This window comes from Bradyrhizobium sp. OK095, assembly GCF_900109945.1.
Lineage (GTDB): Bacteria > Pseudomonadota > Alphaproteobacteria > Rhizobiales > Xanthobacteraceae > Bradyrhizobium.
The window spans coordinates 1-55230 of sequence record NZ_FOBX01000006.1 but is presented as its reverse complement, the minus strand read 5'-3'; the positions used below and the strand labels follow the sequence as shown (position 1 = coordinate 55230).

Annotated in this window: 58 protein-coding genes (1 of these 58 only partly in view); 28 read left to right on the top strand and 30 right to left on the bottom strand. The window is 64.6% G+C overall.

Annotation, left to right across the window (positions count from 1 at the left end):
- The 3 genes from BMW89_RS16870 to xylB form a co-directional block, all read right to left on the bottom strand.
- Nucleotides 1-480: the beginning of an ABC transporter permease subunit gene (locus BMW89_RS16870; RefSeq protein WP_092028129.1), read on the bottom strand. It extends 561 nt beyond the left edge of the window; 480 of the gene's 1041 nt are visible here — the first part of the coding sequence; its start codon is at nucleotides 478-480; the stop codon falls past the left edge of the window.
- Complete coding sequence (locus BMW89_RS16865; protein WP_092028128.1) at nucleotides 473-1996, bottom strand: sugar ABC transporter ATP-binding protein; 1524 nt, start codon at nucleotides 1994-1996, stop codon at nucleotides 473-475. Before BMW89_RS16865 ends, BMW89_RS16870 begins: the two co-directional genes overlap by 8 nt.
- A gap of 126 nt (nucleotides 1997-2122) precedes the next feature.
- A complete protein-coding gene (gene xylB, locus BMW89_RS16860; RefSeq protein ID WP_092028127.1) occupies nucleotides 2123-3568 on the bottom strand; it encodes a xylulokinase in 1446 nt (481 codons plus the stop codon).
- Between the two features lie 121 nt (nucleotides 3569-3689).
- On the opposite strand from xylB, the gene BMW89_RS16855 reads away from it, so the two are divergent.
- Both BMW89_RS16855 and BMW89_RS16850 read left to right on the top strand, forming a co-directional pair.
- On the top strand, nucleotides 3690-3920 hold the full coding sequence (locus BMW89_RS16855; RefSeq protein ID WP_092028488.1) for a hypothetical protein: 231 nt from the start codon (nucleotides 3690-3692) through the stop codon (nucleotides 3918-3920).
- A 38-nt stretch (nucleotides 3921-3958) separates the two neighbouring features.
- Entirely contained in the window at nucleotides 3959-4357 is a 399-nt protein-coding gene (locus BMW89_RS16850; protein WP_092028126.1) for a hypothetical protein, read from the top strand.
- A gap of 142 nt (nucleotides 4358-4499) precedes the next feature.
- On the opposite strand, the gene BMW89_RS16845 is transcribed toward BMW89_RS16850, so the two are convergent.
- Nucleotides 4500-5054: an SET domain-containing protein gene (locus BMW89_RS16845; protein ID WP_092028487.1), complete on the bottom strand. Its 555-nt coding sequence runs from the start codon at nucleotides 5052-5054 to the stop codon at nucleotides 4500-4502.
- A 163-nt stretch (nucleotides 5055-5217) separates the two neighbouring features.
- On the opposite strand from BMW89_RS16845, the gene BMW89_RS16840 reads away from it, so the two are divergent.
- Nucleotides 5218-5823, top strand: a complete 606-nt coding sequence (locus BMW89_RS16840) for a hypothetical protein (RefSeq protein ID WP_177196103.1) — start codon at nucleotides 5218-5220, stop codon at nucleotides 5821-5823.
- Between the two features lie 116 nt (nucleotides 5824-5939).
- On the opposite strand, the gene BMW89_RS16835 is transcribed toward BMW89_RS16840, so the two are convergent.
- A complete protein-coding gene (locus BMW89_RS16835) occupies nucleotides 5940-6668 on the bottom strand; it encodes a TetR/AcrR family transcriptional regulator (RefSeq protein WP_092028124.1) in 729 nt (242 codons plus the stop codon).
- Nucleotides 6669-6775: 107 nt separating this feature from the next.
- On the opposite strand from BMW89_RS16835, the gene BMW89_RS16830 reads away from it, so the two are divergent.
- The 5 genes from BMW89_RS16830 (at nucleotide 6776) to BMW89_RS16810 (ending at nucleotide 10138) form a co-directional block, all read left to right on the top strand.
- Entirely contained in the window at nucleotides 6776-8176 is a 1401-nt protein-coding gene (locus BMW89_RS16830; protein WP_092028123.1) for a carotenoid oxygenase family protein, read from the top strand.
- Nucleotides 8177-8248: 72 nt separating this feature from the next.
- On the top strand, nucleotides 8249-8512 hold the full coding sequence (locus BMW89_RS16825) for a hypothetical protein (protein ID WP_092028486.1): 264 nt from the start codon (nucleotides 8249-8251) through the stop codon (nucleotides 8510-8512).
- Between the two features lie 76 nt (nucleotides 8513-8588).
- Nucleotides 8589-9164: a hypothetical protein gene (locus BMW89_RS16820; protein ID WP_092028122.1), complete on the top strand. Its 576-nt coding sequence runs from the start codon at nucleotides 8589-8591 to the stop codon at nucleotides 9162-9164.
- 14 nt (nucleotides 9165-9178) lie between these two features.
- The gene (locus BMW89_RS16815; protein ID WP_092028485.1) at nucleotides 9179-9733 is read left to right on the top strand and encodes an inner membrane-spanning protein YciB; all 555 of its coding nucleotides are present in this window, start codon (nucleotides 9179-9181) and stop codon (nucleotides 9731-9733) included.
- Nucleotides 9734-9841: 108 nt separating this feature from the next.
- A complete protein-coding gene (locus BMW89_RS16810; protein ID WP_092028121.1) occupies nucleotides 9842-10138 on the top strand; it encodes a hypothetical protein in 297 nt (98 codons plus the stop codon).
- Between the two features lie 40 nt (nucleotides 10139-10178).
- Here the strand turns inward: BMW89_RS16810 and BMW89_RS16805 are convergent, their stop codons facing one another.
- Nucleotides 10179-11849, bottom strand: a complete 1671-nt coding sequence (locus BMW89_RS16805) for a fumarate hydratase (RefSeq protein ID WP_092028120.1) — start codon at nucleotides 11847-11849, stop codon at nucleotides 10179-10181.
- Between the two features lie 247 nt (nucleotides 11850-12096).
- On the opposite strand from BMW89_RS16805, the gene BMW89_RS16800 reads away from it, so the two are divergent.
- The 4 genes from BMW89_RS16800 to BMW89_RS16790 all read left to right on the top strand — a co-directional run bounded on the left by BMW89_RS16800 (nucleotide 12097) and on the right by BMW89_RS16790 (nucleotide 15192).
- Nucleotides 12097-12570 carry a hypothetical protein gene (locus BMW89_RS16800; protein WP_092028119.1) on the top strand — a complete coding sequence of 158 codons (474 nt, stop codon included), beginning with the start codon at nucleotides 12097-12099 and terminating at the stop codon, nucleotides 12568-12570.
- Between the two features lie 264 nt (nucleotides 12571-12834).
- A complete protein-coding gene (locus tag BMW89_RS37905; protein ID WP_177196102.1) occupies nucleotides 12835-13008 on the top strand; it encodes a hypothetical protein in 174 nt (57 codons plus the stop codon).
- Nucleotides 13009-13316: 308 nt separating this feature from the next.
- Nucleotides 13317-14438, top strand: coding sequence for a helix-turn-helix transcriptional regulator (locus BMW89_RS16795; protein WP_092028118.1), 1122 nt, complete (start codon nucleotides 13317-13319; stop codon nucleotides 14436-14438).
- A gap of 79 nt (nucleotides 14439-14517) precedes the next feature.
- A complete protein-coding gene (locus BMW89_RS16790; RefSeq protein WP_092028117.1) occupies nucleotides 14518-15192 on the top strand; it encodes a methyltransferase family protein in 675 nt (224 codons plus the stop codon).
- A 375-nt stretch (nucleotides 15193-15567) separates the two neighbouring features.
- On the opposite strand, the gene BMW89_RS16785 is transcribed toward BMW89_RS16790, so the two are convergent.
- A complete protein-coding gene (locus BMW89_RS16785; protein ID WP_092028116.1) occupies nucleotides 15568-16272 on the bottom strand; it encodes a glutathione S-transferase in 705 nt (234 codons plus the stop codon).
- Between the two features lie 242 nt (nucleotides 16273-16514).
- Between BMW89_RS16785 and BMW89_RS16780 the strand changes: the two genes are divergently transcribed.
- The 4 genes from BMW89_RS16780 (at nucleotide 16515) to BMW89_RS16765 (ending at nucleotide 20023) form a co-directional block, all read left to right on the top strand.
- Nucleotides 16515-17516, top strand: a complete 1002-nt coding sequence (locus BMW89_RS16780; RefSeq protein WP_092028115.1) for an NrtA/SsuA/CpmA family ABC transporter substrate-binding protein — start codon at nucleotides 16515-16517, stop codon at nucleotides 17514-17516.
- A 44-nt stretch (nucleotides 17517-17560) separates the two neighbouring features.
- Nucleotides 17561-18355, top strand: coding sequence for an ABC transporter permease (locus BMW89_RS16775; protein ID WP_244547607.1), 795 nt, complete (start codon nucleotides 17561-17563; stop codon nucleotides 18353-18355).
- A 20-nt stretch (nucleotides 18356-18375) separates the two neighbouring features.
- Nucleotides 18376-19215, top strand: coding sequence for an ABC transporter ATP-binding protein (locus BMW89_RS16770; RefSeq protein ID WP_177196101.1), 840 nt, complete (start codon nucleotides 18376-18378; stop codon nucleotides 19213-19215).
- Between the two features lie 82 nt (nucleotides 19216-19297).
- Nucleotides 19298-20023, top strand: a complete 726-nt coding sequence (locus BMW89_RS16765; protein ID WP_092028112.1) for a Crp/Fnr family transcriptional regulator — start codon at nucleotides 19298-19300, stop codon at nucleotides 20021-20023.
- Nucleotides 20024-20033: 10 nt separating this feature from the next.
- Here BMW89_RS16765 and atzF read toward each other — a convergent pair whose 3' ends face one another.
- The 9 genes from atzF to flgB all read right to left on the bottom strand — a co-directional run bounded on the left by atzF (nucleotide 20034) and on the right by flgB (nucleotide 29007).
- Entirely contained in the window at nucleotides 20034-21431 is a 1398-nt protein-coding gene (atzF, locus tag BMW89_RS16760) for an allophanate hydrolase (protein WP_092028111.1), read from the bottom strand.
- 168 nt (nucleotides 21432-21599) lie between these two features.
- Nucleotides 21600-22592 carry a Tim44 domain-containing protein gene (locus BMW89_RS16755; protein ID WP_092028110.1) on the bottom strand — a complete coding sequence of 331 codons (993 nt, stop codon included), beginning with the start codon at nucleotides 22590-22592 and terminating at the stop codon, nucleotides 21600-21602.
- A 257-nt stretch (nucleotides 22593-22849) separates the two neighbouring features.
- Nucleotides 22850-25423, bottom strand: a complete 2574-nt coding sequence (gene cckA, locus BMW89_RS16750) for a cell cycle histidine kinase CckA (protein ID WP_092028109.1) — start codon at nucleotides 25421-25423, stop codon at nucleotides 22850-22852.
- Nucleotides 25424-25578: 155 nt separating this feature from the next.
- Entirely contained in the window at nucleotides 25579-26658 is a 1080-nt protein-coding gene (gene flhB / locus BMW89_RS16745; protein ID WP_092028108.1) for a flagellar biosynthesis protein FlhB, read from the bottom strand.
- 10 nt (nucleotides 26659-26668) lie between these two features.
- Nucleotides 26669-27439: a flagellar biosynthetic protein FliR gene (fliR, locus tag BMW89_RS16740; RefSeq protein WP_092028107.1), complete on the bottom strand. Its 771-nt coding sequence runs from the start codon at nucleotides 27437-27439 to the stop codon at nucleotides 26669-26671.
- Nucleotides 27440-27456: 17 nt separating this feature from the next.
- A complete protein-coding gene (fliQ, locus tag BMW89_RS16735; protein WP_092028106.1) occupies nucleotides 27457-27720 on the bottom strand; it encodes a flagellar biosynthesis protein FliQ in 264 nt (87 codons plus the stop codon).
- Between the two features lie 113 nt (nucleotides 27721-27833).
- Nucleotides 27834-28142, bottom strand: a complete 309-nt coding sequence (gene fliE / locus BMW89_RS16730) for a flagellar hook-basal body complex protein FliE (RefSeq protein WP_092028105.1) — start codon at nucleotides 28140-28142, stop codon at nucleotides 27834-27836.
- 16 nt (nucleotides 28143-28158) lie between these two features.
- A complete protein-coding gene (gene flgC / locus BMW89_RS16725; protein WP_092028104.1) occupies nucleotides 28159-28584 on the bottom strand; it encodes a flagellar basal body rod protein FlgC in 426 nt (141 codons plus the stop codon).
- An 18-nt stretch (nucleotides 28585-28602) separates the two neighbouring features.
- Nucleotides 28603-29007 (bottom strand): flagellar basal body rod protein FlgB, encoded by a 405-nt coding sequence (gene flgB, locus BMW89_RS16720; RefSeq protein WP_092028103.1) that lies wholly within the window; start codon nucleotides 29005-29007, stop codon nucleotides 28603-28605.
- A 352-nt stretch (nucleotides 29008-29359) separates the two neighbouring features.
- Between flgB and BMW89_RS16715 the strand changes: the two genes are divergently transcribed.
- Together BMW89_RS16715 and fliP are read left to right on the top strand one after the other, a co-directional pair.
- Nucleotides 29360-30322, top strand: coding sequence for a flagellar biosynthetic protein FliO (locus tag BMW89_RS16715; RefSeq protein ID WP_092028102.1), 963 nt, complete (start codon nucleotides 29360-29362; stop codon nucleotides 30320-30322).
- Nucleotides 30319-31077: a flagellar type III secretion system pore protein FliP gene (fliP, locus tag BMW89_RS16710; protein WP_092028101.1), complete on the top strand. Its 759-nt coding sequence runs from the start codon at nucleotides 30319-30321 to the stop codon at nucleotides 31075-31077. The genes BMW89_RS16715 and fliP overlap by 4 nt, the downstream gene beginning before the upstream one ends.
- Before the next feature lie 162 nt (nucleotides 31078-31239).
- On the opposite strand, the gene BMW89_RS16705 is transcribed toward fliP, so the two are convergent.
- The 5 genes from BMW89_RS16705 to fliL all read right to left on the bottom strand — a co-directional run bounded on the left by BMW89_RS16705 (nucleotide 31240) and on the right by fliL (nucleotide 38075).
- Nucleotides 31240-35025, bottom strand: coding sequence for a tetratricopeptide repeat protein (locus BMW89_RS16705; protein WP_177196100.1), 3786 nt, complete (start codon nucleotides 35023-35025; stop codon nucleotides 31240-31242).
- 102 nt (nucleotides 35026-35127) lie between these two features.
- A complete protein-coding gene (locus BMW89_RS16700; protein ID WP_092028100.1) occupies nucleotides 35128-35889 on the bottom strand; it encodes a MotE family protein in 762 nt (253 codons plus the stop codon).
- Nucleotides 35890-35898: 9 nt separating this feature from the next.
- Nucleotides 35899-36345, bottom strand: a complete 447-nt coding sequence (locus BMW89_RS16695; protein WP_092028099.1) for a DUF6468 domain-containing protein — start codon at nucleotides 36343-36345, stop codon at nucleotides 35899-35901.
- Entirely contained in the window at nucleotides 36342-37544 is a 1203-nt protein-coding gene (gene fliM, locus BMW89_RS16690; RefSeq protein ID WP_092028098.1) for a flagellar motor switch protein FliM, read from the bottom strand. Before fliM ends, BMW89_RS16695 begins: the two co-directional genes overlap by 4 nt.
- Before the next feature lie 30 nt (nucleotides 37545-37574).
- A complete protein-coding gene (fliL, locus tag BMW89_RS16685) occupies nucleotides 37575-38075 on the bottom strand; it encodes a flagellar basal body-associated protein FliL (RefSeq protein ID WP_092028097.1) in 501 nt (166 codons plus the stop codon).
- 385 nt (nucleotides 38076-38460) lie between these two features.
- On the opposite strand from fliL, the gene flgF reads away from it, so the two are divergent.
- Genes flgF through flgH form a run of 4 tightly spaced genes read left to right on the top strand, consistent with a single transcriptional unit; the run spans nucleotide 38461 to nucleotide 41948 of the window.
- Nucleotides 38461-39222, top strand: a complete 762-nt coding sequence (flgF, locus tag BMW89_RS16680) for a flagellar basal-body rod protein FlgF (RefSeq protein WP_092028096.1) — start codon at nucleotides 38461-38463, stop codon at nucleotides 39220-39222.
- A 16-nt stretch (nucleotides 39223-39238) separates the two neighbouring features.
- Nucleotides 39239-40027 (top strand): flagellar basal-body rod protein FlgG, encoded by a 789-nt coding sequence (flgG, locus tag BMW89_RS16675; protein WP_092028095.1) that lies wholly within the window; start codon nucleotides 39239-39241, stop codon nucleotides 40025-40027.
- Nucleotides 40028-40037: 10 nt separating this feature from the next.
- Nucleotides 40038-41177 (top strand): flagellar basal body P-ring formation chaperone FlgA, encoded by a 1140-nt coding sequence (gene flgA, locus BMW89_RS16670; protein ID WP_177196099.1) that lies wholly within the window; start codon nucleotides 40038-40040, stop codon nucleotides 41175-41177.
- A 3-nt stretch (nucleotides 41178-41180) separates the two neighbouring features.
- Complete coding sequence (gene flgH, locus BMW89_RS16665) at nucleotides 41181-41948, top strand: flagellar basal body L-ring protein FlgH (RefSeq protein ID WP_092028094.1); 768 nt, start codon at nucleotides 41181-41183, stop codon at nucleotides 41946-41948.
- 288 nt (nucleotides 41949-42236) lie between these two features.
- On the opposite strand, the gene BMW89_RS16660 is transcribed toward flgH, so the two are convergent.
- Entirely contained in the window at nucleotides 42237-43016 is a 780-nt protein-coding gene (locus tag BMW89_RS16660; RefSeq protein WP_092028093.1) for a 2-keto-4-pentenoate hydratase, read from the bottom strand.
- A gap of 84 nt (nucleotides 43017-43100) precedes the next feature.
- The gene (locus BMW89_RS16655) at nucleotides 43101-44129 is read right to left on the bottom strand and encodes an SDR family oxidoreductase (RefSeq protein ID WP_092028092.1); all 1029 of its coding nucleotides are present in this window, start codon (nucleotides 44127-44129) and stop codon (nucleotides 43101-43103) included.
- 94 nt (nucleotides 44130-44223) lie between these two features.
- Between BMW89_RS16655 and BMW89_RS16650 the strand changes: the two genes are divergently transcribed.
- The gene (locus BMW89_RS16650; protein WP_177196098.1) at nucleotides 44224-44622 is read left to right on the top strand and encodes a winged helix-turn-helix transcriptional regulator; all 399 of its coding nucleotides are present in this window, start codon (nucleotides 44224-44226) and stop codon (nucleotides 44620-44622) included.
- Nucleotides 44623-44902: 280 nt separating this feature from the next.
- Here BMW89_RS16650 and dksA read toward each other — a convergent pair whose 3' ends face one another.
- Together dksA and BMW89_RS16640 are read right to left on the bottom strand one after the other, a co-directional pair.
- A complete protein-coding gene (gene dksA / locus BMW89_RS16645; RefSeq protein ID WP_092028481.1) occupies nucleotides 44903-45268 on the bottom strand; it encodes an RNA polymerase-binding protein DksA in 366 nt (121 codons plus the stop codon).
- A gap of 216 nt (nucleotides 45269-45484) precedes the next feature.
- A complete protein-coding gene (locus BMW89_RS16640; protein WP_092028091.1) occupies nucleotides 45485-46096 on the bottom strand; it encodes an NAD(P)-dependent oxidoreductase in 612 nt (203 codons plus the stop codon).
- A gap of 152 nt (nucleotides 46097-46248) precedes the next feature.
- Between BMW89_RS16640 and BMW89_RS16635 the strand changes: the two genes are divergently transcribed.
- A complete protein-coding gene (locus BMW89_RS16635; RefSeq protein ID WP_092028480.1) occupies nucleotides 46249-46620 on the top strand; it encodes a winged helix-turn-helix transcriptional regulator in 372 nt (123 codons plus the stop codon).
- Nucleotides 46621-46624: 4 nt separating this feature from the next.
- On the opposite strand, the gene BMW89_RS16630 is transcribed toward BMW89_RS16635, so the two are convergent.
- Nucleotides 46625-47038, bottom strand: coding sequence for a flagellar assembly protein FliX (locus tag BMW89_RS16630; RefSeq protein WP_092028090.1), 414 nt, complete (start codon nucleotides 47036-47038; stop codon nucleotides 46625-46627).
- Between the two features lie 280 nt (nucleotides 47039-47318).
- Here BMW89_RS16630 and BMW89_RS16625 point away from each other — a divergent pair, with 280 nt between their 5' ends.
- The 4 genes from BMW89_RS16625 (at nucleotide 47319) to BMW89_RS16610 (ending at nucleotide 49839) form a co-directional block, all read left to right on the top strand.
- Entirely contained in the window at nucleotides 47319-48443 is a 1125-nt protein-coding gene (locus tag BMW89_RS16625; RefSeq protein ID WP_092028089.1) for a flagellar basal body P-ring protein FlgI, read from the top strand.
- Entirely contained in the window at nucleotides 48443-48811 is a 369-nt protein-coding gene (gene flgJ, locus BMW89_RS16620) for a flagellar assembly peptidoglycan hydrolase FlgJ (RefSeq protein WP_177196096.1), read from the top strand. Before BMW89_RS16625 ends, flgJ begins: the two co-directional genes overlap by 1 nt.
- 11 nt (nucleotides 48812-48822) lie before the next feature.
- The gene (locus tag BMW89_RS16615) at nucleotides 48823-49320 is read left to right on the top strand and encodes a hypothetical protein (RefSeq protein ID WP_092028087.1); all 498 of its coding nucleotides are present in this window, start codon (nucleotides 48823-48825) and stop codon (nucleotides 49318-49320) included.
- Between the two features lie 159 nt (nucleotides 49321-49479).
- A complete protein-coding gene (locus BMW89_RS16610) occupies nucleotides 49480-49839 on the top strand; it encodes a hypothetical protein (RefSeq protein WP_092028086.1) in 360 nt (119 codons plus the stop codon).
- 3 nt (nucleotides 49840-49842) lie between these two features.
- Here the strand turns inward: BMW89_RS16610 and BMW89_RS16605 are convergent, their stop codons facing one another.
- The 4 genes from BMW89_RS16605 to BMW89_RS16590 form a co-directional block, all read right to left on the bottom strand.
- Complete coding sequence (locus tag BMW89_RS16605; RefSeq protein WP_092028085.1) at nucleotides 49843-50211, bottom strand: hypothetical protein; 369 nt, start codon at nucleotides 50209-50211, stop codon at nucleotides 49843-49845.
- Nucleotides 50212-50223: 12 nt separating this feature from the next.
- Nucleotides 50224-50592: a flagellar biosynthesis regulator FlaF gene (flaF, locus tag BMW89_RS16600; protein WP_092028084.1), complete on the bottom strand. Its 369-nt coding sequence runs from the start codon at nucleotides 50590-50592 to the stop codon at nucleotides 50224-50226.
- A 287-nt stretch (nucleotides 50593-50879) separates the two neighbouring features.
- Nucleotides 50880-53189: a DUF1522 domain-containing protein gene (locus tag BMW89_RS16595; RefSeq protein ID WP_092028083.1), complete on the bottom strand. Its 2310-nt coding sequence runs from the start codon at nucleotides 53187-53189 to the stop codon at nucleotides 50880-50882.
- Nucleotides 53190-53419: 230 nt separating this feature from the next.
- Nucleotides 53420-55230 (bottom strand): DUF1522 domain-containing protein (locus BMW89_RS16590; RefSeq protein ID WP_143062774.1); only part of this gene is annotated, 1811 nt, incomplete at its 5' end.

Here is a 55230-nt window from a genome sequence, read left to right as displayed (position 1 = left end):
GAGCAGCCGCGCGAGCCCGCGCACGGCGGTCAACGAGCCCAGCGTCACGATGAAGGGCGGCAGACGCAACAGCGCGATCAGCGCGCCGTTGATCACGCCAAAGCCGAGGCCGGTCAGCACCGCGACCGGGAGCCAGAGCGCACCGAGGTCGGGCAGCTTCGAGATGATCAAGCCGGCCATCGCGGACGCAGCGAGGATGGAGCCGACCGACAGATCGATGCCGCCGGTGAGAATGACGAAGGTCATGCCCGCGGCCAGCACCGTGTTGACGGCAGCCTGCTGCAACACGATGCCGAGATTTTGTCCGGTGAAGAAGCGTCCCTCAGACAGGAAATGGAAGCCGATGCAGAGGATCAGCAGCACGGGCAGCATTCCGAGCGCGCTGATCAGCATCCTCACGCGCTGGCGTCTCGTCTCCGCGGCAGCGCCATTGGTCGACGTCGAGACGGTCTGGGCCTTCGAGGCACCGTTGTCAGGCATCGAGATGCTCCATCCCCGTGGCAAGTGCCATGATATCCTCTTGGTTTAGCGGCGCTGTCTCGGTTCGCCTGATCTCGCCGGCGATGTGCCCCGTGCGCATGACGACGACACGATCACAGATGCCGATGATCTCGGGCAGGTCGGACGAGATGACGAGGATCGCGGTGCCGGCCTTGGCGAGATTGTCGATGATCGAATAGATCTCGGACTTGGCGCCGACATCGACGCCGCGCGTCGGCTCGTCGAGAATCAGCACCTTCGGCGCAATCGCGAGCAACCGCGACAACAGCACCTTCTGCTGGTTGCCGCCGGACAGGCCACCTGCGGAAACGGCGACATTGGCGGCGCGGATGCTGAGGCCGGCGAAGGCCCGGTCGGCGCGCTCGCGCGCCTTGTCGCGATCCAGCCACCCGCCGAGCTTGGCGTCGCGCCCAAGCACCGCGAGATTGATGTTATCCAGGCATGACATATCGAGAAACAGGCCGAGCGCCTTGCGGTCCTCGGTGAGATAGGCGACCCCCGCCTCTAACGCTTCGCCGGGCGTACGGATCTCGATTTGGCGTCCCTCGAGTTCGAGACGGCCCGAAATTCTCGGCGCCGCGCCGATGATGAGATGGGCAAGCTCGGTGCGCCCGGCGCCGATCAGGCCGGCAAGGCCGACCACTTCGCCGGCATGCACGGTGAGCGAGCAGCCCCTGACGCGCCGGCCGTCGGCCATGTCGATCGCCGCGAGCACGGGATGCCCCCGCCCCGCCTCGGGATCGTGATCCTTCTTGTAGAACGAGGAGACGTCGCGCCCGACCATCATTCGGACGATGGCGTCGGCGCGAATGTCCTGCTTGTCGAGCGAGCCGACCAGCCGGCCATCGCGGAGCACGGTGACGCGGTCACCGAGCGCATAGACCTCATCCATGCGATGCGAGATGTAGATGATGGCAAGCCCCTCCGTGCGAAGCTGGCGGATTAGCGCGAACAGCCGCTCGCTCTCGCCGGCCGACAGTGCCGTGGTCGGCTCGTCCATGATCAGGATCTTCGACCTCGCGTGCAGCGCACGCGCGATCTCGACGAGCTGGCGCTGGCCCATCGACAGATGCGCCACCAGGGTCGATGGCAGGAAGTCCGCGCCGAGGCGCTGCAGGATCGGGCCGACGCCCTCACGCATGGCACCGCGCGCCAGTAGTCCTGAACGCGAGATCTCACGGCCGAGATAAATATTCTCCGCAACGCTGAGATTGGGGGCGAGCGACAGCTCCTGATAGATGATGGAGATACCCGCGTTGCGGCCGGCGAGCGGGCCCTCGATTCGCACGGAGCGTCCGTCGATGCGGATCTCGCCGCCGGGATCAGGCCTGTAGGCGCCGGACAGGATCTTCATCAGCGTCGACTTGCCGGCGCCGTTCTCGCCCATCAAGGCATGGACTTCGCCGGCATAGACGGTGAGATCAACGGCACGCAGCGCCTTGATGCCAAAGAAGGATTTGGAGACCCCGCGCATATCGAGGATCGGATCGTTCATCGTGCCTCCCGGCGCACAATGCGTTTCCCACCCGCGTCTCTTTTTATCAGCGCGGTTCACGTATTAAACAAAACGCCGCAGCACAGGGCAATACCGAACCGACGGGAACGCGACATCGAAAGGTCGTTAGTGGCGCGGCCGATACAGTTCGCGCCAGGCGGGAATCCGTTCGGCATAGGCATCGACGAGCGCGCGGTCAGGCTCGAACGTCTCGACGCGTCGCGGCGGCGTGCATACGGCGTCGATTGCCTCACCGGTGACAGCAAGCCGCCCCAATCTCGCCGCACCGAACGCCGCCCCGGTTTCGCCTCCGGCAAAGCGATGGATCGGAACATTCAGCGCGCTTGCCAGCACTGACGCCCAGAACACCGACCGCGAACCGCCGCCAATGACATCGGCTTCCGTCACCACAATGCCGGCATCGGCGAGCGCATCGCGGCAATCGACGAGTGCGAAGGCTACGCCCTCCAGCACCGCCTGCACGATCGTGCTACGGTCGGTGCCGTGGCTCAAGCCATCGAGCAGGCCGCGCACGGCGGCATCATCGTGCGGCGTCCGCTCACCCGCGAGATAAGGCAGAAAACTCACCGGCGACGGCGCCTGCGGTCGCGCCCCAAGCGGCGCCAGCAGCTCCGCCTCGGCGATTCCGAACAGGCGCGAGGCCCAGGCGAGGCACGAGGCCGCCGAGAGGATCGCGCCGGCCTGGATCCACATGTCGGGGATGGCGTGGCAGAACGTGTGCACCACGCGATCCGGATTAGCGGCGATCCTGCTGGTCGGCACCAGAAGGGCGCCCGAGGTTCCCAGCGAAATGAATGCGGTTCCCGGCCGGATCGCGCCGATCCCGACAGCGCCAGCCGGATTGTCGCCGGCGCCGCCCGCGATGACCGGCCGCCGCATCATGCCCCAGCGCTGTGCGAGTTCGCCACGCAGTGTCGCTGCCGGCACGCAGCCCTCGACCAGACGTGGCATGTGCTCACGCGACAGGCCGGTCGCGGCCAGCGCGGCATCGGACCAATCGCGGCGCGCGACGTCGAGCCACAGCGATCCCGATGCGTCGGAGACATCCTCGATCGCTTCACCGGTCAGGACCAGGCGCAGATAGGCCTTGGGAAGCAGCACGAGCTTCGTGGCCGCAAAAATCTCGGGCTCGTGCGCCGCGATCCAGAGCAGCTTTGGCGCCGCGAAGCCGGGCATCGCCTTGTTGCCGGTCGTCGCGCGCAAGCCGGGCCAGCGTTGTTCGAGAATGCGACACTCCGCGGCGGAGCGCCCGTCGTTCCAGAGGATGCAGGGCCGCAGTGGCTTTCCGCCCGCGTCGAGCAGCGTAGGGCCATGCATCTGGCCGGACAGCCCGATGCCCTCGACCACCGCCAGCTCTTTTCCATGCGACGCCTTCAAGGCATCCAGTGTCGCAAAGGTCGCCGCGATCCACTGCTCGGGATCCTGCTCGAAATAGCCTGATAGCGGCGAGGCGGTCGCGAGCGCCCGGCTCTCGCTCGCGATCACGCGCTGGGCGCCGTCGACGAGAACGGTCTTGACCGCCGAAGTGCCGAGATCGATGCCGAGATACATGGTGGCCCAATCAATCCAAGAAGCCTGATCGCGTCAAGGCAGCCTCGGTTGCCTGCTTACCCGCGAGGTAATCGAATTGGGCTCGCCCTGAGCGCATCTTCGGTCGCAACAGGAGATGACCATGATCGCGCTGCTGCTCTACCGGACCGTCGCAGACCACATCGCACCCTGGGCCATGGCATTCGCAACCCGGATGCTGGCGCGCGGCCTCAACATGCCCGAGCCGCTGCTGCATTCGACCGGCGATTATGTCGTCGCGCAGGTCACGGCCTTCGAGCACAGCGTCGGCAGGAGCCTCTGCCCGTTCCGCATCGCCCGCCTGCTCCGTGCCTGGTGGCACGGATTGCAATGAACTCCACCCCAAGCCCAACCCAACCATGGAGACTGACGATGATCGACGCATCCACCTTCCTCCGCCGCGCACTGCTCGCCGACGCCATCTTCAGCGGCGTTGCCGCGCTCGGCTTCACCTTCGGTGCTGGCGCGTTCGCGGCGCTGTTCAACCTGCCCGAAGCGCTGCTGCGCGAGACCGGCCTGTTCCTGATCGCCTACACCGCGCTGGTTGGCTGGCTTGCCTCGCGCCCCTCTGTGCCGAAGCCGCTGGTGCTGCTGGTTGTGATCGGCAACGCCGCCTGGACGGTCGGCAGCATCGCGCTGCTGCTCTCCGGCACGGTCTCGCCGAACCTTGCCGGCGAGCTCATGGTCGTGGCGCAGGCGATCGCGACCGGAGTATTTGCGGAGCTGCAGTATGTGGGATTGCGCAAGAGCGGGAATGTGGTGGCGGCGTGAGGCCACATGACTTGCTGTCGCCGCCCGGCTTGACCGGGCGACCCAGCACTCCGAGACGTCTGCTGGATACGGAGAAGCGGCGGCATACTGGATGCCCCGCTTTCGCGGAGCATGACAGTGGAGCTAGATGCGACAGCGCAGGCTACGCTCGCGCGCGCTTCTTGCCGACGGCGTGGCCGTTGAGCTTCTTCTTTTTGGCAGCCTTGGTGCCCGCCTTCTTGGCCTTACTCTCCGCGCGCGCCTTCACCTTGGCGCGTTCGACCCGCGCCTCGGCGCGCAGCTTCTTGCGCTTGGCCTCGCAGGACGGGCATTTGCAGCCGATCGGCTTCAGATAGGCTTTGAAATAGTCGGTGCCGTAGTCGTAGTTGATCTCGTCGCCAGCCTCGATGTTCCTGATGGCGCGAATGAAGACCTTGCGCTCGCGCGGCCGAACATCGGACTCGGCATTAGGCCGGCACGAATGGTTGATGTAGCGCGCGAGGTTCTTGCGCACCGATCCGTCGATGGTCCAGCGGTTATTGAGCTCGAACAGATATTTGTTCTCGATCGCATCCTGCGCGGGAATGCGCGAGTCCAGGATCGGTCCGTAGTAACGGATGATCCGGGTGCCCTTCTTGATCGGCATGGTAGCGAAGAGGCCGAGTCCGGTCTTGGAACGGCCGACACGATAGGATTTGCTGGAAGCGATGTCTGACATGATCAAGAGAAATGAGGACGCGAACGAGGCCCGATGCCTCAAGCGAAGCCGCTCTTCTAGAACGATTCCGCGCCGCTGTCAGGTCTATCCCGCCTCTGTTTGAACCTTGCCCACAATGAAGACGTCTGATGGAGGGAGTTCCCGTTGCAATCAGGGCGTCGTCATGAGGGGTATTGGGTTCATTTGCCTGGCCGTGCTGCTTGCCTGCTTGAATTCAGGCAATGCCGACGCCCAATCGCTGGGCAGCACATACACGTCTACCGCGCCAAAAGATTGCCGCCAGATCGGCAAGCCCAGCGAACTCGACGGCAGCACGAGGCGCGTGTGCCCGGGCAAGGCCGGGCTCGTGGTGCTGATCTCAGAGGACGATCTTCGCGAAATCGTCTCGGTCGGCCACAACCGCAGGGCGGCGGCCGAGGAGCCGGCGGCACAGGTCTGGTTCGGCCCGTTCAATTCGTCGGAGACTACGATCGAATGGCGCGCCGCGGGCGCAAGACCGTTCGCGATCATCCAGCGCTGGCACATCGCCGACAGCACCGATCCCGACAAGCAGGGCCGGCCGAACACCAAGGCCATGCTGGTCGTGACCCGGCTGCCGCCGGGGCCGGTTTGCCATGTCGCCTATGTCGATGCCATCGCCAACCCGAACGCCAATGAGCTGGCCCGCAAGGCCGCGGACGATTTTGCCCGCGGTTTTGCTTGCGGCAAGGACGAGGTGAAGATCATCGGCACGCGCGGCCGTGCCGTCGAGCTCGCGACGATGCGCTAAAGCGCGATGAGATTGGGATGAATCGTCATCGCGCTTTAGGTTATTGTTTACGCATGATCTTTTCGGAAAACCGCTTCGCACTTTTCCGGATCATGCTTTAGGCCTGTCCCGCTCGATCAGGGAGCGGGCGGCTTGCCCGTGACCGGCGCCATCAGGATCGCCTCGAGCAGGCGTTCGGCCGTGGTGCCCTCGGGCAGCCGCCCCAAAATATCCTCGAGGCGCCCATCGAGCAGCAGCATGGTGAAGCCGTGCACCATCGACCAGGCGCGCGCGATGGCGGCGCCCTGGGTTAGCGTCAGCGCATCGCCGCTGATCTGCTCCTGCCGCATCATGCCGACGGCATTGGCGAGCCCGGCGAAGGAGGCCTCGGCCGCCTCATTTAGCGAGGGCCTGGAATAATCGAGGCGTTCGGTGCGGAACATGATGCCGTACATGCCGGGATGGGCCTGCGCATAGGCGACATAGGCCTTTGGCCGCGCCAGCGCGCGCGCGAGCGGTGTCGTGGCGGCATCGCAGGACGAGGCCATCGCGGCGTTGAACTGGCGGAAGCCGACGGCCGCGAGCTCGCTGAGCAGGCCGGTGAGATCGCCGAAATGATGCGTCGGTGCGGCATGCGAAACGCCCGCCTCGCGCGCCACCGCGCGCAATGTCAGGCCGGAAAGCCCGTCGCGCTCCAGCACCCGTTCGGCGGCCTGAAGCAACGCCTCGCGCAGGGCGCCGTGGTGATAGGGCGTCTCGGCCTTCGCGGCCGCGTTACGCCGCACGGGACGCGACGGCGTGGCTGACGCCTTCTTCGGGGTGCGCGCGACGCGCGCGGTTTCTATCCTGGTTTCACTTTTGCCCATGCGCCAAGCTATATGATGCAATATTGACAGTGTAAAGATTTTGCTTGACCAGAGCCGCCGGCAAGGTTATTTCATCTTTACGATGTAAAGATAAGGAGGGATACGCCGTGCAGCAGGCCGCCATCACCGAGCGCCGCAACAATATCGCGCCGATTCCGTTCGAGGCCGACGCGCCCTTCCTGAAAATCGTCGGCGAATTGCCGCGCGAGCTGAACGGGGTGCTCTATCGCAACGGGCCCAACCCACAGTTCGATTCCCCCGGCGCGCACTGGTTCGTCGGCGACGGCATGCTGCACGCCTTCCATCTTGAGAACGGCCGTGCCAGCTATCGCAACCGCTGGGTCCGCACACCGAAATGGCTGGCCGAGCACGATGCCGGCCGTGCATTCTTCGGCAATGGCTTCGGCCGCAAATTGCCGGACGCGCCTGCCCACGTGACCGACGGCGGCGTCGCCAACACCAACATCATCTTCCATGCCGGCAAGCTGCTCGCGCTCGAAGAAGCGCATCTGCCGACCGAGATCGAGCCGGGCACGCTGGCGACGCGCGGCTATCACAATTATCGGGGCCGCATCGCCGGCAGTTTTACGGCGCATCCGAAAGTCGATCCCGTCACCGGCGAGCTCGTGTTCTTCGGCTATAACGCCGCGGGACCGCTGACATCAGCCCTCTCCTACGGATCGATCGATGCGTCCGGCAAGGCCACGCGCTTCGAACGGTTCGAGGCGCCCTATGCCAGCATGGTGCACGATTTCATCGTCACCGAGAACCATGTGCTGTTTCCGATCCTTCCCCTCACCGGCAGCGTCGAGCGCGCGACGAGCGGCAAGCCGCCTTACGCCTGGGAGCCGGAGAAAGGCGCCTATGTCGGCGTGATGAAGCGCAACGATACCGCGAAAGACATCGTCTGGTTCCGCGGTGAAGCCTGCTACGTCTTCCACGTCATGAACGCCTGGGAGGACGGCAACCGCATCATCGCCGACGTCATGCAGTTCGAGGTGGCCCCGCTGTTTCCGCATCCCGACGGCCGGCCGACGAATCCCGAGAAATCCTTTGCGCGCCATTGCCGTTGGACCTTCGATCTCTCGGGGAATACCGACCGCTTCCAGCAGACCTATCTCGACGACCTCACCGGCGAATTTCCCCGCATCGACGATCGCCGCGCCGGCTTGAAAAGTCGTCACGGCTGGTACGCCTGCGCCAATCCGAAACTGCCGATGTTCGGCGCGCTATCGGGCATCGTCCATGTCGACGGCGCCGGAAAACGGCTCGGCCACTATCTGCTGCCGGCCGGCGACACCATCTCCGAGCCGGTGTTCGTCGAACGGTCGAAGGACGCGGCGGAAGGCGACGGCTGGTTGCTCGCGGTGGTCTGGCGCGCGCGGGACAACCGCAGCGACCTCGCCGTGTTCAACGCCACCGATGTCGAGGCCGGTCCCGTCGCGCTGGTGCAGCTCGGCCACCGCGTGCCGGACGGCTTTCACGGCAATTGGGTGGGCGCGGCGTAACTCTCCCTCGTCATTCCGGGTCGCGACGAAATAGCGAGTCCCGGAATGACAGCGCAGAAAGAGGAGTCCCTCATGCACATGCCCTCCATCACCGCGGACTGCCTCGCCGTCCTGGTCTTGGCCTGCGCCGCGCTCGCACGCCAGACGATCCGGCTGCGGCGAAGCAGCCCTGCGATCTTCAATGGCGGCATCCTGCTCGCCATGGGTCTCCTGATCGCCTGCACGCTACCGGTCCTGTCGCGCCTGCCCTGGGCGGAATTCGCCGACGAGGCACTCGATCAAGCCATTGCAGCAACTCAGTTTTTAGAAGTTACCTACGTCATTTTGACACTGTAAAGATTTCGCTTGACCCGGTACCGGCCCTGAACTATTTATCTTTACATCGTAAAGATTGGCATGACCGAGGCAGCCCATGGCGATTTTCCTGATCCTCGCGCCCTACGGCGCTTACACCTTCCTGATGCTGGTGACGTCGGCCACTTCAAGCGTGTTCGCGGCCTCCGCGATCTGCCTCGCCACCGTCGCGATCGACGTCGCGCGCGGCCGCTCGGCGAAGATCCTGGCCGTGGGCTCGGCGATCCTGTTCGCTGCAATCGGCCTCACCCTCGTGCTGATTGATCCGAAGCTCGGCACGCTCGCCGTCAAGCTGTCGGTCGATATCGGCATCTTCGTGATCTCGCTCGGCTCGATGCTGGTCCGCCGTCCCTTCACGTTGCAATATGCGGTCGAAGCGGTTCCGGCCGAGACCGCAGCGATGCCCGGCTTCCTCACCGCCAACTACATCATCACGGGCGCATGGACCGCGGCCGCGCTGTTGATGATGGCAGCAAACATCGTGCTGATCTACTTCCCCGGCCTGCCGGTGTGGTCGAGCCTCGCGGTCGCTTTCGCGGCGCGCAACAGCGCGATCTACTTCACAAAGTGGTATCCCGAATATCGCCAGATCAAGTACGGTGCGCCGGCTAGCGCGCTGCCGACCACCCGATGATGCAGGGACAGACGATGAAGGACGTATTCGCCCGCCTCGCCTCCGACTTCCTCTCCGCCATCATCTTCCTGGTGATTTATCTCGTCACCGACAACGTTATCCTCGCAACGTCGGTGGCGATTGCCGGCGCGATCGCGCAGGTGATCTATGCCCGCGTCAAGGGGCGTGAGCTCGGCTTCATGACTTATGCGAGCCTCGCGCTCGTCATCGTGCTCGGCACGGTCACGCTCCTCACCAACGATCCTCGCTTCATGATGGCAAAGCCCTCGATCGCGCATTTCGCGATCGGCGTCATCATGCTCAAGCGCGGCTGGATGCTGCGCTACATGCCGCCCATCGTGGTCGAGACCGTTCCGGAATATGTGACGGCCGCGGGCTATGCCTGGGCCGCACTGATGTTCGTCCTCGGCGCCGGCACGATCGCGGTCGCTTCCACCGGCGATCTGAAGCTGTGGGCGTTCTACATTTCGGTGGTCGCCGGCGGCGCCAAGATTTTGGCCTTTGCCGTCCAATACGTCGTCCTTAGGCTCATCGTCACCAGCCGCCGGCGCGCCGCCGCCCGCGCCTGATTGCCGCTCACGCGGCGTTAGTCAGCTGCTGCGAGTTGCGCTATAGGCTTCGGCGCAGGACTGGCTGCGGATCGTCGTAGCCCGCCGGGATTTGTTCGGGAGACGGAAATGTCCGTAGACGGCAACTGGAATCTGACCATGACGACGCCGATGGGCGAGCGCCAGGCGACGCTGACCCTCTTGAGCTCCGGCGGTACGCTGACCGGCACGCAGGGCGCCGAAGGCAATTCCGCCGAGATCTTCGACGGCACCATCAGCGGTGATGCCGTGAACTGGAAAGTCTCGATCACCAATCCGATGCCGTTGACGCTCGAGTTCGTCGGCACCGTCTCCGGCGACAGCATCAGCGGCGAGATGGGCATCGGCCCGATGGGCAGTTTTCCGTTCACGGGCAAGAAGGCCTGATCTTCTCCCTCGCCCCGCTCTTGCGGGGCGAGGTGAAGAGCTAGCCCAAATTCAACTCCTTGAAGAAGTCGTTCCCCTTGTCATCGACGATGATGAACGCGGGGAAATCGACGACTTCGATGCGCCAGATCGCTTCCATGCCGAGCTCGGGATATTCGAGCACCTCGACCTTCTTGATGCAGTGCTCGGCGAGGTTCGCCGCCGCACCGCCGATCGAGCCCAGATAGAAGCCGCCATACTTCTTGCAGGCCTCGCGCACGGCAGGCGCACGGTTGCCCTTGGCGACCATCACCATCGAACCGCCCGCAGCCTGGAACTGGTCGACGAAGGAATCCATGCGGCCCGCGGTGGTCGGACCGAACGCGCCGGAAGCGTAGCCTTCGGGCGTCTTGGCCGGACCGGCGTAATAGACCGGATGGTTCTTGAAATAATCCGGCAGCGGCTCGCCCCTTTCGAGGCGCTCGCGCAGCTTGGCGTGTGCGCTATCGCGCGCGACAATCATGGTGCCGGTCATCGAGACCCGCGTCTTGGTCGGGTACTTCGAGAGCGTCGCCAGGATGTCCTTCATCGGCTGGTTGAGGTCGATCTTGACGACCTCACCGCCGAGCGACTGCTCGACCTGCGGCAGATATTGCGCCGGGTTGTGCTCGAGCTCCTCGAGATAGACGCCGTCTTTGGTGATCTTGCCGAGCACCTGGCGGTCGGCCGAGCAGGACACGCCAAGCCCGATCGGCAGCGAGGCGCCATGGCGCGGCAGGCGGATCACGCGCACGTCGTGACAGAAATACTTGCCGCCGAACTGCGCGCCGACGCCGAGCGACTGCGTCATCTTCAGAATTTCCTGCTCCATCTCGAGATCGCGGAACGCGTTGCCGTCCGGCGAGCCGTGAGTCGGCAGCGCGTCGAGATAGCGGGCGGACGCGAGCTTCACCGTCTTCATGCAGAGCTCGGCCGAGGTGCCGCCGATCACGATGGCGAGGTGATAGGGCGGGCATGCCGCGGTGCCCAGCGTCAACACCTTCTCTTTCAAGAAGGCGAGCAGCCGGTCCTTGGTCAGCACAGAGGGCGTGGCCTGAAACAGAAAGCTCTTGTTGGCAGAGCCGCCGCCCTTCGCCATGAACATGAACTTGTAGGCCGAATCTACCTCTGAAGAGCCGCCCTCGGCGTAGATCTCGCACTGCGCCGGCATGTTGTTGGCGGTGTTCTTCTCCTCGTACATCGACAAGGGTGCGACCTGCGAGTAGCGCAGGTTACGACGGAGATACGCATCGCGCGCGCCTTCCGACAGCGCCGCCTCGTCGTCACCGTCGGTGATGACGTTGCAGCCCTTCTTGCCCATGATGATCGCGGTGCCGGTGTCCTGGCACATCGGCAGCACGCCGCCGGCCGCGATGTTCGCGTTCTTCAAAAAGTCCAGCGCGACGAACTTGTCGTTCGGGCTCGCCTCGCTGTCCTCCAGGATCGCGCGGAGCTGCTTCAGATGGCCGGGCCGCAGATAGTGGTTGATGTCGCCAAAGGCCGCCTCCGACAGCGCGCGCAGCGCCTCGCGCGACACCACCAGCATGTCCTTGCCCAGAACCTTCTCGACCCTGATGCCCTCAGCCGTGATCTTCTTGTAGGGCGTCTCGTCCTTGCCCAGCGGGAACAGCGGGGTGTGCTTGTAGGGCGGAACGGGCTTTGACGGGTCGGGGAAGGCGGTGGGAGCGTTCATGGGGGCGAATCTCGGGGTTTTGGAGCCCTCGCGGGCCTCTAAGCATAGAAGCGTTCTAAGCTTTTTTGCCGTAAAGGGAAGGCGTTCCGGCGCGGCCGGGGCATCCCGATTCGGCGGCTTGGCGGCCCATTTGCGACCGCTATCAGCGGAGCCACCCGCCCATGACGATGCCCGGGATGACCTGGGTGCACCCCTTGCGCTTCGCACGCGACGACGCTTGAATGCGCGCCCTAAGGGGCTTTTCATCATGATTTTCAAACTGAACGTCCGCGGCGCGATTCTGGTCGCCGCCGCCATCACCGGCCTTGTGACCCTCGCCTCGCCCGCGCGCGCCGATCGCTGCGACGACAGCGCCAAGGAGCTTTCGAACCAGGTCGACCGCCTCAAGGTGAACTTTCGCGCCGCCAACATCGTGTACCTGACGCACCCGGCAGCCAAGGAGTTGTCCGTGGGCTGCCGCGGCGACAAATTTTCCATCGAGCTCTATGCCAAGGGCGATCGCAAGCCGACGCCGGAGTTCTTTGCGCTGGTCGGGTCGATGGCGGCGATCGTCTTCACCGTGACCAAGGACGACACCACGACGGGCGCGACGCGCTGCCTGAAGCGCATGGGACTGCTGCGCGGTGACAAGGTCACGATGCGCTACCGGCGGCTCAACATGGAATGCACCCGCACCAAGACGGACGCGTCCATCGTGATCACGCGCGGCAAGGACGAATAGGCGGGACGCTCGCTCTCTCCTCGTCATTGCGAGCGCAGCGAAGCAATCCAGAATCCCTCCGCGGAAACAGTCTGGATTGCTTCGTCGCAAGGGCTCCTCGCAATGACAAGGAGAGGTCTCGTCGTCTGCGTGGCACAGCGCGGATGAGGCGCAAAAAGAGCGCCCATCACCACACCAAATCCCTCGCATTTTAACGATTGCCTTGACGGAAGTTTCGTCCCTCGCAGGGCAAGGTCAATTGTTTCCATGTGTGAGGATTTGTGGATGAGTGTTTCTACCGTAGCACCGCCGCCGATCGCGATCGTGGTGCCGAGCTACGACACGACCAAGCAGCAGGACGACCAGACCAAGACCAAGGACAGCGACCCGACCTACAAGCCGACGCCGCCCGCGCCGCTGCCGCCGGGTCAGGGCACGCGGATCGATCAGCTCGCCTGATCAGGTTTACCGAAGACGAAACGCCCGATCCGGTCGATCGGGCTTTTCGCGTGTCCGGCCGCATCTTCGCCGGATAGCAGGATGAATATCCTCTTGGCCCGGGGCTGTTCCTCGCCACGCCTGCCCTGCTCAGCCTTCCCGACCCACCAGCACCACGTCGGCCTTCCCCGGCGCCCGCAAATGCCGCGCTGAACCGGGCGCGCATCTGCCCGGTCGCATCAAGTGTGATCCGGCTCATCAAAGCTCCGCATTCGACGTGCTCATCTGCGAGACCGAACGAGCCCATCCATGAGTCTGTGGGACACCCGATGGAACTGAATGACAAGCTGCTCTCGCTGGTGGCGGACATCTACGATGCATCGCTCGACGATTCCCGATGGACCGCGACGCTTGGCAGCATTGTCGATCTCGCGGGCGGCCAGAGCGGCGGACTGGTCTGGATCGGAGCCGCCGGCAGCGCCGTAATCTCGCATGCTGTCGGCGTGGAGCCCGCCTATATCAAATCCTACATCGAAACCTACGAGCCACTCGATCCGTCGCGCAGCGTGCTCCACGCATCGGTCGGTCAGATCCAGACGATCCGGGACTGGATCGATGTCGACGAATTTCGGACAACCGCGTTCTACAACGAATGGACCCGGCCACAAGGCCTCGAGGACGCCGCCAATATCCTGCTCGACAAGTCTGCCGAGGGAGTGTCGCGCCTCTCGATCATGAAGGCCGGCGGTCCTGTCGATCGCAGGATGTATCAGGTGATCTCGCATCTCACGCCGCACATGCAACGGGCCATGCTGGTCAGACAGAAGCTGCAGCAGCAGACCACATTGGAGACGGCGTCGGCCCGCACGCTTGACGCCCTGCGATCCGCCGTCCTGCTGCTCGATGCCAACGGTCATATCACCCACGCCAATCAAAGCGCCCGAGACATTCTGGACGAGGCCGACGTGCTTCGCTCGGTCCATGGCCGGCTCGTGACGCCCGACCTGAATGCCGATCGCGTGTTGCGGCAGGCGCTGGCGGGCACCGTTCTCGGCGACCGCGCGATGACGAGTGCAAGCATCTCGCTGCATCTGACGGCGCGCGACGGCTCGTACTATGTCGGGCATCTCCTGCCGCTGACCGCGGGGCGCCGGCAAATGTTCGGGGACAGCTATGACGCCTGCGCCGTCCTGTTCATCAGCAAGGCGGCGCTCGATACGATCGTCGCGCCCGATCTCATCCGCAAGCTCTTCAAGCTGACGCCGACCGAGTTGCGCGTCTTCCTGTCCATTGTCGAGATCGGCGGGGTTCCTGACGTCGCCAGAAGCATGGGCGTCGCCGAAACGACGATCAAGACTCACCTCACCAGAATTTTCATGAAGACCGGAACCAAACGGCAGGCTGATCTGGTTCGGCTCATCGCGGCCTTTACACCGCCGATCAGGATCTGAAGCCAGCCCGTCGCGCCGGCCTCATGTTTGCCGGAAAAATGCTATCGATTGGTCGGCGCGGGATGGAGCGAGATCGACCATGATCGCCAGACTGCTGTTGCAGAACACGATCTTCACCGTCGGGATGGGCGCGCTGTTGTTCGCGTCCGCCGGCACGCTGCATTGGCCGTCGGCCTGGGCGTTCCTCATCACCTCCGCCGTGCTCGGCCCGCTCTGCGGCTGGTGGCTCTACCGGCTCGATCCGGCACTGCTCGCCGAGCGTCTGCGTCCGGTGATCCAGCAAGACCAGCCGCCCGCCGACAAGGCCTTCATCACCGCGTTCATCGCGGCGATGCTGGCCTGGCTGGTCGTGATGGGGCTCGACCGGCGCGCCCTTGCCTCCGACATGCCGCTCGCCTTGCAGCTGCTCGGCTTCGCGCTGTTCCTGCTCTGCACGCTGTTCACGATGTCAGTGTTCCGCGAAAACTCGTTCGCGGCCCCAGTGGTGAAGCTGCAAGCCGAGCGCGCACAACGCGTGATCTCGACCGGGCCTTACGCGCATGTGCGCCATCCCATGTACAGCGGCCTGATGCTGTTCTTCGCCGGCGTGCCGCTGCTGCTGGGCGCGTGGTGGGGACTGACGATGCTGCCGCTCTTCGTCGCGTTGCTGGCAGTCCGCATCGGAATCGAGGAGCGCACGCTGCGCGAGGGCCTGCCGGGCTATGCCGACTATGCAGCGCGCGTGCGCTATCGCCTGCTGCCCGGCGTGTGGTGAGCGCAAATCACGCTCTCCAGCAATATGTCGACGCTTTCCAGAAAAGCGTTTTCTCTCCTCCGATCGACTGACGTCGCCACAACCGAACCCCGCTAGAGGGAACCCGCACCCATTCAACGGGAGACGCGACGATGTTCTGCAAGCCCCCCTGCCCCGATGAGCATGAGTTCGCTCCCGTCCCCGATGATTCAAACGATCGATCTGGCCCGGAGCGCGCACAGCCGCTCAGGAGCCACGACGCGTTCGGGCGACTGATCGCGCCCGAAACGGCCGGTCCGGAACGGGGGCTGCCGCCAGCCTCCCTCCGGACCGGCTAGAATCCTTTTTGACGCGTTTTCTTGACGCGAACCGGTATCCACGTCGCTCGAAAACGCTTTAGCCATCCAGCTCGCGATAGCAGCGGAAGATGCCCTGCTCGTTAAAGGGAATGCGGCGCTCGCTCGCCAGATAGGCCTTGATGTTCGGCCGCGCGGCGATGCGCTCGTGCAGGCCGACGAGGCCGGGTATGTCTGCCTCGAACGCCTTCATGCGTCCGGGAAAGGCGTAGCGCAGCCCGTCGACGATCTGGAACAGCGAGAGATCGACGTAAGTGAGCTTACGGCCGGTGACATAGGCGCCGCCCTTGTTCTCAAGGAGCTGCTCGAAATAACCGAGATATTTCGGCACGCGCTCCGTCCAGAAATCGGCCGTGCGCTTCTTCGCCACTGGCTTCTGGTCCTCATAGTAGAGCGAAGGCCCGAGCGGGTGATGAGTGTCGTGAATCTCCAGTACGAAATCAGTGATCGTTAGCTGAAGCTGGTGCACCCAGAGTTTTCCGGCTTCCGTCTTCGGCGCGAGGCCATGGCGGGCGCCGATATAGAGCAGGATGTTGGCGGTCTGGCCGATCACGAGCTTGCCGGCTTTCAGGAACGGCGGCGCAAAGGGCGGCGTGCCGTTCGCGTCCATCATCTTCATCATCGCAGCCGTCCCGCGCGCCCCCCGCGCGACGTCGACGTAAGCCGCCCCCGCCTCCTCCAGCGCCAGCCGCACATATTCGCCGCGGCCCTGGATCTCGGGCCAGTAATAGAGCTCATATTTCATGGGAGGGGTCCGTGAGCGTGGGGCGTCCCGACCAATGTAGCACGCGGCGGTGGCACGGGCGCCCCGAAAGCCGTGTCGATTAATTGCTTCCCGGGACCGTAGCGCCGGGCGAGCATACCAGTGTGGGACGATCCTCAAGCGATCGCCCAGGGGAGGACGCGGGGATCTGCTGCGGGACCGTTCGGGGCGGTATCCGCGATCACATCGGGGTTGCCGCCGGCGCGGCGCGAGGGGAGATCGTCATGCACTGGAATTCCGTCCGCCCAATCGCGGCAATGGCCGGCTATGCCGCGCTTTGCTGCCTCGCGCTCGCTCCGGGCTGCGCCTCGGCCGCGGAACTGCTCAAAGCCCGGCTGGCGCAAAATCTCGGACCGATCTCCGGCCTTGCGATCGTCGCCAAATCGAGGGGGATTTTCGAAAAGCACGGACTGGACATCACGGTCTCGAACTTCACCTCCGGCAAGCAGTGCCTGGACACGGTGATCGGGGGCGGTGCCGACATCGCGACGACGGCGGAGGCCCCGGTCACCGCTTCGGCGATGGCCAACCAGCCCATCGCCTTCATCGCCGGCATGGAATATTCCGATCTCAAGACGCTCGTCGCGGCCAAGGCAGGCGTCAAGACCAAGGCAGATCTTCGCGGCAAGCGAATCGCATTCACGGCCGGCACCGGTAGCGAGGTTTACACGGCGACCTTGCTGAAGTCGGCGGGATTGACGCCCAAGGATGTCACCCTCGTCAATCTGCGGCCGCAGGAGATGCTGCCGGCACTTGCAGCCGGAAGCATCGACGCGTTCGACACCTGGGAGCCCCACGTCGCCAACGCGAAGAAGGCCCTGGGCGAAGCCGTCGCTGAGGTCGATACAAAAGGCACCTACTCCGAGACGTTCAATATCGTGGTCATGAGGTCCTATCTGGACGCCAACCCGGCGCTGGTCGAGAAGTTCATCGCCGCACTGATCGATGCCGAGGTCTGGATGAAGGCACACCCGGATGAAGCGATCACAGCGGTGGCGGACGCGGTCGGCATGAAGCGGGACGAACTCGCCCCGATCTGGGCCGACTATGTTTACCGGGTGCGTCTCGACGACCGGCTGATCGAGATTCTCAAGACCCACTCCGCATGGCGCCTCGAGAGCGGCAACCATCCTCCGGGAGCGGCGATGCCCGACTTCAGCAAGGTCGTCGTCACCGAGCCGCTGAAGAAGGTCGATCCCGCACGCGTCACCCTCTCGTGGAAATAGACGCCCGCACGGCCATGCAGGAAGCCACTTCAGCACGACGAGCGATGGCCGTCCGCACCGATGGTCGCGCGCGGCGGCCGGATTCGGTTCGTCTTCGCCGCGTCAATATTCTGGTCGGGGCGCTGTCGCTTCCCTTGTTCGTCTGCCTCTGGGAACTGGTCTCTCGTTCCGGGGCCGTCAACATGGTGCTGTTTCCGCCGCCGACGGTGGTTGCTACGGCCGTCCTCGAGTGGATACGAAGCGGACAGTTCTTTGGCGATCTGCTGGCCAGCCTCTTTCGCGTCACCACCGGATTCATCATGGGCGGCGCGCTCGGCATCCTGCTCGGTGTTCTCACCGGCCAATTCCCCGTCATTTCGAGCTTGCTGTCCCCGCTCTTCCATATCCTGCGGCCCATTCCGCCGATTGCCTTCGTGCCGATCGTCATCCTCTGGTTCGGCCTGTCGGAGGCGGGAAAATTGTTCCTCGTCGTATGGGGCGTGTTCTTCACGGTATGGCTTTCGACCCACATCGGCGTGCAGAAGGTCGACCGCGGCCTGATCCGGGCGGCGTTGATGCTCGGCACGCCGCGGCGGCAGATGCTCCAGGAGATCGTGCTGCTGGGCGCGCTTCCCTACATCGTGGTCGGGTTGCGCACCGCCGTCAGCATCTCCTTTTACACGCTTGTCGCGGCCGAACTGGCCGGCGCTTTCGCCGGCATCGTCTACAGGATCGAGATCGCACAGCAGAATTTGCAAACGGGCCAGGTCATGGGCGGGCTCGCGGCGCTCGGGTTGATTTCGTTCGTTGCCGATCGCCTGTTTGCGGCTCTTGCGGAACGGCTTGTCTGGTGGCGCTGATGTCGGGACCTCGATCGAGCATGAAACTGGCCCTGGCAAGTTCGTCGGCCTCTGTCGAGGAGGCGCGGAAACAACCTGCCATTCAAGTCTCGAACCTGAGCATCGTTTTCGACACCAACCGCGGGCAGAACATCGCGGTGGATCGTGTTTCCTTTGACGTGGCACCTGGCGAGTTCGTTTGCATCGTCGGGCCCTCCGGCTGCGGCAAATCGACGGTGCTCAATACGATCGCCGGACTGGAAGTGCCGTTTGAAGGCGACATCCTGGTGGAGGGCGCGCCTGTGTACAGTCCGCGCCCCGATGTCGGCATGGTGTTCCAGCAGCCGCATCTCTTCCCCTGGAAGTCCGTCCGCAGGAACATCGCCCATGGCCCGAGGATGCTCGGAAGGTCGAGGGCGGAAGCGAATGCCATCGCCGACGATCTGATCGCGATGGTCGGCCTCACCCGTTTCGCCGACGCCTATCCGAACACGCTGTCCGGCGGCATGCAACAGCGCGTAGCGATCGCGCGAGCGCTGGCCAATCAACCCCGCGTGCTGCTGATGGACGAGCCCTTCGGGGCTCTCGACGCACAGACCCGGGCGGTGATGCAGGACAATCTGCTGGCGCTGCGCGACCGGATCAAGGCGACCATCGTGTTCGTCACGCATGACATCGATGAAGCCATCGTGCTGGCCGACCGCGTTCTCATCATGAGCGCGGGACCCGGCCGCATCCTGCGCGAAGTCGCTGTCAAATTGCCGCGCCCGCGGTCGAGCTCCGTCATGCTCGAGCCGGCTTATCTTGCCCTCAAGAAGGATTGTCTCGACGTCATCCGCGCAGAAGGGTTGCGGGCGTTCAATCGGTCGGAGGCGAACTGATCGCCCGGAGCTCGCAGCGGACCGTAGCGGGCTGGCACGGTTCTTGAATAATCGATGCCGGGTCTCACATGCGGAGCCGGCGATGCACAGAGCGAACAGCGCGATAGCGGCAGGTGTGATGCTCGCGGAGTCGGACGATCTGGTCAGGCCGCTGCCCGGCTTGCTGGACGGTCTCAACCGGGCTGATTGCAATCGTTTGCGCGCGATCGGACGCGAGAAGGTCGTGGAAGCCGGCCAACTGGTTTGGTCGCAGGGCGACGCACAGGCCGGGATCTACCTGATCAGCGAGGGGCGCATACGCAGCTATTATGCGGCGCCGTCGGGGCGCGAAGTCACGCTCGCATACTGGTTTCCCGGCAACTTCGTCGGCGGCCCCGATATATTCGGCACGGGACCGCACATGTGGACGTCGGTTGCGGTCGAGCGCAGCCGGTTGACGTTCATGCCCGGACCGGCGTTGCGGCGACTCGCGCAGGAATCGGCGGCAATCGCCGTCGCCTTGCTGGATGCCCTGGCATTCAAGGCGCGATGCTATTCGGCGATGGCCCAGATGCTCGGGACGCGCTCGGTCACCGAGCGGCTGCAGTGCCTGCTGATCTTCCTGTCGCACGTCTACGGCGTGAAGCGCGACGGTGAGATCGTCGTCGGCATGCCGTTCACCCACGGCGATCTCGCCAATCTCATCGGGTCCACCCGCCAATGGGTGACGGTGCAGCTTGCGCGGCTCCAGGAGGACGGCGTGATCCGATACGACCGATCCGTGATCTCGATCCTGGATCTTTCCATGCTTGGGCAGGCGGCGGAATAATATCCGCGCTTCAGCCGCCAAACTTCAATTCGAACGCCGCTCCGCCTGCACTGGCCTCGAACCGCCGCGCCAGTCCGATCAGCGCGCGATCGTGCCAGGCCGGCGCCAGCAGGGTCACGCCCATGGGCATGCCGTTCGGCAATGTCGCGTTCGGAATGGCCACGCCGCAGAGATCGAGCAGATTGGCAAAGTACGAGTAGTAGCCAAGGCGATTGTTGAGGGTGATCGGATCGCGCTGCATCTCCTCCAGTGTGAACGGCCGCGGTGCGGTCGGGACCACCAGGGCATCGATGCCCGCAAAGATCGCCTCGGCGCTGCGGCGAAGTCGGTGCAGCCGGTGAATGGCACCAAACGTGTCGATCGCCGAATAGCCGGCGGCTGAGGCCAGCACGGTCCTGGTGACATCGAGCAGGGAATTGGATTCGACGTCGACAAGCGAAGCGATGGCCGAGTGCCGCTCCGCCACCCAGGGTCCGCTGAACATCAACTCGCCGGCTTGGCGGAACGGGGCGAAGTCCACCTCGATCGCCGTTCCTCCGATCCGTGCAAAACGCTCGCAGGCGTGCTCATAGAGTTCGCCGCACTCCGGCATGCCGAAACATTCGAGATCGGAGGTCGCAAGGCGGCCGAACCGGAACGATGGCGCCGCTGCATCGGCGGGAAAAAAGGTCCTGGGCTGGCGGCTATAGGGATCCTCGAAATCGAACCCTTCGATGATGTCGAGGATTGCCTCGCCGTCGCTGACGCTATTGCAGAACACCGAAACGCAATCGATCGTCGGGCAATTCGGCACCAGCCCGCGTGATGACACCAGCCCAATTGTGGGCTTGATTCCGACGATGTCGTTGAACCCGGCAGGTATGCGGCCGGACCCTCCGGTATCGGTGCCGAGCGCAAAAGCGACGTGCCCGGCCGCCACGGCGACCGCGGACCCGGAACTGGAGCCGCCCGCAACATAGCGCACATCGGCAACCGACGCGCAGGGGCCATGGGGCGAACGTGCGCCTGACAGGCCCGTGGCGAACTGATCGAGATTGGTCTTTCCGAGGCAAATTGCGCCGGCCGCGGTGAGGCGTTCGACGCTGTGCGCGGAATGCCAGGGCGTGTAGCTGAACGCCGGACATGCGGCAGTGGTCGGCATTCCCTCGACATCGATATTGTCCTTCACGCCAAAGGGAATGCCGAGCAGCGGAAGATTTTCGCCGGTCCGCGCGCGCGCCACGAGCTTACGGCATTGTTCGAGCGCCTCCTCCCGCGGGCGAAGATGGATCCAGCAATTGCGGTCGCGCTCGGCCTCGATCCGGTCATACGCCGTTTCGATCGCCTCCAGCAGCAGGGACGAATTCCTGACGATGGCTTCGTGATTTGTCCTGGAATTTATCCTGGAGCGCGCGACAGACTGACTCACCGAATATCTCCTTCTCCAACTCGCAGGCGCGAAATTGCGGGAGCTCGGCGCGGCCAACAAGCAATTAAGTGCTTCGCCCGAATGGCCGCCTGGAGAGGAAACCTGCCGCCCAAACAAAAAGGGCGCCGTGCCGAGGCACGACGCCCTTCTATGTCGCTAATTCTGCGATCAGTTGGTCTGCTGGATCGCCGACAATTCCCAGGCGCCGCCCGGACGGCGGGCGAAGGTCCAGACTTCGGTCGCCTCGCCCGGCTGCTCGCTGCCGGCGACAATTGCGCCGGTGTTGCGATCGACCGTCTTGTCGGTAAGCGCGAAGCGCAGCGCCACCGTGGCGTAGTCGGTCTCGCCTTCGCGCCAGGATTCCGCGAGGTCGCCCTGCAACAGCTTCACATTCGTGACCTTGTTGACGACGTTGCGCGCGCGGTTCTCGCCGAGATCCCGCTCGAAGTAAGAAACCATTTCCGGCGTCGCGAGCGTGTGCAGCTTGGCCACATCCTCGTTCGACCACGCAGCCTGGACATCGCCGAGCAGGCGCTCGAACGCCTCATAGTCCTCAGGCTTGATCTCGAGCGGTGCATTGTTGGCGCCGCCGAAACCGAAACCACCGATACCGCTGCGAAAGTTCGTCTGCGGTCCGGGGCCAGCGCCTGCGTTAGCATTGGCATAAGCCGCCTGCGGCGTGTGGCGGCGCTGCCACCACGACATCGCCAGCCGCACCACGAACACCACCAGCACGATCTGGATGATCAGGCCGAGGATCGACGACAGGCCGCCGAGGCCGCCGAACAGGCCACCGCCGAACAGCATGCCGAGCAGGCCTGCGCCGAGGAAGCCGGCCGCAAGGCCACCCATGAAGCCGCCGGCGCGGCCGAACAGGCCGCCGCGCGCGGGCGCAGCCGCAGCCGAATTCATGCCTGCACCCGGCTGGGTGTAGGTGCGGTTGAACTGCGAGGCCGAGCCCGGCGCCGTGGTCGTCGACGGCGGGGCCGAAAAGGTGCGCGAGCCGCGCGAACCCGACGACATGCCGCCGCCGACACGGGCGTCAGCGGACGAGATGGCGAGCGCGGTCGGCAGCGCAAGCGCCAGCACGACGGCAATCGTCTTGAAGAGCGTGCGGGACCGTAGCGAGAAAGTCATGTGCGTTTCCCAATTCCCCGGCATGGGGACATGCCCCTAAGATGGGCAGACTTCCCGAAAAGTGAAGATGGTTTCGGAACTTATGGCTGCGGCCCTCAGTCGCGGGGATGTGGCAAAAGCCCATATTTGACCGGGGTTTGGCCGGACACGCAGGGGAACAATGGTTTCCGGTTACCGGCGGGTTAACGCGGCAAATTCCGCTTTTTCCCTCGTCATCTCTGGATTGCTTCGCTGCGCTCGCAATGACGGAGAATGCGGGAACGGCACTCCGCCCCTCCACGTCACCCCTGCTTCGCCATCGTCTCCTTCACGGCCGCCACGAGCTGGCTGAGCGTGAACGGCTTTGGCAGGAAGTCGAACTGCTGCCCCTCGGGCAGGCTCTTCTCGAAGGCGTCCTCGGCATAGCCGGAGACGAAGATGAACTTGATGTCGGGATTCTTCTCGCGCATCGCCTTGAGCAGCGTCGGGCCGTCCATCTCCGGCATCACGACGTCGGAGACGACGAGATCGATCCCACCGCTCTGCTCCTCCAGCAACTCCATGGCTTCGACGCCGTTCTCGGCCTCGACCACGGTGTAGCCGCGCGAGCGCAGGCCGCGTGCGTTCAGCGCGCGCAGGCCTTCTTCGTCCTCGACCAGCAGGATGGTGCCCTGCCCCGTGAGATCGGTCCGCGGCTTGGCCTCCGCTGACGCGGCTTCCTTCGCGGCGCCATTGCTCGCGACGGCCGCGGGCTGCTCGACCTGCGCCTCCGGTTCGGCGTGATGGCGCGGCAGGAAGATATGGAACGAGGTGCCCTGCCCCGGCTCGGAATCGACGTAGATGAAGCCGCCGGTCTGCTTGACGATGCCGTACACGGTCGAGAGGCCGAGGCCCGTGCCCTTGCCGACTTCCTTGGTCGAGAAGAACGGCTCGAAGATCTTGTCGCGGATGTCGGCGGGAATGCCGGTGCCGGTATCGGCGACCTCGATCCGAACATAGTCCGCAGCCGGCATGCCCTTGTAGGCAAGCTTGGCGGCTTCGTCCGCGGTGACATTGGCGGTGCGGATGATCAGCTTGCCGCCGTCGGGCATGGCGTCGCGCGCGTTCACCGCGAGGTTGACGATCACCTGCTCGAACTGGGAGACGTCGACCTTGACCGGCCAGAGGTCGCGGCCGTGGATGGTTTCCTGCTTGACCTTCTCGCCGATCAGGCGGCGCAGCAGCATCGCGAGGTCGGACAGCGCATCGCCGAGATCGAGCACCTGCGGCCGCAGCGTCTGCCGCCGCGAGAACGCGAGCAACTGCCGCACCAGCGTCGCGGCGCGCGTCGCGTTCTGCTTGATCTGCATGATGTCCTGGAACGACGGATCGGTCGGCTTGTGCGCGTTCAGCAGGAAGTCGTTCGCCATCATGATGGCGGAAAGCACGTTGTTGAAGTCGTGGGCGATGCCGCCGGCGAGCTGGCCGACCGTCTCCATCTTCTGCGACTGGTTGATCTGGTTCTCCAGCGCGCGCCGCTCGGTGGTCTCGAGCATGTGTACGATGGCGGCTTCTGTGTCGTTCTCGGCCGCGTCCACCGGCGTGACGAAGAACTGGCCCCAGCGCTCCTTGGTTCCTTCCAGCGCCACTTCGACCGGCGCGACGTCGGCCTGGCCCTCGGCAGCCTGGTTGATGGCCGCGATCAGCAGATGACGGTCGCGCGAATTGACCGCACGGAAGATCGATTTGCTGCTGGTGTCGAGCCCCAGCGCCTGCCCGAGCTTGGCGTAGCGTGCATTCGCGCGCACGACATTGCCGCCGCGGTCGACGGTCGCGATCGCCATCGGCGTGTGGTCGAAGAAGCGCATGAAGCGCACTTCGGCGGCACGATCGGGATCGCTGCGCTCGTCGCGGGCGCGGCTGATGACCAGCGTGCGCGACGGCCCCGGCGCGCCGTCGGCGCCGAAGGCGAGCTTGTGATAGAGCCGCACCGGCATGGTCTTGCCGGTGCGCATGCGCAAATCGATGTCGAAGACTTCCGTCTTCACCTCGCCCGGCACCGCCACGATCGCGGTGAGCAGCGAGGCGCCGTCGCCGGAGACGATGTCGGTGAGCTTCAGCCCGCCGGAGCCGATCTCGGCCAGATCATAGTCGAGCCAGTTCGCCAGCGTCGCGTTGACATAGGCAAGCTCGCCGGCCGGATTGACCGAGAAGAAACCGCACGGCGCGTGATCGAGATATTCGATCGCGTGCTGGAGCTCCTGGAACACGTCCTCCTGGCGCTCGCGGTCTCGCGTGATGTCGGCGATCGACCACACCGCGTATTTCGCCTCGCGCTTGCCGGTGCCGAGCGGGCGCACCCGCATGCGCAGCCAGCGGCCCTGGCTGCCGTCATGACCGGAGATGCGCACCTCTTCCTGCTGGCGCTTGCCCTCGCGGGCGGCCTTGAGCAGGCGGAACACGGCTTCGGAAACGTCGGGGTTGCCGATGAAGACGCGCTCGACGGGACGCACCTCCTGCGGGCCGGTGGCACCGGTCAGCGTGAGATAGGCAGCGTTGGAATAGACCACATGACCGCGCGGATCGGTGACCGCGAGGCCATCGAAGGCGTGATCGGCGATGCGCCCCATGACGGGATCATCGAGATTGCGGTCGACGAAGCGGATGATGCCGGCGGCAAAGGCAAACAGGTTGAACAGGCCGACCATCGCCAGCACGGCGAGGATGCCGAGGATATAGGGCTGCGCAGCCGCGCGCCCGAGCGTCATCAGCCCGATCGCGACCGCGACCAGGCCGGCGGCCACCAGCAGCACCAGCACAATGCTTCCCGAGCGCGGCGACGGCTCGTGCGCCGCAACGGGCTCTCGCGTGAGGTCGTGATCGGTCTCGGCAGTCATCTCAAACTGGCGCAGCCTGTCGGCAGAGAATCAACGCGCTACGCAGCGCGCGGGGTCCTCCCTGCCTGAATTGGACCCGCAGACGCAAGGGCAGCAGGGGCGAAAGGTACGCTGATTCCCAGATTACGGCCATTTCCGGTGTTTTTCGGATGTTTTTATCGCCGCCCGGCACCGAATCCGCTCTTCAGACGCATGACGTAGCCGATGATTTCGGCGACGGCATGGTAGTGCTCGGTCGGGATTTCCTGGTCGATTTCGACGGTGGCGTAGAGCGCCCGGGCCAGCGGCACGTTCTCGACGATCGGGATGTCGTGCGCACGCGCGACTTCCCGGATCTTGAAAGCGATATTGTCGACGCCCTTGGCGACGCAGATCGGCGCGGACATGCCGCGCTCGTAGGACAGCGCGATCGAATAGTGGGTCGGGTTGGTGATGATCACGGCGGCCTTGGGAACCGCTGCCATCATGCGCTTCCTGGAGCGCTGCTGGCGCAATTGCCTGATCTTGCCCTTGATGTGCGGGTCGCCTTCGGACTGCTTGAACTCTTCCTTGATCTCCTGGAGCGACATCTTCTGCCGTTGGAACCAGCTGCGATACTGGAAGAAATAGTCGCCAATGGCGATGATCGCGAGCGCCGCAACCACCGCGCCGAGCAGATGAACGGTCAGGCTGATGATGGAACTTAGCATGGCGGCCGGATCGAGCTTGACCATCGCCTCCATGCGATGCCGCTCCGGCCACAGGATCGTGGTCATGACCACGCCGAGCACGATCAATTTGCCGATGCCTTTGAGAAAATTGGCCGCCGCCTGCTTGCCGAAGATGCGCTTGAGGCCCTCGGCAGGCGACAGCTTGCTGAATTTGGGCGTGAGCGATTCGGCCGACCACACCAGGCGGTGCTGGAGCATGTTGCCGGCAATGGCTGCCAGTACCAGCATCAAGAGCGGCACGCCAATCGCTGCGATCACCGCGACTTCGATCTGCTGCATCAGCACGAGCATAGCCCTGCCGTCGGTCTTGATCATCCAGGAATTGGCCAGCAGGTTGCGCATCGGCGCCATCAGCCCGCTGCCGACCGAGCCCGAGAAGGTCGAGACCACGAGCGTGCCGCCCGCGATCATGAACCAGGTGTTGATCTCCTGGCTTTTCGCAACGTCGCCGCGTTCGAGCGCCTCCTCGAGGCGCTTTTGTGTCGGGTCTTCTGTTTGACTTTCTGGATCGTTGTCTTCCGCCATCGACCCCTCGTTACCTAAGAGGCATCATCTGGTGCATGACACCGATGAAGTAATCCAGATACGTGCCCATCATCGCAGTCAGCACGACGGCGAGAACCAGAAAGCCGGCGAAGATCGAGAGCGGCACGGCGACGAAATAGACCTGCATCTGCGGCATCAGCCGTGCCAGCACGCCAAGCCCGATGTTGAAGACGAGGCCGAACACCAGGAACGGTCCCGAGAGCTGCAAGCCGAGCAGGAACGCCGCGGAAAACGCGCGCGTCGCCAGGGCAGCAATATCGCCACTCGACACGGTCTCGCCCGGCGAGAAGATCGTATAGCTGTCGTTCAGCGCCGCGATCACCAGATGATGGCTGTCGGTGGCAAACAGCAGGGTCACACCGAGCATGGTCAGGAAGTTACCGACCAGCACGCCCTGCTGTCCCTGCGTCGGATCGATCGAGGTGACGAAGCCGAGTCCCATCTGCTGCGCGATCACGGCACCGGCGACCTGGAGCGCCGACAGCGTCACGCGCGCGGTTGCCCCCAGCACGATGCCGATCACGATCTCATGCAGCATCAGCACCAGCAGTGGCGCGAGCGAGCCCATGTCGACCTGGTAGGCGTTGCGATGCAGCGGCAGGATGATCATCGTGAGCAGCAGCGCGATCGACAGCTTTATCCGCGTCGGAATGTTGGTCTCGCCGAGGCCCGGCAACAGCATCACCATCGCACCGATCCGGGCGAAGGCGAGCATGAAGGCTGCGGCAAGCGCCGGCAGCAGCGAGACGTCGATGCGCATGGTGGGCGCATAGTGCCTCAGCCGCCGATGATTCGCGACGAGATACGGAGCATGTGGGAATGGAGTGCGTCGGCCATGAACGGCAATGCCAGCAACATGGTGGCAAAAATGGCCAAAATCTTCGGCACGTAGATCAGCGTCTGTTCCTGGATCTGCGTCAGCGCCTGGAACAACGACACGATGACGCCGACCACGAGGCCGACGATCATCGGCGGTGACGACACGATCACGATGGTCCAGATCGCATCACGCGCGACGTCGAGGGTTTCGGGTCCGGTCATTCTACTTGCTCGCTTTCGGTTGTCTCACGCTTCGACAAGCGCGAATGGCGAGTAGCGAATGGCGAAGCGGAGACATCCGCACTCGCCATTCGCCACTCACTATTCGCTCCCCATCAGATCGGCATCTTCATGATGTCTTCATAGGCCGCGATCACACGGTCGCGGACCGAGACCAGCGTGGACACCGCGACGTCGGTGTCTGCGACCGCCGTCACCACGTCCATCACGTTGGCCTTGCCGGCGGCCATCGCCATCGTCTGCGAATCGGATTTGCGGCCGGACTCCAGGACGCTGCCGACAGTGTCCTTCAGAAGCGAGGCGAAGGACTGCCCGCTCGGCTCGCTGCCCTTGCCGGCACTGGTGTTCTCCAGCACGCGGGCGAGGTTTGCATAGGCGTTGGCGGCAATTGACGGTGTTGCCATGGCTCAGATGTCCTGTTCAGCTCTTGAGGATGTCGAGGGTGCGCTGGATCATCCGGCGCGTCGCACTGATGATGTTGAGATTGGCCTCATAGGACCGCTGCGCGTCGCGCATGTCGGTCATCTCGACCACCGGGTTCACGTTGGGATATTTGACATTGCCGGTCGCATCCGCCGCCGGATTGTTGGGCTCGTATTTTGTGCGGAAATTGGATTGGTCGGGCTTGATCCGGCCGAGGGTGACGACCTGCGCGTCGAGGGTGCGGTCCAGCGCCGAGGAGAAGGTCGGCACCTTGCGCCGGTAGGGATCGCCGCCGGCACTCTGCGACGTCGAATCCGAGTTCGCGATGTTCTCCGAGATCACCCGCATGCGCCCCGCCTGCGCGCGCAAGCCGGAGGTCGCAATAGCCATCGAGCGGGCAAAGTCGCTGCTGTCATTCGCCATGATGCGCTTCCTCTAGCTCTAGCCTTTGCCGATCGCAGTCTTGAGCAGGTGCAGGCTCTTCGAGTAGAGCGAGGTCGCCGCTGCGTAATCCATCTGGTTGCTGGCAGCCTTCATCATCTCCTCTTCGAGATTGACGGCGTTGCCCGCGGGGCGGGTCTCGAAGCCGGCATTCTTGTTCTGGTCGAATCCGGAAGCCGCCCCTGACGGCGTCATGTGCGAGCCGCTGGTACGGGTCATCGCCAGGGGGCCCACCGAGCCCGTGACGGCGCCTGATTTGTCGAGCTTCGGCTCGACCAGGTCGCGCGGCCGGAACTTGGGCGTGTCGGAATTCGAGACGTTCTCGGACAGGACGCGCTGGCGTTCCTGATGCCACTGCATCTTGGTGCGAAGCGCCGACAGCACCGGGAGGTCATTGATGGACATCGTCGCGGCTCCTTCCGCCTAGTTGCGAACCTTGGGGTCCGAAGCTAGGCAGAATTTGCCGCGTGTATGGTTAACAGGTGGTTAAGGATGCTCGCAGCGGATGTCCCCGCTCGGGACACGGTTCTGTGCCCCGTGATTCTACGTCCCCAAAAGCGGCATTAACCCAACCGCTTGGCGGCGCATGCACGGGCCAAGAAGTCGTTTTGGATCGAGCGATTCATAGGTTATTAAGAGTTGGGGACGGCAAAACTTGCCGTGGGACATTAAGAAATCGCAGTTTGGGGCATCCTACGCCGATGGTTGGCGCACCTGACCATGGGCACGAGAAAAGCGCCATTTGCCGGGGACAAGTATGAACGGTACTAACCCTCTCACCTTCATCGTCGCGTTCATCGTCGTTCTGGCGTTGATCGGCCTCGCCGCTTGGCTGGTCCGTCGATTCGCCAGCACGCGGCTCGGCGCCAACACCCAGCGCGGCAGGATGCCCCGGCTCGCCGTGATCGATGCTGCCGCGGTCGACGGCCGTCGGCGCCTGGTGCTGGTCCGGCGTGACAATGTCGAGCACCTCCTGATGATCGGTGGCCCCACCGACATCGTCGTCGAGCCCAACATCGTCCGCGCCGCGCCCGGCCGCGACCAGCTCCCGCAGCGCCCGAACGCCGCCGAACCGCCCCGCCTCGCGCCGATGCCCGATGCCGGCAACTGGGCCGACGAAGCCCCGCGCCCCGAACTGCTCGATCATCCCGAACCGCAGATGCCCGAACCGCCGCCGCGGCCCGCGCGCCCGTCCTTCGCCGACGAGGTACGGCGGCCCGCGCCCGCTCTGGCCGAACGCCGCAGCGAGCCGCCACTGGCAGGCTTTCCGCCTGAGCCGATCGCGCCGCGCCCCGAGCGCGAGCTGCGTCCCGAACCGCTGCCGCCGCGCGTTGCCCGCCCCGAGCCGCCGCTGATGCCGCGTCCGCCGCGACAGAGCGAGCCGGTGAAGGTGCCGCCGGTCCGCGCCGAGCGCGTCGCCGCGCCGCCGCCGCCCGTCCCGCAGGCTCCGCCCGTTCCGCCGCCGGCTCCCGCTCCTGCTGCGCCCTCGAACGCCGAGCAGAATCTCGCCGAAATGGCGCAGCGATTAGAGGCAGCACTGCGCCGCCCGGCCGGCGAAACGGTCGCGCCTCCGGTTGCACCGGAGCCGCCGGCCGCTCCCGCGCGCGTGGCACGCAGCGAACCACCGGCACCACCGGCGAAGCCTGCCGTGGAAAAGACCAGCTTTGAAAATCTCGAAGACGAGATGGCCTCGCTGCTCGGCCGTCCGAAGCCATCGTGAGGCTGCCGGCCCTCCCGCGTAGAGTTCTTTTTGTTTCTGTCCTGATCGCCGCGGCCTCGCTCGCGATGCCGGCGCATGCGCAGGACATCAGCATCAATCTCGGCGGCGGCGCTGGTGGCGGCGGCGTCACCGAGCGCGCGATCCAGATGATCGCGCTGCTCACGGTGCTGTCGATCGCACCGTCGATCCTGATCATGATGACCTCGTTCACGCGCATCGTGGTCGTGCTGTCGCTATTGCGTACCGCCATGGGCACCGCGACCGCGCCGCCGAACTCGGTGATCATTGCGCTTGCGATGTTCCTCACCTTCTTCGTGATGGGACCGGTCTTGCAAAAGTCCTATGATGAGGGCATCCGCCCACTCGTCGCCAACCAGATCAGCGTCGAGGACGCGCTCCAGCGCGCCTCCGTTCCCTTGCGCGGCTTCATGCAGAAGAACGTGCGTGAGAAGGATCTGAAATTGTTCCTGGACCTCTCCGGCGAGCCGCCGCCGGCCACCCCCGACGAGCTCGCGCTTCGCATCCTCGTCCCCGCCTTCATGATCTCCGAGCTGAAGCGCGCCTTCGAGATCGGCTTTCTCTTGTTCCTCCCCTTCCTGATCATCGACCTCGTCGTCGCCTCGGTGCTGATGTCGATGGGCATGATGATGCTGCCGCCCGCGACGATCTCGCTGCCGTTCAAGCTGATCTTCTTCGTGCTGGTCGACGGCTGGTCGCTGGTGGCGGGCAGCCTGGTGCAGAGTTACGGGGGATAGCTGCCTCACCTCGTCATTGCGAGGAGCCCTTGCGACGAAGCAATCCAGAGTCCCTCCGCGGAAAGATTCTGGATTGCTTCGCTGCGCTCGCAATGACGGAGGGTGTCGCGGCGTGTCGGGCCGCTCTTCGCGCGGAATAGCCCTGGAATCGGGGCCAGGTTCCTACCGCGTCATCTTGATCTGCCGCACGACCGGGATCGTCGGCAGCGAGCCGGTGTGCTCGGTCTCGTCCTTGGCCTGCGGCGCGCGGGCGGTGGCGTCGGGGAAGCGCTGCTTCATCTCGCGCAGGAAGCCGTCGAGCGTGTCGACGCTGGCGGCGAGCTTGGCGATCTCGGCGAATTCGGCGCTGGAGGCCGCGGCCGGCTTGCTGGCGATGTCGAAGGCGAGACGGTCGGCACTCTCGCTCATCAGCGGCGCGTATTTCTCGCGGAACCGCGCCGTGCCGATCGAGTCGTCGGCGAGCGCATAACCGACGGCGGCGCGGATGATGTCGCTCTTCTCCACCGCGTTGAGCGGCTTGAAGTCGCGGAAGCGTTCGCCGTAATAGAGCTCGATCTGCTCGGCGGATTCGCGCCAGCGCCGCGCCGCCCAGAAGATGTCGGAGCGCAGGCGGAGCACCTCGCGCCCGGAAACGTTGGAGACGATGTCGAGCGCAAGGTCGTGACGGCCGACGTCGCTCTGCGCCCGCGCCTCCAGCAGCAGGCGCTGCTGCCGGAGTTCGCCGGAGAGATCGCTGATGCGGCTCGCGCGCAGCGCCGTGATCGCCTTGTCCGGCCTGCGATTGGCGAGATAGATCATGGACAGGCGCGCGGCGACCTGGGCACGGGCGGCGCCTTCGAGACGGTGATCGACCTGGTATTGCAGCAGCTCGGCGGCCTGGTCGAGCAGATCGATCGAGGCGAGACGGTCGGCGAGACGCCGGATCAACTCGTCGCCGCGGCGGCCGATCGGCGTCAGCTCACGGAATTCATAGAACATCCCGAGCGCCTCGACGACGGGCAGATCGTCACCCTTCGGCCCGAGGAAGATCTGCGTGAACAGGTCGGAGGCGAGGTCCTGCGCCTGGCGCGAAGCTTCCGCGTTCGGCTGAAGCTTCGTCGCGGTGCGCGCCGCCGTGAGCGCGTCGCGGTAGCGCCCGTTCTCGGCATACATCTGCGACAGCAGCTGGAGCGTCTTGACCTCGATCGAGTCGCCCCGCCAGGTCATCGACAGCGTCTCGAGATCGCGCAGAGCGTCTTCCTTGCTGATCTCGTCGCGCTTCTGCCGCAGCGCGACCTCGAGCTGCTTGGCTTCGGCCGCAGCCGGCCGGTCGCTCGAGGCAACCGCAAATTTGTAGTCGTCGAGCGCGTCCTTGTCGTGGCCGAGCGCCTCGGCGAGCCTGCCGCGCAGCACGGCGAATCCGGGCGCGGCCTCGGCCGATACGCCGACGATCTCGAGCTCGCTGCGCCGCTTGGAGGCGCCGGCATAGTCCTTCACCTCGAGGGAGGCGCGCATCGCGTCCATCGTCACGATGCGCTGGATGTCGAGCGGCAGCGAGGCGATGGCGAATTCGACGTTCTTGAATTTCTCGCGCGCATCCGCCCATTTGCCCTGGCGCGCATAGGCGAGAGCTTTCCAGAGCTGGGAATCGTGGCTGTTGCCGATCACGGGATTGGCGAGGTCCTTCAGGCCCTGCGCCGGACGGCCGATCAGGATGCTCGATATCGCATGCATGATCAGCGCGCCGCTCTCCTCCTTGTTGAGGGGATCGCTCAGCATCAAATCGGTGACGGACTTGGCTTCGTAGTACATCGCGCGCGACATGTAGAACTGCGCGAGGTCGAGCCGGGGCAGCGAACGCTGCGCCGGCTCGACGACGGAGATCGCCGTGATCAGATCGCTCTGGCGCGTCCAGAAGTCCTCCGATTGGCCCTTGCGCCAGCCTTCGGGGCTGAAGACCGGGCGCACTGCGGTCGGGGCGCGCTCGGCGGAGATGTCGACCGGCGACAGCGTCAGTCCGCCCTTCTTGCCGAGAATGACCTTGTCGGACCCGACCTCGACGCCGACCTCGTCGGAGTTCGGGCGAATCGCGATGCCGTGCGCGGATTCCAGCAGCGAGAGATCGACGAGGTCCTGCCGTTTGATGAAGCCGCGCACCGGGCGCTGCCCGGTGACGACATAGAGCATGTCGCCGGCGTCGGGATCGGTCAGCTTGTGCAGCAGGCCCGGATTGGTGAAGGGGATCGCGATGTTGGCGAGCGCAGGATCGGTGATGTTGCGCGACATCATCAGCGGCAGCGGCGTCGCCTGGATCTTGTCGGCGAGCGTCAAGAGCCAGTTGGTCTCCTTGCCGACCTCCTCGCTCGTCAGCGAGTAGACCAGCGGCCGGGTGAGACGGATGCGGACCGCCTGCCCCTTGTCGAGCGGCATGCGGCTAACCTCGCCGATCATCGCGCCGCCCTTGGTGCGGATCGCCTCGACATCGATCGGCTTCGGCGTATCGAACACCAGCCAGACGGTGTCGCCGCGGCGGAACGCTGCCGCAGGGGTCGAGACCTGAAGCGGGAACGTCACCCGCAAGCCATCGCTGTCGCGGCGCGCATCGACGCTGGCGCCGGCCGGCTGCGGCGCGGCCGGTGCCGGCATCGCGGCGGGCGCTGCCTTGACGGACTCCTTCGCCGGCTCCTTCGGCGCTTCATTCACGACTTCCTTGGGCGCCTCGGCAACCACGGGCTTGGCGGGCGTCGCCGCAGCTTCGGCAACAGCCGGCGCGGGCTTCGGGGCCTCCTTGGGAGTTTCCTTGGCAGTTTCCTTGGCTGTTTCCTTGGCTGCTTCTTTGGGCGCTTCCGTGGCGTGCGGAGCTTCAGCCATGGGAGCCGCCGCCGGCTTCGGCGCTTCGGCGGCCGGCATCGGAGCAGGCGCTTCCGACTTCCCCTCGGGCTTGATGTCGATCTTCGCTTCGCGCGCAATCGTCTCGGAGGTTGGTGGCGCGACCTCGCGATGAGCGTCCTTGGGCTTCTCGGCCGCCGGCTTTTCCGCAGCCGGCGCCGGTCCATGACCCTGGGCCGCTGGCTTCGCCTGCGCGATCATGGACTCGGCCGTTGCGGCCATCTTGCCCTTGTCGGGCTGGAAGGAGATGTCGACGACGTAATTCTTGTCGTCGCGGAAGGAGTGCACGTCGGAATCGCCGATCAGCGCGATCTCGACACTGGTCTGGTCGATGTCGCCCTTCTGCTTGATCGAGGCGACATTCGGCGGCGCGGCGACGACCGCGTCGGCCAGGTCGAAGCTGAGATTGGCGTTGAAGGCGAGCGTGAGCTTCTGCTCGTTGAGCACGGAGGAGACGCCGACGCCATCGGGCATCTCGAACGCGAAGCGCACGAAGGTCGGCTGTATCGAGGCGCGCACGCGGATCTGCGGGCGCTTCTTGGTCTCGGCCGCGGCACGCTGCGCGCGCAAGGCACGTTCGGCCACGCGGGCGCGCTCGGCCAGTTCCTTGACCACGTCCATCGGCAGGCTCGGCGGCGGCCCCTTCCAGCCCTCGGGCAAGAGGTCGACGAAGGTGCGCTCGCCGGCATTCATGGTGTTGACGGTGACGCGCCGCGCCAGCGACAGGCGGATGGCACCGCCATCGGGATCGCGGCGGGCGGAGTTGACGTAATCGGGCGCGCCTTCCGGCACGCGGTCGACGGGAACGTCAACGGCCCGGTCGAAGCGGATGATGAGGATGGAGCCGGCCGTCGTCACCTCGGAGGGCACGTCCTCGCCGAGCTTGATCACCAGACGGGCAAAGCCGCCGCCGGCCGAAAAACTCGCCTCGCCCCGGATCGCATCCGCGGCCCGGGCGGGTCCACTGAAGCCGATCAGCAGGCACGCCGCCAGCACGCGCGCTTTTCGGACATGACGCGACAGCACCCACGCCAAGGCGCGGGCTCGCGACACTAATCCAGCGGCAGCTTTCTGCGCCATTGGCGGCATATCTTCCGGTTCGGCGGTCCACGCCGGCACTGGTGCCGGCCGATGCCCTCGAATGTAGTTTTTGGCAATTAAGGACTTCTTAAGTATGAGCCCTCAATTCGGCTTTTGCGTCGGCTTGCCATCGATCTTGGGCAGATCGCCGACCGAGGCCGATTGATCGCCGCCGCCATTGGCCCTTCGGGCCATCTCGACGGTCAGCCGCTCGGCGGCCTCCGGCGACATCAGTCCCAGAATGTCCGACATTTTTCGCGGCGCGATGGCCGAGGCGATCTCGATCAGCACGCCCATCTCGAGCCGGTCGAACACCCGCGCGGCGTCCTTTGGCTTCATGCCCTCATACATGGTGACGAGGCCCTTCATGCGCTGGGCTTCGGCGGCCTTCTGCTCGGCCTGGGTCGTGGAGATGCGGGATTCCACCGCCTTCATCTCCTCGACCTTGTTCTCGATGCGCTTCTCGGCCGATTTCAGCAGGCTTTCGCGGATGTCGATCTCGCGCTGGCGAGCCTCGATCTCCTGGCGGCGCGCCTGCAAGCGTTCGAGGATCGCGCGTTCGGACGCCGGAATCTGCGGCGGGGCCTCCTCCGCCTTGACCGCGTTGCCTTCGGACTTGGTCTCGGGAGCCGCGGGCTTCGGCGCCTCCTTCGGCGCGCCATGGGTCGAGCCGGTGATATCAGGGTCCTCGCGGCCGGACGGGAAGTTCAGGTTCTCCTGCGCCCAGGATTTTTTGACCTGGCTCGGCTGGTAGTCGAACACGTAGCCGCCATTGATCACGAGGCCCGCGACCTTGAGCATGGCGAGGCCTGCGACGGCGACCAGGACGACTGGAATGACGCGGATGTTACGAAAGGACTTCATACCCTGGCTTTATGCGGCAAGACCGTTGGACCGTCGGCGTTCGGAGAAGGCTTCGGCCGCAGCCGCCACCGCCTTCGCCGACGAGGGCTTGGCCGTGGGCACCGCGATGGTTTCCGGATTGGTGACGGGGCGCGCGGCAATCGCGATCTTGGACAGGCGTCGCACCACGTTATCGGCTTCGCTGAGCTGCTTGTAGAGCTGATCGGACATCTGGGTCGCCGCCGCAAGCTGGCTGCCGAGGTTCTCGTTGACGTCGCGCACGGCGAGCTTCAGCCCGCCGATCGCGCGCTCGGCGATCTCGGTCGCGGTGATCAGCTCGCCGATGACCGCCTTCAGCGAATGCTCGTCCGCCTTCAGCCGTGTCAGCCGCTTGTTCAGCAGGATACAGTAGCAGATCGTGAGCATCAGCAGGATAGCCACCAGTGTCTCGATCGCCATTCCCAGGGAGTGGTTCATGGGGCCTCCATCATCTTGTTCTGCTCGTCGACCTTCTCGAACATCGCAAGTGTCGTACTTGGCTTGCGCAGGGGTTTCGTCACGCGGATCGCGACGCGGTCGCCGACCCGGCCCATCCGTCCCTCGGTCAGCGTGACGTCGCCGCAGCGCACGGTGACGTTGGCATCCGCGCGCATATCGAGCGGCAGCGTGTCGCCGACCTTCAGCCGCATCAGCTGCTTGAGCGGAATCTCGGCCTCGTAGAGCACGGCATCGACGGCGATCTCGGCCTGGTTGATCTCGGTGGCGAAATGGCCCTCCCAGATCGTGTCGCGGCCGAATTTTTCGCCCATGAACATCTGGAGCAGGACGCCCCGGATCGGCTCGATGGTCGCGTAAGGCAGCAGCAGCTCGATATTGCCGCCGCGATCTTCCATGTCGATGCGCAAGCGCACCAGGATCGCGGCGTTGGCAGGACGGCTGATCGCGGCGAAACGCGGGTTGGTCTCGAGCCGGTCGATCGTGAAGGTCACCGGCGACAACGGCCGGAATGCCTGTTCGGCATCGGCCATGACCACCTCGACCAGCCGCTTGACCAGCTCGGTCTCGATCGTGGTGTAGGGCCGGCCCTCGATGCGGAGCTGGCTGGTGCCGCGGCGGCCGCCGAGCAGCACGTCGATCATCGAGTAGATCAGGCTGGAGTCGACCACCGCCATGCCGAAATTGTCCCACTCTTCGGCCTTGAAGACGGTGAGGACGGCGGGCAACGGGATCGAGTTCATGTAGTCGCCGAAGCGCACCGAGGTGATACGGTCGAGCGAGACTTCGACGTTGTCTGAAGTGAAATTGCGCAAGCTTGTCGTCAGCAACCGCACCAGGCGGTCGAAGACGATTTCGAGCATCGGCAGACGCTCGTAGGAGACCATCGCCGAATCGATGATGGCGCGAATGCCGGAATGGTCGTCGAGCGTGACGTCGCCGACGGTGAAGCCGAGGAGGTTATCGATCTCCTCCTGCGACAGCACCCGCTCGCCGGAGTTCTTGCCGGAGCCGAGATCGCGGCTGCCGTCCTCGACCATGGCCGCCCATTGCAGGGCCATGGTCTCGGATAGTTCGTTTTCGGCAGCGGCCTTCGCGGCCTCCGCGGGATCCTCGGAATCGAGCGACGCCTCCCATTGGGCGGCAATCGCATCCTGGTCCATCTGCTCGTTGCCGGCCATGACGCTAGCCCGTACCCTTCCGCAGCATCGTCACTGGATCACGACTTCCTTGAACAGCACCGCGTTGACCTGGATCGGCGCGACCGCCGCGTTGACGCGCTTGGTCAGCTCTTCCTTGAGGCGGAAGACGCCAGCGGAGCCGTTGAGGTCGGAGGAGCGCAGTTCGCGCACATAGGTCTGGAAGATGTCGGTCACGCGCGGCATCGTCGGCTTGATCGCCTCGATCTGCTTCTCCTCCTTCAGCTCCAGCACGACTTTGAGCTTCAGATATTGCACGCGCTCGCCGGGCGCGCCGGCAAGGTTGACCATGATGTCGGGGACGTCGACGAAGGCCGGCGGCTTCGGCGGGGCCGCCGCCTCGGCATGATGCTCGTCATCGCCGTGACGGAAGAAGAAGAACCAGGTCGCCGCGCCGCCGCCGAGGACGGCGAGCAGGCCGACAGCCATGATGATGAGCTTGAGCTTGTTCTTCGGGGGGGCAGCTTCTGCGCCCTCAGCGGCTGCGCCGCCTTCCGCTTCATTCTCTGCCATGGTCGTTAGGCTCGCTCATCTCTTAAACGGGTCGAAAGAGCAGAGCCCCCTGGCAGACAGTGACGCGATACAAATGCCCCAGCGCAATGCGCTCCTCTTACTCACAAACGCTACGGTAATAATGGTTAACGGAACCTTTCGATTGGGCCTCAGCTAGGAAAAATCTGCCGGGCAAACATGGCTAACAGAACCTTTCTGCCGCCTGCCCGCACCTTCGAAAAATCTTCAAGATATTGAACTTGCACAACTTTCCGCGTTGGCACGGCTTTCGCTGAGAGAGGGCCGAGACCGAACGGTTTGGGAGAACCTGACGGCCTCGTTCACGGGGTCCGCCAAAGCGCTTGGGAGAGCGAAGTGGCAGATCTCACTCAGGGGAGATCTTCCGATGCAGAACGCGCTTCTGATCGGCTTGTCACGGCAGATGACGTTGGAACGGCAGATGGATGTCATCGCCAACAACGTCGCCAATGCCAACACCAACGGCTTCAAGGCCGACCATTCGCTGTTCGAGGAGTTTCTCAACTCGAACGCGCGTGAGGACAATTTCATCTCGTCCGACCGCCGGGTCTCCTATGTGCAGGACCGCGGCACCTTCCGCGACACCGGTCCGGGGCCGATGGAGATGACCAAGAACCCGCTCGACATGGCGATCAGCGGCGACGCCTATTTCGCCGTGCAGGCCAATGGCGGCGAGCGCTACACCCGCGACGGCAAATTCTCGCTCAACAGCACCGGCCAGCTCGTCACCTCCGACGGCAACCTCGTGCTCGGCACCGGCGGCCCGATCACCTTCCAGGCGACCGACCACGATATCAACGTCGCCCCCGACGGCACCGTCACGGTGCTCGAGGGCACGGCCAAGACCGATTCGATCCGCGGCAAGATCCGCATGGTCTCGTTCGAAGATCCGGCCAAGCTGACCAAGCTCGGCGCCAATCTCTACAGCGCCGGCTCCGCCAACCAGCAGCCCGCCACCAAGTCCACCGTGGAGCAGGGCTACATCGAGAAGTCGAACGTGAACTCGGTCGGCGAGATGAGCCGCATGGTTGAAGTCATGCGCAGCTACACCGCGATCGCCAATTTGCTCCAGCAGCAGAGCGACATGCACAAATCGGCGATCGAAAAACTCGCCGACGTTCCGGCCTGATTAGGGGATTACTGACATGCAAGCGCTCCACACCGCTGCGACCGGAATGGCGGCACAGGAACTCAACGTTCAGGTGATCTCCAACAACATCGCCAACCTGCGCACCACCGGCTTCAAGAAGCAGACCGCGGCGTTCCAGGACCTGATCTACGAGCACGTCCGCCGCGTCGGCGCGCAGGCCTCGGACCAGGGCACCATTCTGCCTGTCGGCGTCGACATCGGCGGCGGCGTCAAGACCGTCGGCACGCCGCGCAGCATGACGCAAGGCACGCTGTCGCAGACCGGCAACGATCTCGACCTCGCGCTCTCGGGCGAAGGCTTCTTCAAGATCCTGATGCCCGACGGCAGCTATCAGTACACCCGCGACGGCACCTTCCAGATGGACAATCAGGGCCGCATCGTCACCGCGCAGGGCAATCCCGTGCAGCCGACCATGACCGTCCCGAACAACGCCTCCGGCCTTGCCGTGAGCGAGCAGGGCCAGGTCTCGGTGACGCTGCCGGGCTCTTCGACCTCGACCATCGTCGGCCAGCTCGGGGTGACCCGCTTCATCAACAAGGCGGGCCTGCAGCCGGTCGGCAACAACCAGTTCACCGAGACCCCGTCGTCCGGCGCGCCGCAGGACGGCACCGCGAACGCCGAAGGCTACGGCAAGATCACGCAAGGCAGCCTGGAGCAGGCCAATGTCGACGTCGTCTCGGAGATGAGCGACCTGATCGCGGCCCAGCGCGCCTACGAGATGAACGCCAAGGTGATCAGCGCCGCCGACCAGATGATGCAATCGACCACGGCGCTGTTCCGCTGAGGTGATGACGATGATCCGCTCAACTCTCGCTACGATCTCCGCGCTGCTCGCACTGGCCCTGCCGGCGCAGGCCGCCGACGATTTCATCGCAACGCCGACGCTGCGTCCGAGCGTCACCGTGACCTCGGACGTGGTTCGGGTCGGCGATCTCATCGACAATGCCGGATCGGCCGCGCTGATTGCGGTCTATCGTTCGCCCGATCTCGGCACCACCGGCGCCCTGCCGGTTGCGCAAGTGCTGTCGGTGCTGCGCGCAAAGCAGGTGATCGGCGTGATGACCGGCGACATCAAGGAGGTCCAGGTCACCCGCCTCGCCCGCACGCTCGCCAACAAGGACCTCGAAAACGCGGTGGCCTCGGCGCTCGAGCGACGCTTTGGCCTTGGGGACGCCGCCAACATCACCGTCACCTTCGACCGCGGCGTCGCCGACATGCGGCTGGATGCCTCCAACAGCGGTACGCTCCAGCAAGTCGCGACCCGCTACGATGCGCGCAGCGGCCGTTTCGACATCGCCTTCGAGATCAACAACGACAACAATCCGGCGCCGACCAAGCTGCGCTTCACCGGAACCGCGATCGAGACGGTGGAAGTGGCCGTGCTGACCCGCGACATCGACCGCATCGAGCTTCTGAAATCCTCCGACATCGCGCTGGAGCGCCGGCCGAAGGCCGAGATCTCCGGCGAGGCCGCCTCGCGCGACCGCACCGTCGGCATGCAGCTGCGCCGACCGATGCGGGCGGGCACGCCGATCCGCGTCGCCGACATCATCAAGCCCGACTTCGTGCAGCGCGACCAGAGCGTCACCGTCATCTACCAGGTTCCCGGGATCTACCTCACCACGCGCGGCAAGGCGATCGAGAGCGGCGCCGAGGGCGACACCGTCAGCGTCCTCAACCTGCAGACCAAGCGCACGCTGACCGGTGTCGTCACCGGCCGCGGCCAGATCACAATCCAGGGTGCGAGCCAGTCCGCGCCGATGGCGCCCGAGGTCGAGCAGACCTCGTCACTCAAGCGTGACGAAGCGCCTGCCCCCGTCGACACTGCAGCCCTCCTCCGGAACCTGGTCCAGGCCCCCGCGTCGGCGGCCCAGATCGCCCAAGCCCAGATCCCGCAAGTTCAAGCCTCGCAAGCCCCAGCCAAGTCAGAGTAAGTCATGTCCAGTTTCAGTTCGGCTTTCCGTCTTCGTCGCTTCGCGATCTCTGCCCTGCTGCTGGCGACTTGTGCGCTGGCGAGCGGCTGCTCCTCGATCGACCGCCTGTCGCAGATCGGCGAGCAACCGAAATTGGCGGCGATCGACAATCCGACGACGCAGCCCGGCTACAAGCCGGTGCAGATGCCGATGCCGAAGCCGGAAGTCGCCTCCTACAATCCGAACTCGCTGTGGCGCAACGGCAGCCGCGCCTTCTTCAAGGATCAGCGCGCGACCCATGTCGGCGACCTCCTGACCGTGACCGTGAACATCACCGACAAGGCCAACATCGCCAACGAGACCCAGCGCAGCCGCACCAACAAGGAAGACTCCGGCGTCACCGACTTCATCGGGTCGAAGACACTGGGCGTGCAGGCGCAGAAGGTGCTGCCCGGCCGCCTCCTCACCGCCGACTCCACGGCGTCCAGCGACGGCAAGGGCTCGGTCAATCGCACGGAAGCGCTCCAGACCAACGTCGCCGCGGTCGTCACCCAGGTGCTGCCGAACGGCAACCTCGTGGTCGAGGGCAAGCAGGAGATCCGCGTCAACTACGAGATCCGCGAGCTCATCGTCGCCGGCATCGTCCGCCCCGAAGACATCCAGAGCGACAACACCATCGATTCCACCAAGATCGCACAGGCCCGCATCGCCTACGGCGGCCGCGGCCAGATCATGGACGTGCAGCAGCCGCGCTACGGCCAGCAAGTCATGGACGTGCTGCTGCCCTTCTAAGTTTCTCCCGAGCTCCCACATCGTGTTCGCGAACCTAGGCGCGGACGACGATGTACTACGCGGCCCTCGCCAGCTCCCCTGGCGAGGGCCGCATGTATTTTGGGGATGGTGCAAGCTCACGGCTTCGCTGTCAGCTGGCGCACAAGTGCCGCCTCACACTCCGTCATTGCGAGCGCAGCGAAGCAATCCAGAATGCATCCGCGGAAAGACTCCGGATTGCTTCGTCGCAAGGGCTCCTCGCCAAGGGCTCCTCGCAATGACGGAGAATGTCGGAGCGCTGTGCGCCCCTCACGTAAACTCCGCCTCCACCGCGCCGAGCCCATCCAGCTCCATCCGCACCTTGTCGCCGGCCTTCAGCCACAGTGTCTTCACGAGGCTACCCGTCAGCACGAGCTGCCCCGCATGAAGACCCTTGCCCTCGGCGGCGAGATGGTTGGCGAGCCAGGCGAGGGCGTTGTGGGGATGGCCGAGCACGTCGGCGCCGGTGCCGTGGCTGACTTCTTCGCCATTGACGATGGCCCGGCCCTTGACCGATTTCAGGTCCGGCACGGACGAGCGCGGCACTCTCTCACCCAGCACGCAGCCGGCGGCGAAGAAATCGTCGGCGATCAGTGTCGGCGCGCCCATCGTCTCCCACTTCACGTAGCGGTCGTCGACGATCTCGATCGCGGGATGATAGGACTCGACGGCCTCGCCGACCCATTCGGCCGTGAACGGCGCCTCGCCGGCGGCGAGGTTCCGCTTCAGCCGCACCGCGATCTCGCATTCAACGCCGACGCGGACATAGTCGGACGCGGCGAGCGTCACCCCGCTGTCGTGCACGCCCTTCTGGAACACGCCGCCGCCGCAGGGGTGCGGGATGCCGATATACTCCTGCATCACCTGGCTGGTGCAGCCGATCTTGTAGCCGACCAGCGGACCAACATGCGGCAGCAGCAGATCGTGCAGCGCGCGCTGGACCTGATAGCCCTCGGCCTCATCGGCAGGGGGATGTTCCAGCGCCGCGAGCGGCGCATGGTTGCGGCGCGCCAGCGCGATCGCCTTTGCGGCTTCGAGAATGTTGTCCATCGGCGCCGGCTCCCGCGCGTCACAATCGAGGGCGGCACTTCAGCATCCCCGCCGGGGCGTGACAAGCGCGGGTGGCGTGTGCCCTCAGCCTTTGACCAGGCCGAGCCGGATCAGGCTTTCGGCCGTCGCGAGGATCGCCTCATCATTGGAACGCGCCTGCCAGCCGAGCAGCGACTTTGCCTTGGCGCTGGTGGAATGCCTGACCTTGCCGAGCATCGGCACGACCGCGCGCAGCAGCGGAATCCGGTTTGCGGCGAGCCGCACCAGCCAGTCCGGGGCCTGGAGCCGCGGAACCCGGCGCGCCCGTGGTCCGAGTTCCCGCCGCAGCACCTTGCCGATATCAAGGATCGACATCGTCTCGCCGGAGACGGCGATGAAGCGCTCGCCTTTCGCCTCGGGCGCAGTCATCGCCCGCAAATGCAGATCGGCGACGTCGCGCACATCCACCACGCCGAAATAGACCCGCGGCACCGCCGGCATGGCGCCGTCGAGCAGCGATTTGACGATCTCGATCGAGCCGGAGAAATCCGGCCCCAGCACCGGACCGAAAATTCCAGCCGGATTGACGACCGACAGCTCCAGCCCGCCGCCCTCGCGCGCGACGAAATCCCAGGCCGCCCGCTCGGCCAGCGTCTTGGATTTCGGGTATGGCTGCACATCCGCGCCATCGAGGTTGGTCCAGTCGGTCTCATCAAACGGCTTGTCCCGCGGCGGGTGGCCGTAGCCGATCGAAGCCACCGAGGAGGTGATGACGACCCGTTTGACTCCGGCCTCGCGCGCGGCCCGGAGAACTCGGAGCGTTCCATCACGTGCCGGGATGATCATCTCGTTCTCGTCCTTGGGAACACCGGTCGAGAGCGGCGAGGCAACATGGAGCACGTGGTCGCAGCCCGCCACGGCCTCGCGCCAGCCGTCGTCCGCCGTGAGATCGGCGGTGAAGAAGGACAGGCTTTCGGGCGAAGCGGCCCCACCCTCGCGCAGCATGGCCAGCACATCGGCCTGCCGGTCCGGCCGGCGCACCGTTGTCCGCACCGTGTGGCCGGCTGCCATCAGTTGCAGGACGACATGGATGCCGACGAATCCGGACCCACCGGTGACCAGGACAGTGCTCATTGCCAAATACCCCTCATTGCGCGGGCGAGCGAATTGGGTTCGCCACCCTGCTCAAGGCCGGATCTGGTCACTATCTCCCGGGGGAACAAGTAGAATGGATTTCGAGACCGGTATGGAAAACCTGACCAGTGCCTGCGAGGACGACTGCGATTGCAGCCCCGACCCTGCCCAGCTCGCCGACTTCAAGCGGGCGATCCGCGCCATCGGCGGCAAGTGGAAGCTGGAGATCTTGTCCGCGCTGATGAACGGCGCGGTTCGTTTCGGCGTATTGCGGCGATCGATCGGCGGCATCACCCAGCACATGCTGACCACGCAATTGCGCGAGCTCGAGCAGGACGGATTGGTGTCTCGCACCGCCTTCGCGGAGAAACCCTTGAGGGTCGAGTACGAGCTGACGGATGCGGCCTACGGCCTGTTGCCGGCGTTTAAGGAAATATTGAGCTGGTCCAGGCTTTATGGGGATGCGCGCCTTGCGGTGTCGCTCGAGGCCTGATTGCAGCGATCTGTGAAGCTGCTGGCTCAGCGTCTCAGCATACGAGTCGATCTCGTTGATGCGACTCGCAAAACTCACCCCACCTGAAGTGAAGGCTGTTTCTCATCCGAACTCACGTGAGCTCGGAGGAATGGACTCTAGCCCATTGATCGCGATTCATTTTTCGCGATTGCGCGCGCGTTGAAACGCGCGTCGGCAAGCGACAGGCAAAATGCTGATCACGGCGCGAAATGGCGCCTTGCATCCAAAAACAAAGAGCCGCATCGCTGCGGCCCGGACTCTATTCGTCGCGATAGACCTTCTCGCGTTTCTCGTGGCGCTCCTGCGCCTCCACCGAGAGCGTCGCGATGGGCCGGGCCTCGAGCCGCTTCAACGAGATCGGCTCGCCGGTGTCTTCGCAATAGCCGTAGGTGTTGTCCTCGATACGCTGGAGCGCGGCGTCGATCTTGGCGATCAACTTGCGCTGGCGGTCGCGGGCGCGGAGTTCGATGGCGCGGTCGGTTTCGGACGATGCCCGATCGGCGAGATCGGGGTGGTTCACATTCTCCTCCTGCAAGGTTTGCAGGGTGAGCTTGGACTCTTTGAGGATCTCATCCTTCCAGGCGAGGAGCTTCAAACGGAAGTACTCCTTCTGCCTGTCGTTCATGAAAGGCTCTTTTTCGGTCGGTCGGTAGTTTTTCAACTTTTCCAAGGGCGGCCTATCTGTCTAAGCAACGACTCGCAAACGGAACGGGGTCCGCTGAGCGGGGCCTTATATAGCGGCCTCCTGTGACAGACAATGTTTCCCTGATGGCCCGGCTGGCGCCCCCAAGCCCTTGCACAGGAAGGTTTATCCTGGAGGGCCCGGGGGGCGGCCGAAGGCCTAGTATCCGACCGTGAAACGCTGCCGCAGATGGGCCGGCCGCTCGATCTCATCGGCCAGTGCAATCGCGTAGTCGGCGAAGCTGATCCAGCTCTTGCCGTTCGCATCTGCGAGAAGCTGATCGGTCCCGAGCTGGAACTTGGCGGTCCGCTCGCCCTCGACGAACAGGGCCGATGGCGAGATGAAGGTCCAGTTCAGGTCCTTTTCCTGCCGCAGCAGGTCGAGGAAGGCACCGCCCGCCTCTGCCTCGGCCTTGTATTGGGCCGGAAAACCAGGGGTTGTGACCAGTTTCACGCCGGGCGCGACTTCCAGGCTGCCTGCGCCGCCGACGACGAGGTAACGGCCGACACCGGACGCCCTTGCCGCGCCGATCAGCTTGAGCGCGTCGCTGGCCAGGAAATGCACGGAACTCACGGCGACGTCGTGCCCGGCCCACAGCTTGGCAAGGCCCGCCTGGTCGAGCACGTCGCCCTTGGTGGGGGTGACGTTCGGCAGGCCAGCGATCTTCTCCGGGTTCCGCGCGATAGCCGTGACCGCGTGGCCGCGTCGCGACAGTTCCTTGGTGATCTCCGACCCGGCCCGGCCCGAGGCACCGGCGACTGCGATTTTCATGGAAGGCATCCTTTGCTTCTGTGGTAACTAATGGCAACTAGATATCGAAAAGAATGCTGGTGTTAAGAGAGCACTTTGTGCTTACCTGATTACGCAGGAGTAACCGGCGGGCGAGCCGGCAAGCGACTTGAATGGATCTTGAGGACCCCGAGATGAAACCCGACGTCTATGCCGCGAACTGCCCCACGCGTCAGATCCTCGATCGCGTCGGCGACAAATGGGCGGTGCTGATCCTGTTGCTGCTGCGCGAGCGGCCGATGCGCTTCAATCAGTTGCGTCGCACGATTGAAGGCATTTCGCAGAAGATGCTGAGCCAGGTTCTCAAGTCACTCGAACGCGACGGATTGATCAAGCGCCGCGCCATCGCAACCGTGCCTGTCACGGTGGAGTATTCGATCACGCAGCTCGGCGTGACACTCGCCGGCGCAGTTGATCCCCTGCGCGATTGGGCAGAGCAAAATCTGAAAGACGTGCTCGCCGCCCAGCGCCGCTACGACACGCAGCTGAAGGACGAAGCGGCGTAAGGCACTACGCCTGCCCGGCCTTGGCGAGTTCGACCTCGACGCGCAGCTCGATCTCGGAGAGCACGGAATCAAGACCGGGATCGCCCGAGGACGATTTCAAATTCGCCGCAGCATCACGCAGCCGCAGCACGGTCGAGGCGTCGAGATTGCCGGACAACAGGCCCATCTTGAGATCGTCGAGCACGTCGAGCGCGGTCTTGCCGCGGGTGACCGAACGCTTGCGGCGCTCGACCGGATCCTCTTCGATGCCTTGCAGCGCGAGCAGCCCGTCGAGACTGGTAGCGGCCTTCGGTGCGGCAGCGCTCCGCGTCTCCTGCGCCGACGAGGTGTCGGGCAGCACGAAGCTGCCGGAGCCCGTCCGCCTGGCTTGGCTGGCCGGCGTCCCAAGCGTGGTGCCATTCGGTCCGTAGATGCGCATCGCAGCAATCCGGGTGATCGATGCGCCACATTCGCCGTTTTATGGTTAACGACACGTAAACGGCCCGGCAAAATCTGCCGACAGGCGGCAGTTTCGCTCCTCACGGACAACGCCCGCCGACACCGGTCGAAACAGATTTATTCAACCTATTCAACCGCCTAACCCCACCGCCCCGCGTTGGCACAGTGCTCGCAAGGAAAGCGTCGGACCAGCTCGACATGGGAGTGTCGCAGATGGTCCGAGATTTGAGGAGGCTTCTCGGGGCCTTGGGGAGCAGAGGATGTCAGGCGTTCGTTGGGTAAGGATTCTTGCAGTGGCCTGCGCCGCGCTGTCAGCGCTGGCGCTCTCGGTCGCGTCTGCAGCTGCGACCTCGCGCATCAAGGATCTCGCCAATATCGAAGGCGTGCGGCAGAACCAGCTCATCGGCTACGGCCTCGTCGTCGGTCTCAACGGCACCGGCGACACCCTCAACAACATCCCCTTCACCAAGCAGTCGCTGCAAGCGATGCTCGAGCGCATGGGCGTCAACATCCGCGGCGCCACCATCCGCACCGGCAACGTCGCCGCCGTGATGGTGACAGGCAATCTGCCGGCCTTCGCCACCCAGGGCACGCGCATGGACGTCACGGTGTCCGCGCTCGGCGATGCCAAGAACCTCCAGGGCGGCACCCTGCTCGTCACCCCCCTGTTGGGTGCCGACGGCAACGTCTATGCGGTGGCGCAGGGCTCGCTCGCGATCTCCGGATTCCAGGCCGAGGGCGAGGCCGCCAAGATCGTGCGCGGCGTCCCGACCGTGGGCCGCATCGCCAACGGCGCCATCATCGAGCGCGAGATCGAGTTCGCGCTCAATCGCCTGCCGAACGTGCGCCTGGCGCTGCGCAACGCCGACTTCACCACCGCCAAGCGCATTGCGGCCGCGATCAACGACTATCTCGGCGTCAAAAGCGCCGAGCCGATCGATCCCTCGACCGTGCAGTTGTCGATCCCGCCGGAATTCAAGGGCAACGTCGTCGCCTTTCTCACCGAGATCGAGCAGCTCCAGGTCGAGCCTGACCTTGCCGCCAAGATCATCATCGACGAGCGCAGCGGCATCATCGTGATGGGCCGCGACGTGCGCGTCGCCACCGTCGCCGTGGCGCAAGGCAACCTCACCGTCACGATTTCCGAGAGCCCGCAGGTGAGCCAGCCCAATCCGCTGTCGCGCGGGCGCACCGTGGTCACGCCGCGCAGCAGCGTCACCGTGACCGAGGACGGCAAGAAGCTGGCCCTCGTCAAGGACGGCGTCTCGCTTCAGCAACTCGTCGACGGCCTCAATGGCCTCGGCATCGGTCCCCGCGACATGATCAGCATCCTCCAGGCGATCAAGGCCGCCGGTGCGATCGAAGCCGACATCGAGGTGATGTGATGCAGACCAGCACCATCAATACTCCGCGCGCCACCGCATCGTCGGCTTTCTCCGTGGAAAGCCGCAACGGCCGGCCGGACTTCGAGCTCGCCGCCGCGCTTCAGAAGGTCTCGCCGCAGCAGCAGTCCAAGGCGCAGAAGACCGCCACCGATTTCGAGGCGATGTTCCTCAACAGCATGTTCTCGCAGATGACGTCCGGCCTGAAGGGCGAAGGCCCGTTCGGCGACACCACCGGCACCGGCGTGTGGCGCTCGATGCTGACCGAACAATATTCCAAGAACTTCGCCAAGGCTGGCGGCGTCGGCGTCGCAACCGAAGTCTACCGCACCCTCATCATGCAGCAGGCGAAAACGCTCCGCACGGCATAAGGTCAACCGATATGAACCAGTTCAATGCCTCACGTCAGCCGATGCAAGCGCAGCGCCCGAACACCGCGCCGGGCAACGCCCAGGCGCGCAAGGTCGCCGAGCAGCTGATGGACGCGATGAACGCCCTGCTCGCATTGATCGAGCACGAGACCGAGCTCGTTCGCGCCGGCAAGGTCCGCGAGGCGATGACCCTCGAGAGCAAGAAGCAGGAGCTGTCGCGAAACTATGTCAGCGCCGTCAGCGAGTTGAAGGCGAACCAGGACCAGCTTGCGAAATCCGCGCCCGAGCTGCTCTCGACGCTGCATCGGCATCATGATGCGTTCCGCGCGATGCTCCAGGTCAATCTCACCGTGCTCGCGACCGCACATGCGGTCTCCGAAAGCGTCGTGCGCGGCGTCAATGCCGAGATCCAGAAGCGCAACGTGCCGAACACCTATACGGCCGCAGGCCGCCGCGCCACTCCCGGCCCGCGCCACATCACGCCGCTCGCCGTCAGCCGCTCGCTCTGAGCGCACGCAAAAACCCGCGACAATTTTACGAAAAACCGCGCGGCGATATCGTCGCACGGTTAGTCACGTTTGCTTACCGGGTCTTCAAACCTGGTGGTCCATGGTTGCGTATTGAGAGGGGTTGGGATTTGACTCACGTGAGGCAACCAGGAGGCTGCCATGAGTACAGATTTCAGCATCAGGCCGGTGGGGATACCGGTCCCAACGCAGATCGTAACGACGTCCAATACGGCGGCGAACGAGGCGGTGCAAACTGATTTGCCGGTGAGCCAGACGGTCGCCGCAAGCGATATCAGCGCGCCTGCGCGTAATGATTTGCAGACGAGCGAGAATATCTCTCGCCAGGTCGTGTTCGACCAGGCGTCGGCATCCCTCGTCTTCCAGATCGTCAACGACAGGACCGATGCAGTGGTCAATCAGTTCCCCGACGAAGCGATGCTGCGCCGGCGGGCCTATTTCCATGCAGAGGATCTGAAGTCGCAGCCCTCGCGTCCGCTCAATACGGATCTCAGCGCCTGACGATCAGGTGGCGAGCGTGGCAACGGCAGTGTCGAGATAGGTCGAACCGGTCGCATTATCGGTGACGACGTTCTTGACCTGCGCCTTGCCGATATCGGTCAGCGTGAACTTGGTATTCGCGAAGCGGAACGAGCCGTCCTTGATCAGCACCTGCTGGTACTGGGATGTGCCGGCGCTCTGGTAGTGGATCTGTGCACGAAAGCCGCTGACCTGCGAGACGTTCAGCGAGAACTTCTTGCCGTCGGGATAGGTGCCGCTCCAGCTGCCCTGATAGAGCGAAGAATCGACCGGAACATATTTCGATGAGCCCGACGTGCTCGACAGAACGTTGGACTTATACGCGGTCGACAGGATGCTCAGGAGATCGGCCATGGCAGGCAATCATCACGGACGGCCGGACAAGCCAGCAGCAATGTTCCGGTTGATCTCGATCAGCGGACGGAAGTGATCGAACTGCGGGCTCATCTGGAGCGCCGCGGTCTGGCTCAGCACGAAGACGCTGATGTTGGCGATCTTCTGGCGGACGTCGAGCGGCTGCGGATTGGTGTCGCGCATGGCTTCGCTCAGGAAGATCGTCCAGAGCTTGCGGTTGAACATCAGGGCGTGGGTAGTCTGCTCGCTGAACGGATCGGCGTTGTTGACCGCATCCTGGAGCTTGTTGGCGGCCTTGAGCAGGGTCTGCGCCTCGACGTCGCGAGGAGATGCTGTGGTCGTTGCAACACGCGCGTAGGCCGAGGCAGCGGAATTCGACATCAATCACACCTTGGACATGTCCTAGCCCGTTGAACGGGCTTAAGGATTTCTTTCCCAACCCTAGGCAGCAGCGCTTAAGATTTGCTTACGTGTGTGCTTGGAAGCACTCCGGATTACTACGGGTCACGGAGCCCTTCGTCACGAAGCTAGATGCGCACGTGCGAGCTGTAAACACGCCTCGCATGATGCGCATCAATCTCGGCTAATCCTGCCTTAGCGATCTCCATAAAAACGGCGGAGCATGAGCCCCGCCGCGATATCTCGAGTAGCTATCTTGCGCCGCGAAATTAGCGGAGCAGCTGGAGCACGCTCTGCTGCGACTGGTTGGCCAGCGACAGCGCGGAGACCGCGATCGACTGGCGGGTCGAGAGCGCCTGGCTGTTGGCCGCCTCCTCGTTGGTGTCGGCGAGCGTCAGGTTGGACGAGCCGGTCTGCAGCACGTTGATCAGGTTCTTCGAGAAGTCCTGACGCACCTGCACGATCGAGAGGTTCGAGCCGAGCGCGGAGCCTTCCGAGCGCAGCGTGCTCGAGGCCGCATTCAGGCTGGTCAGCACCTTGTTGGTGGCGCCGTTGTCGATGAAGTCGACACCGTTGACGAGGTTGCTGAGGCCCAGGCCCGCCGCATTGAACACCACGCCGTTGATGCCGAGGGTGGAGCTACCGGTCTCGTTGAAGACGAGCTTCAGCGTGTCACCGTTGAGCAGGTTAACGCCGTTAAACGAGGAGTCCTGCGACGTCGTGTCGATCTGCTGGAGGATGTTGTTGAACTGATTGACCAGATTGGAGCGCGCCGTCTGCGCGACGGGATCCTGGACCGGCGGCTGGGCCGTCGAGAAGGTTAGCGCGCTGGTGATGGTCCCGCCGATCGCGCCACCAGCCACCGCCGAGCCCAGCGTCGAGGATGCATATTCGTTGACGGTGGTGATCGTGAGCAGGCCGTTGGCGTCGATCGTCGCCGTCAGATGGTTCGCCTGAAGCTGATTGTTGAGCTGGTCGAGCGTTTTAACCGTGCCGTTGGTGCCGTCACCGAACGTGACGTTGACAGGTGTGCCGCCGTTGAACGCGGTGAAGGTCAGCGTCTTGCCGTTGATGCCGCCGACGCCGGAGGTGCGCGCCGCGGTGAACGCCGACGCGGTACCGGTGTTGCCGGCGAGGCCGAGCGCAGACAGCGCGTTGCCGGTGCTGGTGATGGCGAGATCGGCATTGATGCCGGTCGAAATCTTCAGCGCACCGCTGGCCGCAATGGTGGAGTTGGTCTGGCCGGTTGACGTGTTGAGCGAGGCGGTGCCGTTGACCGTGTTGATCGTCGCCGTCTGCACGCCGCTCGCAAGGTCGATCGCGTTCAACAGGTCAGAGGTCGTCGCGGTCTGGAGATAGACGGTCGAGTTGCCGTTGCCGTCGGTGACGATGTTGCCGGTCACGCCGGATCCGGTCGCCGCGGCCGTGGGCTTCGGTCCGTCCTTGAAGGTGACGACGTGCCCGTCGATGTTCAATGTCGAGCCGGTCTGGAGCAGACCCGAGAGGGTGTTCACGCCCGCGGTGCGGGCAGCCGTCAACGTCGTGTTGCCGCCGCCCGTCGCGCTGGTCAGGCCGAGCGAATTCAACAAGTCCGCCGTACCCGTGACGTTGAGGTCGCCGCCCGTCGAGCTCTCGAGAGAGAGCGCACCCGCGGTGATGCTGGACGCCGCCTGGCCGGTGTTGTTGGCGTTGAGCGTCGCCACGCCGCCGCTGATCGTTCCGCTGCGCGTGCCGCTGGCGAGATCGACGGCCTTGAGAACGTCGCCGACCGTCGCAGCCGAATTGGTGGCGCTGGAGCCGAGATAGACGACGGAGTTGCCGCTGCCGTCGGTCGCGACGCTTTGCGTGCCGGAGCTGTCCAGACCGTAGCCGGACGGCAAGGTGTTGGGCGAGCCCACGACATTCGGCGCGGCGCCGGCCTTGAAGGTGATGGTATGGCCGTTCACGGTGAAGCTCGCACCGTCGACGAACTGGGTGGTAGCACCGGTGCTGAGACCGCCATTGGGGGCCGACAAACCGTCGCCGTAGAGCTTCGTGGCCGCGGTGATGTTGGCGCCGGTGGCCTGGTTGTCCAGAACCGGAGTTCCCGTCAACACACCTGCGACGCCACCGAGCTTGGTGGCGGACGTCGCGGCCGTCGTGCCGCCCGGCGCCCCCGTAAACAGCACGTTGCTGCTGGCAATCGCGCTGGCATAGCTGGTGGTGCCGCGCAGATCGGCGGGCGATGCACCCGGAATCGTGGTCGAGACGTTCGATTTGGTCGAGTAACCGACGGTGGTCTGGAGCGCCTGGTTGGCGATCGACTTGGCGCTGTCGATCAGCTTTTGCAGCGACGTGATGCCGGTGTTGGCGGCCTGCAGCACCTGCACACCGTTGTTGATGCCGTCGAGCAGGTTGCTGATGTCGCTCGCCCGGTTATCCAGCCCCTGCGCGGTGAAGAAGTTGGTGGGATTGTCCAGCGCCGTGTTGACCTTCTTGCCGGTCGACAGGCGCTGCTGCGTCGTGGCCAGCAAGTCGGCCGTCGACTGCAGCGACAACAGGTTCTGGCGAACGGACGCCGAGAGAACGATGTTGGACATTGGCAGGTCTTCCTCTTGAACCGGATACGAATCGGCCACGCGGGTCTGGAAGCGGGCTTTTGTCCAGTTTTAGGGGCTCTCCTTTAAAGTATGGTTAACGGCCACTTAAGGGACAGGGTTAATGGGGGGTTAGCGCCCCTTCCCCGGTATCGCACGGGTTCTGCACCAACAAAAAAGCGGCGGGGCCGAAGCCCCGCCGCCGTAACTTCTTTTGTGATTTCAATCGCTTATTAGCGGAGCAGCTGGAGCACGCTCTGCTGCGAGGTGTTGGCCAGAGACAGCGCAGAGACTGCGATCGACTGGCGGGTCGACAGCGCCTGGCTGTTGGCCGCTTCCACGTTGGTGTCGGCCAGGGTCAGGTTGGACGAACCGGTCTGGAGCACGTTGATCAGGCTCTTGTTGAAGTCCTGGCGGATCTGCACGACCGAGAGGTTCGAACCGAGCGCCGAGGCTTCCGAACGCAGCGAGCTGGACGCCGAGTTCAAATTGACCAGCACCTTGTTGGTGGCGGCGTTGTCGATGAAGTCGACGCCGACAACCAGCGAGGCCAAACCCAGACCCCTGGAGTTGTAGGTCACGCCGGTGATGTTCAGGTTCGACTTGCCGGTCTCGTCGAACACCAGCTTGAGCTGGTCGCCGTTCAGCAGGTTCACACCGTTGAACGAGGAGTCGACCGAGGTCGTGTCGATCTGGTTCAGGATGTTGTTGTACTGCGAGACCAGGTTTGCGCGGCTCGCCTGGGCAACCGTATCCTGGACCGGTGTGGAGGCGGTCGTGAAGGTCAGCGACGCGGTCAGCGTACCGCCGATCGCGCCGCCGGCCGTGGCCGAACCGAGCGACGAGGAGGCGTAGTCGTTGGACGCGGAGATCGTGAGCAGGCCGTTGGCGTCGATCGTGGCAGACAGATTGTCGGCCTGAAGCTGCGTGTTGAGCTGATCGAGCGTCTTGACCGTGCCGTTGGTGCCGTCGCCGAAGGTGACGTTGACCGCCGTGCCGGCGTTGAAGGAGGTGAAGGTCAAGGTCTTGCCGTTGATGCCGCCGGTGCCGGAGCTGCGCGCCGCGGTGAAGGCGGAGGCAGTGCCGGTGTTGCCACCGAGGCCGAACACGGACAGCGCATTGCCGGTGCCGGTGATGGCGAGGTCGGCATTGACGCCGGTCGAGATCTTGAGCTGGCCGGAGCTGTTGATCGACGAAACGGTCAGGCCGGTCGCGGTCGTCACCGTCGCGGTGCCGCTCGCGTTGGTCGCGGTCTGCACGCCGGTGGCAAGATCGATCGCCTTCAGGAGGTCAGCCGTGGTCGCGGACCCGAGATAGACGGTCGAGTTGCCGTTGCCGTCGGTGACGAGGTTGCCACTGACGCCGGAGCCGGTCGCAACGTTCGCCGCCGAGGGCGCCACGCCATCCTTGAAGACGATGACATGGCCGTCGACGTTCAGCGACGAGCCCGTTTGCAGGATCGCCGAGAGCGTGCCGGTGCCGGCGGTGCGGATCGCCGTCGACGTGACAGCGCCGCCTCCCGTTGCATTGCTCAAACCGAGAGAGTGCAGCAGATCCGCGGTGCCCGTGATATCGAGATTGGCACCCGTCGTGGACTGCACGTGGAGCGAGCCGGCGGCGATCGTCGAGACGGTCTGGCCGGCGGTGGTCGTCACCGTCGCAACACCGGACGCGTTGGCCGCGGTCTGCGTGCCGCTGGCGAGGTCGATCGCCTTCAGCACGTCGCCGACATTCGCCGTCGAGGTGGTGGCGCTCGCACCGAGATAGATGGTCGAGTTGCCGCTGCCGTCGGTGAGGACGTTGCCGGTGACGCCGGAGCCGCTCGGAACGGTGGCAGCACCAATGGCACCCGACTTGAAGGTGATGGTGTGGCCGCCCACGGTGAAGCTCGAGCCGTCGGTGAACTGGGTCGTAGCACCCGTGCTCAAGCCACCGGTCGCACCGGTATCATAGAGCAAGGTGGTTCCGGTGATCGGGGCCGGTGTCGCCTGGTTGTCGTTGACCACGGCACCGGTCAGCACGCCCGAGACGCCGCCGAGCTTGG

Coding starts and splice junctions, on each gene's coding strand:
- BMW89_RS16865 (WP_092028128.1), bottom strand. CDS start 1,996: ATGAACGATCCGATCCTCGATATGCGCGGGGTCTCCAAATCCTTCTTT.
- xylB (WP_092028127.1), bottom strand. CDS start 3,568: ATGTATCTCGGCATCGATCTCGGCACTTCGGCGGTCAAGACCGTTCTC.
- BMW89_RS16855 (WP_092028488.1), top strand. CDS start 3,690: ATGATCGCGCTGCTGCTCTACCGGACCGTCGCAGACCACATCGCACCC.
- BMW89_RS16850 (WP_092028126.1), top strand. CDS start 3,959: ATGATCGACGCATCCACCTTCCTCCGCCGCGCACTGCTCGCCGACGCC.
- BMW89_RS16845 (WP_092028487.1), bottom strand. CDS start 5,054: ATGTCAGACATCGCTTCCAGCAAATCCTATCGTGTCGGCCGTTCCAAG.
- BMW89_RS16840 (WP_177196103.1), top strand. CDS start 5,218: ATGAGGGGTATTGGGTTCATTTGCCTGGCCGTGCTGCTTGCCTGCTTG.
- BMW89_RS16835 (WP_092028124.1), bottom strand. CDS start 6,668: ATGGGCAAAAGTGAAACCAGGATAGAAACCGCGCGCGTCGCGCGCACC.
- BMW89_RS16825 (WP_092028486.1), top strand. CDS start 8,249: ATGCACATGCCCTCCATCACCGCGGACTGCCTCGCCGTCCTGGTCTTG.
- BMW89_RS16820 (WP_092028122.1), top strand. CDS start 8,589: ATGGCGATTTTCCTGATCCTCGCGCCCTACGGCGCTTACACCTTCCTG.
- BMW89_RS16815 (WP_092028485.1), top strand. CDS start 9,179: ATGAAGGACGTATTCGCCCGCCTCGCCTCCGACTTCCTCTCCGCCATC.
- BMW89_RS16810 (WP_092028121.1), top strand. CDS start 9,842: ATGTCCGTAGACGGCAACTGGAATCTGACCATGACGACGCCGATGGGC.
- BMW89_RS16805 (WP_092028120.1), bottom strand. CDS start 11,849: ATGAACGCTCCCACCGCCTTCCCCGACCCGTCAAAGCCCGTTCCGCCC.
- BMW89_RS16800 (WP_092028119.1), top strand. CDS start 12,097: ATGATTTTCAAACTGAACGTCCGCGGCGCGATTCTGGTCGCCGCCGCC.
- BMW89_RS37905 (WP_177196102.1), top strand. CDS start 12,835: ATGAGTGTTTCTACCGTAGCACCGCCGCCGATCGCGATCGTGGTGCCG.
- BMW89_RS16795 (WP_092028118.1), top strand. CDS start 13,317: ATGGAACTGAATGACAAGCTGCTCTCGCTGGTGGCGGACATCTACGAT.
- BMW89_RS16790 (WP_092028117.1), top strand. CDS start 14,518: ATGATCGCCAGACTGCTGTTGCAGAACACGATCTTCACCGTCGGGATG.
- BMW89_RS16785 (WP_092028116.1), bottom strand. CDS start 16,272: ATGAAATATGAGCTCTATTACTGGCCCGAGATCCAGGGCCGCGGCGAA.
- BMW89_RS16780 (WP_092028115.1), top strand. CDS start 16,515: ATGCACTGGAATTCCGTCCGCCCAATCGCGGCAATGGCCGGCTATGCC.
- BMW89_RS16775 (WP_244547607.1), top strand. CDS start 17,561: ATGGCCGTCCGCACCGATGGTCGCGCGCGGCGGCCGGATTCGGTTCGT.
- BMW89_RS16770 (WP_177196101.1), top strand. CDS start 18,376: ATGAAACTGGCCCTGGCAAGTTCGTCGGCCTCTGTCGAGGAGGCGCGG.
- BMW89_RS16765 (WP_092028112.1), top strand. CDS start 19,298: ATGCACAGAGCGAACAGCGCGATAGCGGCAGGTGTGATGCTCGCGGAG.
- BMW89_RS16755 (WP_092028110.1), bottom strand. CDS start 22,592: ATGCCGGGGAATTGGGAAACGCACATGACTTTCTCGCTACGGTCCCGC.
- cckA (WP_092028109.1), bottom strand. CDS start 25,423: ATGACTGCCGAGACCGATCACGACCTCACGCGAGAGCCCGTTGCGGCG.
- flhB (WP_092028108.1), bottom strand. CDS start 26,658: ATGGCGGAAGACAACGATCCAGAAAGTCAAACAGAAGACCCGACACAA.
- fliR (WP_092028107.1), bottom strand. CDS start 27,439: ATGCGCATCGACGTCTCGCTGCTGCCGGCGCTTGCCGCAGCCTTCATG.
- fliQ (WP_092028106.1), bottom strand. CDS start 27,720: ATGACCGGACCCGAAACCCTCGACGTCGCGCGTGATGCGATCTGGACC.
- fliE (WP_092028105.1), bottom strand. CDS start 28,142: ATGGCAACACCGTCAATTGCCGCCAACGCCTATGCAAACCTCGCCCGC.
- flgC (WP_092028104.1), bottom strand. CDS start 28,584: ATGGCGAATGACAGCAGCGACTTTGCCCGCTCGATGGCTATTGCGACC.
- flgB (WP_092028103.1), bottom strand. CDS start 29,007: ATGTCCATCAATGACCTCCCGGTGCTGTCGGCGCTTCGCACCAAGATG.
- BMW89_RS16715 (WP_092028102.1), top strand. CDS start 29,360: ATGAACGGTACTAACCCTCTCACCTTCATCGTCGCGTTCATCGTCGTT.
- BMW89_RS16705 (WP_177196100.1), bottom strand. CDS start 35,025: ATGGCGCAGAAAGCTGCCGCTGGATTAGTGTCGCGAGCCCGCGCCTTG.
- BMW89_RS16700 (WP_092028100.1), bottom strand. CDS start 35,889: ATGAAGTCCTTTCGTAACATCCGCGTCATTCCAGTCGTCCTGGTCGCC.
- BMW89_RS16695 (WP_092028099.1), bottom strand. CDS start 36,345: ATGAACCACTCCCTGGGAATGGCGATCGAGACACTGGTGGCTATCCTG.
- fliM (WP_092028098.1), bottom strand. CDS start 37,544: ATGGCCGGCAACGAGCAGATGGACCAGGATGCGATTGCCGCCCAATGG.
- fliL (WP_092028097.1), bottom strand. CDS start 38,075: ATGGCAGAGAATGAAGCGGAAGGCGGCGCAGCCGCTGAGGGCGCAGAA.
- flgF (WP_092028096.1), top strand. CDS start 38,461: ATGCAGAACGCGCTTCTGATCGGCTTGTCACGGCAGATGACGTTGGAA.
- flgG (WP_092028095.1), top strand. CDS start 39,239: ATGCAAGCGCTCCACACCGCTGCGACCGGAATGGCGGCACAGGAACTC.
- flgA (WP_177196099.1), top strand. CDS start 40,038: ATGATCCGCTCAACTCTCGCTACGATCTCCGCGCTGCTCGCACTGGCC.
- flgH (WP_092028094.1), top strand. CDS start 41,181: ATGTCCAGTTTCAGTTCGGCTTTCCGTCTTCGTCGCTTCGCGATCTCT.
- BMW89_RS16660 (WP_092028093.1), bottom strand. CDS start 43,016: ATGGACAACATTCTCGAAGCCGCAAAGGCGATCGCGCTGGCGCGCCGC.
- BMW89_RS16655 (WP_092028092.1), bottom strand. CDS start 44,129: ATGAGCACTGTCCTGGTCACCGGTGGGTCCGGATTCGTCGGCATCCAT.
- BMW89_RS16650 (WP_177196098.1), top strand. CDS start 44,224: ATGGATTTCGAGACCGGTATGGAAAACCTGACCAGTGCCTGCGAGGAC.
- dksA (WP_092028481.1), bottom strand. CDS start 45,268: ATGAACGACAGGCAGAAGGAGTACTTCCGTTTGAAGCTCCTCGCCTGG.
- BMW89_RS16640 (WP_092028091.1), bottom strand. CDS start 46,096: ATGAAAATCGCAGTCGCCGGTGCCTCGGGCCGGGCCGGGTCGGAGATC.
- BMW89_RS16635 (WP_092028480.1), top strand. CDS start 46,249: ATGAAACCCGACGTCTATGCCGCGAACTGCCCCACGCGTCAGATCCTC.
- BMW89_RS16630 (WP_092028090.1), bottom strand. CDS start 47,038: ATGCGCATCTACGGACCGAATGGCACCACGCTTGGGACGCCGGCCAGC.
- BMW89_RS16625 (WP_092028089.1), top strand. CDS start 47,319: ATGTCAGGCGTTCGTTGGGTAAGGATTCTTGCAGTGGCCTGCGCCGCG.
- flgJ (WP_177196096.1), top strand. CDS start 48,443: ATGCAGACCAGCACCATCAATACTCCGCGCGCCACCGCATCGTCGGCT.
- BMW89_RS16615 (WP_092028087.1), top strand. CDS start 48,823: ATGAACCAGTTCAATGCCTCACGTCAGCCGATGCAAGCGCAGCGCCCG.
- BMW89_RS16610 (WP_092028086.1), top strand. CDS start 49,480: ATGAGTACAGATTTCAGCATCAGGCCGGTGGGGATACCGGTCCCAACG.
- BMW89_RS16605 (WP_092028085.1), bottom strand. CDS start 50,211: ATGGCCGATCTCCTGAGCATCCTGTCGACCGCGTATAAGTCCAACGTT.
- flaF (WP_092028084.1), bottom strand. CDS start 50,592: ATGTCGAATTCCGCTGCCTCGGCCTACGCGCGTGTTGCAACGACCACA.
- BMW89_RS16595 (WP_092028083.1), bottom strand. CDS start 53,189: ATGTCCAACATCGTTCTCTCGGCGTCCGTTCGCCAGAACCTGTTGTCG.